At 39.5% G+C, this 57,327-nt stretch carries 57 protein-coding genes, 1 tRNA gene and 2 rRNA genes (1 of these 60 only partly in view); 38 read left to right on the forward strand and 22 right to left on the reverse strand.

The genetic code is table 11. From position 1 onward, the window contains the following. From R8G33_00005 to R8G33_00015, 3 genes are all read left to right on the forward strand, one after another. Positions 1–2,520 (forward strand): 23S ribosomal RNA (locus R8G33_00005); the annotation flags it as partial. Positions 2,521–2,691: 171 nt separating this feature from the next. Beyond that, positions 2,692–2,807: ribosomal RNA gene (gene rrf, locus R8G33_00010) — 5S ribosomal RNA — on the forward strand. 356 nt (positions 2,808–3,163) lie between these two features. Then, positions 3,164–4,054: a hypothetical protein gene (locus R8G33_00015; GenBank protein ID MDW3094037.1), complete on the forward strand. Its 891-nt coding sequence runs from the start codon at positions 3,164–3,166 to the stop codon at positions 4,052–4,054. 33 nt (positions 4,055–4,087) lie between these two features. Here R8G33_00015 and R8G33_00020 read toward each other — a convergent pair whose 3' ends face one another. Next, complete coding sequence (locus tag R8G33_00020; protein ID MDW3094038.1) at positions 4,088–4,258, reverse strand: hypothetical protein; 171 nt, start codon at positions 4,256–4,258, stop codon at positions 4,088–4,090. A 309-nt stretch (positions 4,259–4,567) separates the two neighbouring features. Here R8G33_00020 and R8G33_00025 point away from each other — a divergent pair, with 309 nt between their 5' ends. Beyond that, the gene (locus tag R8G33_00025; GenBank protein ID MDW3094039.1) at positions 4,568–5,812 is read left to right on the forward strand and encodes a hypothetical protein; all 1,245 of its coding nucleotides are present in this window, start codon (positions 4,568–4,570) and stop codon (positions 5,810–5,812) included. Positions 5,813–5,841: 29 nt separating this feature from the next. Next, the gene (locus tag R8G33_00030; protein ID MDW3094040.1) at positions 5,842–6,531 is read left to right on the forward strand and encodes a hypothetical protein; all 690 of its coding nucleotides are present in this window, start codon (positions 5,842–5,844) and stop codon (positions 6,529–6,531) included. Between the two features lie 16 nt (positions 6,532–6,547). Here the strand turns inward: R8G33_00030 and R8G33_00035 are convergent, their stop codons facing one another. Together R8G33_00035 and R8G33_00040 are read right to left on the reverse strand one after the other, a co-directional pair. After that, entirely contained in the window at positions 6,548–7,195 is a 648-nt protein-coding gene (locus tag R8G33_00035) for a response regulator (GenBank protein MDW3094041.1), read from the reverse strand. Beyond that, on the reverse strand, positions 7,192–8,796 hold the full coding sequence (locus R8G33_00040) for an ATP-binding protein (protein ID MDW3094042.1): 1,605 nt from the start codon (positions 8,794–8,796) through the stop codon (positions 7,192–7,194). Before R8G33_00040 ends, R8G33_00035 begins: the two co-directional genes overlap by 4 nt. Before the next feature lie 648 nt (positions 8,797–9,444). Between R8G33_00040 and R8G33_00045 the strand changes: the two genes are divergently transcribed. After that, positions 9,445–10,734, forward strand: coding sequence for a DUF5610 domain-containing protein (locus R8G33_00045; protein MDW3094043.1), 1,290 nt, complete (start codon positions 9,445–9,447; stop codon positions 10,732–10,734). Here R8G33_00045 and R8G33_00050 read toward each other — a convergent pair. After that, the gene (locus R8G33_00050) at positions 10,731–11,141 is read right to left on the reverse strand and encodes a DUF3429 domain-containing protein (GenBank protein MDW3094044.1); all 411 of its coding nucleotides are present in this window, start codon (positions 11,139–11,141) and stop codon (positions 10,731–10,733) included. The genes R8G33_00045 and R8G33_00050 overlap by 4 nt on opposite strands. A 258-nt stretch (positions 11,142–11,399) precedes the next feature. Between R8G33_00050 and R8G33_00055 the strand changes: the two genes are divergently transcribed. The 4 genes from R8G33_00055 to R8G33_00070 all read left to right on the forward strand — a co-directional run bounded on the left by R8G33_00055 (position 11,400) and on the right by R8G33_00070 (position 19,351). Beyond that, positions 11,400–11,639, forward strand: coding sequence for a hypothetical protein (locus tag R8G33_00055; GenBank protein ID MDW3094045.1), 240 nt, complete (start codon positions 11,400–11,402; stop codon positions 11,637–11,639). A gap of 532 nt (positions 11,640–12,171) precedes the next feature. Then, a complete protein-coding gene (gene gltB, locus R8G33_00060) occupies positions 12,172–16,734 on the forward strand; it encodes a glutamate synthase large subunit (GenBank protein ID MDW3094046.1) in 4,563 nt (1,520 codons plus the stop codon). After that, positions 16,727–18,187, forward strand: coding sequence for a glutamate synthase subunit beta (locus tag R8G33_00065; GenBank protein MDW3094047.1), 1,461 nt, complete (start codon positions 16,727–16,729; stop codon positions 18,185–18,187). Before gltB ends, R8G33_00065 begins: the two co-directional genes overlap by 8 nt. Before the next feature lie 168 nt (positions 18,188–18,355). Then, a complete protein-coding gene (locus R8G33_00070; protein MDW3094048.1) occupies positions 18,356–19,351 on the forward strand; it encodes a diguanylate cyclase in 996 nt (331 codons plus the stop codon). 12 nt (positions 19,352–19,363) lie between these two features. On the opposite strand, the gene R8G33_00075 is transcribed toward R8G33_00070, so the two are convergent. Then, a complete protein-coding gene (locus tag R8G33_00075; GenBank protein MDW3094049.1) occupies positions 19,364–20,584 on the reverse strand; it encodes an NAD(P)/FAD-dependent oxidoreductase in 1,221 nt (406 codons plus the stop codon). A 59-nt stretch (positions 20,585–20,643) separates the two neighbouring features. On the opposite strand from R8G33_00075, the gene R8G33_00080 reads away from it, so the two are divergent. Continuing rightward, positions 20,644–20,847: a 4-oxalocrotonate tautomerase family protein gene (locus R8G33_00080; GenBank protein MDW3094050.1), complete on the forward strand. Its 204-nt coding sequence runs from the start codon at positions 20,644–20,646 to the stop codon at positions 20,845–20,847. Between the two features lie 12 nt (positions 20,848–20,859). Here R8G33_00080 and R8G33_00085 read toward each other — a convergent pair whose 3' ends face one another. Both R8G33_00085 and R8G33_00090 read right to left on the reverse strand, forming a co-directional pair. Continuing rightward, positions 20,860–21,381 carry a TlpA disulfide reductase family protein gene (locus tag R8G33_00085; GenBank protein ID MDW3094051.1) on the reverse strand — a complete coding sequence of 174 codons (522 nt, stop codon included), beginning with the start codon at positions 21,379–21,381 and terminating at the stop codon, positions 20,860–20,862. Then, positions 21,371–22,003: a redoxin family protein gene (locus R8G33_00090; GenBank protein ID MDW3094052.1), complete on the reverse strand. Its 633-nt coding sequence runs from the start codon at positions 22,001–22,003 to the stop codon at positions 21,371–21,373. The genes R8G33_00085 and R8G33_00090 overlap by 11 nt, the downstream gene beginning before the upstream one ends. Before the next feature lie 155 nt (positions 22,004–22,158). On the opposite strand from R8G33_00090, the gene R8G33_00095 reads away from it, so the two are divergent. After that, positions 22,159–23,265, forward strand: a complete 1,107-nt coding sequence (locus tag R8G33_00095) for a glycosyltransferase family 1 protein (GenBank protein MDW3094053.1) — start codon at positions 22,159–22,161, stop codon at positions 23,263–23,265. A gap of 20 nt (positions 23,266–23,285) precedes the next feature. Here R8G33_00095 and R8G33_00100 read toward each other — a convergent pair whose 3' ends face one another. Next, positions 23,286–24,128 carry an FkbM family methyltransferase gene (locus tag R8G33_00100; protein MDW3094054.1) on the reverse strand — a complete coding sequence of 281 codons (843 nt, stop codon included), beginning with the start codon at positions 24,126–24,128 and terminating at the stop codon, positions 23,286–23,288. 146 nt (positions 24,129–24,274) lie between these two features. On the opposite strand from R8G33_00100, the gene R8G33_00105 reads away from it, so the two are divergent. Next, positions 24,275–25,213 (forward strand): hypothetical protein, encoded by a 939-nt coding sequence (locus R8G33_00105; protein ID MDW3094055.1) that lies wholly within the window; start codon positions 24,275–24,277, stop codon positions 25,211–25,213. An 8-nt stretch (positions 25,214–25,221) separates the two neighbouring features. Here the strand turns inward: R8G33_00105 and R8G33_00110 are convergent, their stop codons facing one another. Then, a complete protein-coding gene (locus R8G33_00110; protein ID MDW3094056.1) occupies positions 25,222–25,833 on the reverse strand; it encodes a DNA-3-methyladenine glycosylase 2 family protein in 612 nt (203 codons plus the stop codon). 67 nt (positions 25,834–25,900) lie between these two features. On the opposite strand from R8G33_00110, the gene R8G33_00115 reads away from it, so the two are divergent. Continuing rightward, complete coding sequence (locus R8G33_00115) at positions 25,901–26,551, forward strand: DUF3047 domain-containing protein (GenBank protein MDW3094057.1); 651 nt, start codon at positions 25,901–25,903, stop codon at positions 26,549–26,551. Positions 26,552–26,655: 104 nt separating this feature from the next. On the opposite strand, the gene R8G33_00120 is transcribed toward R8G33_00115, so the two are convergent. Genes R8G33_00120 through mnmH form a run of 3 tightly spaced genes read right to left on the reverse strand, consistent with a single transcriptional unit; the run spans position 26,656 to position 28,687 of the window. Then, positions 26,656–27,081: a DUF3592 domain-containing protein gene (locus R8G33_00120; GenBank protein ID MDW3094058.1), complete on the reverse strand. Its 426-nt coding sequence runs from the start codon at positions 27,079–27,081 to the stop codon at positions 26,656–26,658. 6 nt (positions 27,082–27,087) lie between these two features. Further along, complete coding sequence (locus R8G33_00125) at positions 27,088–27,531, reverse strand: YtoQ family protein (GenBank protein MDW3094059.1); 444 nt, start codon at positions 27,529–27,531, stop codon at positions 27,088–27,090. Positions 27,532–27,577: 46 nt separating this feature from the next. Next, positions 27,578–28,687 (reverse strand): tRNA 2-selenouridine(34) synthase MnmH, encoded by a 1,110-nt coding sequence (gene mnmH, locus R8G33_00130; GenBank protein MDW3094060.1) that lies wholly within the window; start codon positions 28,685–28,687, stop codon positions 27,578–27,580. A 133-nt stretch (positions 28,688–28,820) separates the two neighbouring features. Between mnmH and R8G33_00135 the strand changes: the two genes are divergently transcribed. Beyond that, the gene (locus tag R8G33_00135) at positions 28,821–30,002 is read left to right on the forward strand and encodes a D-alanyl-D-alanine carboxypeptidase (GenBank protein MDW3094061.1); all 1,182 of its coding nucleotides are present in this window, start codon (positions 28,821–28,823) and stop codon (positions 30,000–30,002) included. 216 nt (positions 30,003–30,218) lie between these two features. After that, a complete protein-coding gene (gene fusA / locus R8G33_00140; protein MDW3094062.1) occupies positions 30,219–32,303 on the forward strand; it encodes an elongation factor G in 2,085 nt (694 codons plus the stop codon). Positions 32,304–32,368: 65 nt separating this feature from the next. Here fusA and R8G33_00145 read toward each other — a convergent pair whose 3' ends face one another. Then, positions 32,369–32,701: a hypothetical protein gene (locus R8G33_00145; protein ID MDW3094063.1), complete on the reverse strand. Its 333-nt coding sequence runs from the start codon at positions 32,699–32,701 to the stop codon at positions 32,369–32,371. Between the two features lie 353 nt (positions 32,702–33,054). Here R8G33_00145 and R8G33_00150 point away from each other — a divergent pair, with 353 nt between their 5' ends. Continuing rightward, complete coding sequence (locus R8G33_00150; protein ID MDW3094064.1) at positions 33,055–33,513, forward strand: hypothetical protein; 459 nt, start codon at positions 33,055–33,057, stop codon at positions 33,511–33,513. Here R8G33_00150 and R8G33_00155 read toward each other — a convergent pair whose 3' ends face one another. Next, the gene (locus R8G33_00155; GenBank protein ID MDW3094065.1) at positions 33,514–33,888 is read right to left on the reverse strand and encodes a glutathione S-transferase N-terminal domain-containing protein; all 375 of its coding nucleotides are present in this window, start codon (positions 33,886–33,888) and stop codon (positions 33,514–33,516) included. Between the two features lie 118 nt (positions 33,889–34,006). Here R8G33_00155 and R8G33_00160 point away from each other — a divergent pair, with 118 nt between their 5' ends. From R8G33_00160 to R8G33_00190, 7 genes are all read left to right on the forward strand, one after another. After that, positions 34,007–34,444 carry a DUF3465 domain-containing protein gene (locus tag R8G33_00160; GenBank protein ID MDW3094066.1) on the forward strand — a complete coding sequence of 146 codons (438 nt, stop codon included), beginning with the start codon at positions 34,007–34,009 and terminating at the stop codon, positions 34,442–34,444. A 24-nt stretch (positions 34,445–34,468) separates the two neighbouring features. Next, on the forward strand, positions 34,469–36,355 hold the full coding sequence (locus tag R8G33_00165) for an ATP-binding cassette domain-containing protein (protein MDW3094067.1): 1,887 nt from the start codon (positions 34,469–34,471) through the stop codon (positions 36,353–36,355). Between the two features lie 116 nt (positions 36,356–36,471). After that, a complete protein-coding gene (locus R8G33_00170) occupies positions 36,472–37,401 on the forward strand; it encodes an HDOD domain-containing protein (protein ID MDW3094068.1) in 930 nt (309 codons plus the stop codon). 197 nt (positions 37,402–37,598) lie between these two features. After that, positions 37,599–38,243 (forward strand): PEP-CTERM sorting domain-containing protein, encoded by a 645-nt coding sequence (locus R8G33_00175; protein MDW3094069.1) that lies wholly within the window; start codon positions 37,599–37,601, stop codon positions 38,241–38,243. 206 nt (positions 38,244–38,449) lie between these two features. Continuing rightward, the gene (locus tag R8G33_00180) at positions 38,450–38,977 is read left to right on the forward strand and encodes a DUF1134 domain-containing protein (protein ID MDW3094070.1); all 528 of its coding nucleotides are present in this window, start codon (positions 38,450–38,452) and stop codon (positions 38,975–38,977) included. 89 nt (positions 38,978–39,066) lie between these two features. Continuing rightward, positions 39,067–39,960, forward strand: a complete 894-nt coding sequence (locus tag R8G33_00185; protein ID MDW3094071.1) for a neutral zinc metallopeptidase — start codon at positions 39,067–39,069, stop codon at positions 39,958–39,960. Positions 39,961–40,067: 107 nt separating this feature from the next. Next, entirely contained in the window at positions 40,068–40,271 is a 204-nt protein-coding gene (locus R8G33_00190) for a dodecin family protein (protein MDW3094072.1), read from the forward strand. 62 nt (positions 40,272–40,333) lie between these two features. Here the strand turns inward: R8G33_00190 and R8G33_00195 are convergent, their stop codons facing one another. Next, entirely contained in the window at positions 40,334–40,618 is a 285-nt protein-coding gene (locus R8G33_00195) for a hypothetical protein (GenBank protein ID MDW3094073.1), read from the reverse strand. A 559-nt stretch (positions 40,619–41,177) separates the two neighbouring features. Between R8G33_00195 and hisI the strand changes: the two genes are divergently transcribed. Together hisI and R8G33_00205 are read left to right on the forward strand one after the other, a co-directional pair. Further along, a complete protein-coding gene (hisI, locus tag R8G33_00200) occupies positions 41,178–41,645 on the forward strand; it encodes a phosphoribosyl-AMP cyclohydrolase (protein MDW3094074.1) in 468 nt (155 codons plus the stop codon). Between the two features lie 41 nt (positions 41,646–41,686). Beyond that, the gene (locus R8G33_00205; GenBank protein MDW3094075.1) at positions 41,687–42,319 is read left to right on the forward strand and encodes a DUF4332 domain-containing protein; all 633 of its coding nucleotides are present in this window, start codon (positions 41,687–41,689) and stop codon (positions 42,317–42,319) included. A gap of 6 nt (positions 42,320–42,325) precedes the next feature. On the opposite strand, the gene R8G33_00210 is transcribed toward R8G33_00205, so the two are convergent. Genes R8G33_00210 through R8G33_00220 form a run of 3 tightly spaced genes read right to left on the reverse strand, consistent with a single transcriptional unit; the run spans position 42,326 to position 43,998 of the window. Next, on the reverse strand, positions 42,326–42,880 hold the full coding sequence (locus R8G33_00210) for a YceI family protein (protein MDW3094076.1): 555 nt from the start codon (positions 42,878–42,880) through the stop codon (positions 42,326–42,328). A gap of 3 nt (positions 42,881–42,883) precedes the next feature. Further along, positions 42,884–43,420: a cytochrome b gene (locus R8G33_00215; GenBank protein ID MDW3094077.1), complete on the reverse strand. Its 537-nt coding sequence runs from the start codon at positions 43,418–43,420 to the stop codon at positions 42,884–42,886. Further along, positions 43,417–43,998: a YceI family protein gene (locus tag R8G33_00220; GenBank protein MDW3094078.1), complete on the reverse strand. Its 582-nt coding sequence runs from the start codon at positions 43,996–43,998 to the stop codon at positions 43,417–43,419. The genes R8G33_00215 and R8G33_00220 overlap by 4 nt, the downstream gene beginning before the upstream one ends. A gap of 161 nt (positions 43,999–44,159) precedes the next feature. Between R8G33_00220 and R8G33_00225 the strand changes: the two genes are divergently transcribed. From R8G33_00225 to R8G33_00245, 5 genes are all read left to right on the forward strand, one after another. Continuing rightward, positions 44,160–44,363, forward strand: coding sequence for a zinc-finger domain-containing protein (locus tag R8G33_00225; protein ID MDW3094079.1), 204 nt, complete (start codon positions 44,160–44,162; stop codon positions 44,361–44,363). Positions 44,364–44,539: 176 nt separating this feature from the next. After that, complete coding sequence (locus R8G33_00230) at positions 44,540–44,929, forward strand: DsrE/DsrF/DrsH-like family protein (protein MDW3094080.1); 390 nt, start codon at positions 44,540–44,542, stop codon at positions 44,927–44,929. 17 nt (positions 44,930–44,946) lie between these two features. Further along, entirely contained in the window at positions 44,947–45,177 is a 231-nt protein-coding gene (locus R8G33_00235; GenBank protein ID MDW3094081.1) for a sulfurtransferase TusA family protein, read from the forward strand. A gap of 44 nt (positions 45,178–45,221) precedes the next feature. Continuing rightward, entirely contained in the window at positions 45,222–46,349 is a 1,128-nt protein-coding gene (locus R8G33_00240; protein ID MDW3094082.1) for an FAD/NAD(P)-binding oxidoreductase, read from the forward strand. Between the two features lie 14 nt (positions 46,350–46,363). Then, entirely contained in the window at positions 46,364–46,897 is a 534-nt protein-coding gene (locus tag R8G33_00245; protein MDW3094083.1) for a hypothetical protein, read from the forward strand. Positions 46,898–46,944: 47 nt separating this feature from the next. Here R8G33_00245 and R8G33_00250 read toward each other — a convergent pair whose 3' ends face one another. The 3 genes from R8G33_00250 to R8G33_00260 are packed head-to-tail and all read right to left on the reverse strand — an operon-like array spanning position 46,945 to position 51,971. After that, entirely contained in the window at positions 46,945–48,612 is a 1,668-nt protein-coding gene (locus tag R8G33_00250; protein MDW3094084.1) for a glutamine--tRNA ligase/YqeY domain fusion protein, read from the reverse strand. A gap of 22 nt (positions 48,613–48,634) precedes the next feature. Then, positions 48,635–51,319 (reverse strand): AsmA family protein, encoded by a 2,685-nt coding sequence (locus R8G33_00255; GenBank protein ID MDW3094085.1) that lies wholly within the window; start codon positions 51,317–51,319, stop codon positions 48,635–48,637. A gap of 22 nt (positions 51,320–51,341) precedes the next feature. Then, positions 51,342–51,971, reverse strand: a complete 630-nt coding sequence (locus R8G33_00260) for a lytic transglycosylase domain-containing protein (GenBank protein ID MDW3094086.1) — start codon at positions 51,969–51,971, stop codon at positions 51,342–51,344. A 97-nt stretch (positions 51,972–52,068) separates the two neighbouring features. On the opposite strand from R8G33_00260, the gene R8G33_00265 reads away from it, so the two are divergent. The 7 genes from R8G33_00265 (at position 52,069) to R8G33_00295 (ending at position 56,941) form a co-directional block, all read left to right on the forward strand. Continuing rightward, positions 52,069–53,049, forward strand: coding sequence for a biotin--[acetyl-CoA-carboxylase] ligase (locus R8G33_00265; GenBank protein ID MDW3094087.1), 981 nt, complete (start codon positions 52,069–52,071; stop codon positions 53,047–53,049). Beyond that, positions 53,046–53,786: a type III pantothenate kinase gene (locus R8G33_00270; GenBank protein MDW3094088.1), complete on the forward strand. Its 741-nt coding sequence runs from the start codon at positions 53,046–53,048 to the stop codon at positions 53,784–53,786. The genes R8G33_00265 and R8G33_00270 overlap by 4 nt, the downstream gene beginning before the upstream one ends. Positions 53,787–53,790: 4 nt before the next feature. After that, a complete protein-coding gene (locus tag R8G33_00275; GenBank protein MDW3094089.1) occupies positions 53,791–54,480 on the forward strand; it encodes an SPOR domain-containing protein in 690 nt (229 codons plus the stop codon). A gap of 91 nt (positions 54,481–54,571) precedes the next feature. After that, a tRNA-Thr gene (locus tag R8G33_00280) sits at positions 54,572–54,647 on the forward strand. A 256-nt stretch (positions 54,648–54,903) separates the two neighbouring features. Next, on the forward strand, positions 54,904–55,287 hold the full coding sequence (locus tag R8G33_00285) for a DUF302 domain-containing protein (GenBank protein ID MDW3094090.1): 384 nt from the start codon (positions 54,904–54,906) through the stop codon (positions 55,285–55,287). Between the two features lie 34 nt (positions 55,288–55,321). Then, on the forward strand, positions 55,322–55,669 hold the full coding sequence (locus tag R8G33_00290; GenBank protein ID MDW3094091.1) for a Rap1a/Tai family immunity protein: 348 nt from the start codon (positions 55,322–55,324) through the stop codon (positions 55,667–55,669). Positions 55,670–55,828: 159 nt separating this feature from the next. Continuing rightward, entirely contained in the window at positions 55,829–56,941 is a 1,113-nt protein-coding gene (locus R8G33_00295; GenBank protein MDW3094092.1) for a hypothetical protein, read from the forward strand. A 43-nt stretch (positions 56,942–56,984) separates the two neighbouring features. Here R8G33_00295 and R8G33_00300 read toward each other — a convergent pair whose 3' ends face one another. Further along, positions 56,985–57,327, reverse strand: partial view of a hypothetical protein gene (locus tag R8G33_00300; GenBank protein MDW3094093.1) — the 3' portion only. It continues 77 nt past the right edge of the window; only the last 343 of its 420 coding nucleotides appear in the window; its start codon lies off the right edge, out of view; the stop codon is at positions 56,985–56,987.

The raw sequence follows: 57,327 nt of genomic DNA on the forward strand, positions 1-57,327 counted from the left end.
GGACACGTGATATCCTGTCTGAACATGGGGGGACCATCCTCCAAGGCTAAATACTCTCTACCGACCGATAGTGAACTAGTACCGTGAGGGAAAGGCGAAAAGAACCCCGGAGAGGGGAGTGAAATAGAACCTGAAACCGTATGCATACAAGCAGTGAGAGCAGACTTGTTCTGTGATTGCGTACCTTTTGTATAATGGGTCAGCGACTTACTTTCAGTGGCAAGCTTAACCGTTTAGGGGAGGCGTAGGGAAACCGAGTCTTAATTGGGCGAATCAGTCGCTGGGAGTAGACCCGAAACCGGGCGATCTATCCATGGCCAGGTTGAAGGACAGGTAACACTGTCTGGAGGACCGAACCCACTTATGTTGAAAAATGAGGGGATGAGCTGTGGATCGGAGTGAAAGGCTAATCAAGCTCGGAGATAGCTGGTTCTCCTCGAAATCTATTTAGGTAGAGCCTCATGTATAACTCTAGGGGGTAGAGCACTGTTATGGCTAGGGGGTCATCCCGACTTACCAAACCATTGCAAACTCCGAATACCTAGAAGTTCAATCATGGGAGACACACTGCGGGTGCTAACGTCCGTAGTGGAAAGGGAAACAACCCAGACCGCCAACTAAGGTCCCAAAATCATAGCTCAGTGGGAAACGATGTGGAAAGGCATAGACAGCCAGGAGGTTGGCTTAGAAGCAGCCACCCTTTAAAGAAAGCGTAATAGCTCACTGGTCGAGTCGGTCCGCGCGGAAGATTTAACGGGGCTTAAGCTATGTACCGAAGTTGCGGATGCGTGTTTACACGCATGGTAGAGGAGCGTTCTGTAAGCCTGTGAAGGTGAATCGTAAGGTTTGCTGGAGGTATCAGAAGTGCGAATGCTGACATGAGTAACGATAATGCGGGTGAAAAACCCGCACGCCGAAAACCCAAGGTTTCCTGCGCCATGCTAATCAGCGCAGGGTTAGTCGGATCCTAAGGCGAGGCCGAAAGGCGTAGTCGATGGAAAACAGGTTAATATTCCTGTACCCGGCAGTACTGCGATGGGGGGACGGAGAAGGCTAAATCAGCCGGCTGATGGTTGCCGGTTTAAGTATGTAGGCAGAGGACTTAGGCAAATCCGGGTCCTTAATGCTGAGATACGATGACGAGCTCCTTTATGGAGTGAAGTGGTTGATGCCATGCTTCCAGGAAAATCCTCTAAGCTTCAGGTACTGTTGGTCCGTACCCCAAACCGACACAGGTGGGTGGGATGAGAATTCTAAGGCGCTTGAGAGAACTCGGGTGAAGGAACTAGGCAAAATTGCACCGTAACTTCGGGAGAAGGTGCGCCCTTGCTGGTGATGAGACTTGCTCTCTAAGCTGGTGGGGGCCGCAGTGAATAGGTGGCTGCGACTGTTTACTAAAAACACAGCACTCTGCAAACTCGTAAGAGGACGTATAGGGTGTGACGCCTGCCCGGTGCCGGAAGGTTAATTGATGGGGTTAGTCTTCGGACGAAGCTCTTGATCGAAGCCCCGGTAAACGGCGGCCGTAACTATAACGGTCCTAAGGTAGCGAAATTCCTTGTCGGGTAAGTTCCGACCTGCACGAATGGCGTAACGATGGCCACACTGTCTCCACCCGAGACTCAGTGAAATTGAAATCGCTGTTAAGATGCAGTGTACACGCGGCTAGACGGAAAGACCCCGTGCACCTTTACTACAGCTTTACACTGAACTTTGAACCTACTTGTGTAGGATAGCTGGGAGGCTTTGAAACTTGGACGCTAGTTCAGGTGGAGCCAACCTTGAAATACCAGCCTGGTATGTTTGGAGTTCTAACCTCGACCCATTATCTGGGTTAGGGACAGTGTATGGTGGGTAGTTTGACTGGGGCGGTCTCCTCCCAAAGAGTAACGGAGGAGCGCGAAGGTATCCTAAGTACGGTCGGAAATCGTACGGTTTGTGCAAAGGCATAAGGATGCTTGACTGCGAGACAGACACGTCGAGCAGGTGCGAAAGCAGGTCTTAGTGATCCGGTGGTTCTGAATGGAAGGGCCATCGCTCAACGGATAAAAGGTACGCCGGGGATAACAGGCTGATACTGCCCAAGAGTCCATATCGACGGCAGTGTTTGGCACCTCGATGTCGGCTCATCACATCCTGGGGCTGAAGCAGGTCCCAAGGGTATGGCTGTTCGCCATTTAAAGTGGTACGCGAGCTGGGTTTAGAACGTCGTGAGACAGTTCGGTCCCTATCTACCGTGTGCGTTTGAAATTTGAGGGAAGCTGCTCCTAGTACGAGAGGACCGGAGTGGACGAACCTCTGGTGTGCCGGTTGTAACGCCAGTTGCATTGCCGGGTAGCTATGTTCGGAAGGGATAACCGCTGAAAGCATCTAAGCGGGAAGCCTCTCCCAAGATTAGATTTCACTAGACTTTTAAAGTCTCTAAAGGCCCGTCGAAGACTACGACGTTGATAGGCAAGGTGTGGAAGCGCAGTAATGCGTGAAGCTAACTTGTACTAATTGGCCGTGCGGCTTGACCATATAACACTCAAGCACATTGAGTGACGTGACTAGTAACATTTACACTGACATACTTCTTGAATTGAATGCATTTCCAGAATTTGCACTGAAATTGTTCCAGACAATTTCTAGCACTTCCTCCATCCCTGGAGGTCGCGTTACCAGTTAAAAAACTGGAGGCATACCAAATTGCTTGGTGACCATAGCGAATGTGACCCACCCGATCCCATCTCGAACTCGGAAGTGAAACCGTTCTGCGCCGATGGTAGTGTGGGGTCTCCCCATGTGAGAGTAGGACATCGCCAGGCATTAATACAAAGGCTCTGATGAATACATCAGGGCCTTTTTTTATTTCTTCGACATTTAATATTCAAACGCATCGCCTTAAAAAATTTAGGTGTCTAATTAAATGCACAGAGTTCTAATTTTTCTAAGCTAATTTATTTTGGGTTTAATTAGTTTCAGAGGAATTGTGGTGTAATAATTTAGATTTATCTTGATATAGACTAATAGCACATAACTGGTGCATTAGATTAAACGCGTCATTATTAGACCGACAAAGAACTAGCGTCTATAGACTTAAAACTTAACACTGTCAGAATAGCGCTAGAAGAAAACAAGAATGTTGATTACTGTGCTTCCAAAAAACTTAGAGTGACTATAGATGGCTAGTTCAATTAGTGATGATTATCGTGAACACTTACTTCCAAAAAGGCTCATATTTTTTGATCTTGATGGAACGATTATTCCTTCTACTAATGCTTCTGGAAGGAGGATTGCGATTTCTTTATCAACTTATGAGCAGGTACGGACTTTCGCAAACCGTGAACTTCAATTTGATGGTGAATTGCCTGAGTTAAGTGAAGACAAATGCAGTGAATGGTATCGCACGCACGGGGGCCCTAAAGGACTTATTAAGCGTGTTCTTGAGGATTCACAGCTATCCAATGAAGTTAAAGATTGCTTGAGTGTTTACTTTAACGGTTTGTTTACACGACGCTTAACTCAATACCTTAAAGATGACCTAGAATACGATGTTGTCCCCGAAGAGAACTTGGAATTTTTACGAGAGCTCTCAACTATGGCGCAAATGGTACTTGTGTCTTATCGATATCAGACTCAGTTTGATTTTCTTAATTCTGTCGAAGAGCTAGGCTTAAGTCGAGGTGGAGTTTTTGGACCTAATAATGCTTTTGCAGTTGGGTCACCCGGTACATCATCGGATGGTTCAAAAGCACGCTTTGTAGGTGGAATGTGGCGTCATCAAATTCGAGCACAACGTCGACTCACTTCTGAAATAGGAAAAACTTACCCGCCTATCTGTATTGGTGACTCAGTAAGAGACATTCATTTTGCAGTTGATGTGGGAGGAGTATTTTTTGGTGTATCTGAAACTGGGGAAAATTCACAATCAACGTTAGTGAGTGAAATAAAAAAACAAGAAGATAGTTTGAGTTCACGTTCACGTGTGTTTGATTCTCTGAGTGATTCAGAATTAAAGCGACGTTTGATTGAAGAGTGTAACGACTATCGAGATGCAGTCAAAAATCTCTAGGAAGAATTAATAGTGTCGCATTCATTAGCGATGCTATTTATGAGCTAACTTTTTAGTTTTATTTTGACAACTGCTAGTCTGTAATTTTTCATTATCGATCGCTTTTTGAATAGCGTCTTCTATGTCTTTGAATTTATTTTTTTGTTCGTTGGTAGATTTTGTATTGTCGATTTGAGAATTAGAATTACCCATCACTTTCCTCATGATCTTTTCATAGAAAAATATAAGAACAACTATCTCACTTTTCTTTCTGTAATAACACAGCAAGATTTTGGCATTTAATATAAGCGTATATAACAATATTTTAATATAGTTAACTGCTATATTGTTTATATAGTTTCTAAATTAATAACAAGCATATGATCCTTAATAAAACGCTTTAAAAGTGTTCAAAAAGTGTATTAGATCAAAGCTATTGTTGCATAAGTTTTTTTTAGAGGAAAAGGTAATCACCTTGTGTATAGTCGTACTTAACTATGAAAACAATAACGATAAAATAAAGTGAATAATACTATGACTAATAATCCGCAGATGTTGGAGTCTAGCGTCTCTTTGCAATTTAATCCCCAAAACGTATTAGAAATCCGAGAAGGATGCAGTACTCCAGAACATTTATTGAAGAGTAGAGTGTTTTCTAAATTCCTACAAAAATACAAAATGGAATTTATTGCTAATTTAAGAAATAGAAAAGAAAATAAACTAGAAGTACAAAGTAAAATAAATTTTATTTTGAATTTAGGTGCTCGAGATATTTTAAAAATACTTGAGTCAGATAATGCACTTGAAGAAAGTGTCGCTGAAAGAAATATTGCAGTTGCAAAATTTATTGATGGAGGGTTTCATCATTTCAGAAATGTTACTTATTCGAGATTGGTGAGATTACATAATGAAGTGATTACTGGAGATGAAACTCCTGATTCAATTAAGGATCTGGTGACCAATAAGGCAGCAAGTCTTTCTGAGCTTGTATTAGAAACACGCCGTATTTTGCTAAAGAAAGTGGGACTTGAAACTGGTGTGCGTCGTTCAGCTGGTATGGATGCACATCCTAGTATTACGGCTGGAGAAATATCTGGTCATTATTTGAATTTGCCATCTGATTACGTATCGCTTTCATCAGTACCTTTAACTATTGCTGCAGATATTCGAACAGGCGTGGATTACCACACAGCTGCAAATAAACGTGCATATCCATTCTTTGAGTTAGATCATAATCCATTTAAACATGATGAATTCTGCCCAGACGATTGGACAGCTGTTCCTTTGCGGGTGGGAGCTTGGTTAATCGTTGCTTATTTGCATAAGTCAAATGGATTTATTGAGATTGAAGCAGGCCTATTAAACTTATTCCCGTTTGCGGAAGCTGAAGATATTTTAACTAATAGAAAACCTGATGGTGTATTTGTATTTGGTTGCCCATCTTCAAATATGGATGACCTTGGTTACTACTGGGATGAAGAAAATGAATTACTTGTCGGACTAGTGCCTGGCCTTGATGAATGCCAGTATTTCGGCTACGGCAAAAAGCCAATTCTAACCCTGCATAATGTACTTGCGATTCGCGCAGGTGATTTACCGTTACACTGCGGTTGCACACGTTATGTCTGCCATTTTGACGATAAAACTAATGAGCCATATATCACTGAAATGCTTGTGAAAGCAGATGATATGGGTCGTGCAGTATTGGAAAAAGGGGATGATGGCGTTGAAAGGCCCATATTTTATGGTACAGAAACCGGTGCATTTGTGCATGTCTAGATGGGTTTAGTGAGCATGCGAAAATGCAAATGATAGGCAGAGAAATCGGTTACAACAAAGAGTCTGGCTCAAATGCGAGACAAATTGTTCCTGTAGCAACCGTTGATGAAGTGATGACAGGGCATCAGCTAGATGGGCTGATGTACAATAATAATTTCAATATCATTGCAGAAGGGGAACAAACAATTTTTACTGATATGCCTGTCATGGATGCGATAGAACAATTCAGAAGGGGTGAACGCGTAGCAGCAGGTAGTACACAAACGCATCGTGGTAAAAAAGAAATTAGTTACTGGGCAAATCCATTCCCAATGTTGGAAGATAAAGATGGAACAGTTTTGCATCCTGACTTGCGCGAAAAGTTTTCTATTTTAGAAAAAGACTTCATTAGTTCCATGGAAAATTTAGTGGCCAAAAAAGAAATGCGCGTCGGTGTCGTTAATAGTCAGATGATGGCTGGATGCTATGAGCATGTCACTGATGATGATGTATCAAGATGTGGTTTTACCAATCGTGATGAAATTGAGCAGGAAGGTCCTGTGCGTCTTGCTCAACACATGATCGATATGATTAAAGAAATTGCCAGTGAAAAACGAGCACGAAATGGTGGTGATACTAAATCTGAAAGTGTCACCGTTGCGCTTGTAGGTGATAGCCGAACTGGTAAGTCTGAAACCGCAGAGAAAATGGAAGGCTTGTTAGATTTGCAGCTTGTGTAATGTAGTTAAATTCACTTTAATTTACAGTTGGCTCAAGATCCTCAAAAGTGCAGATTTTAGATAACTCGACTAATTCAGCACGAGTCTGGGCCAACATTTTGGACATGATATTACTTCGGTGAACTTCTATAGTTCTCTTGCTAATCCCTAATGTCTCTGCAATGGCTTTATTAGTGAGTGTTGCATGATCTTTAACTAACATGCGTAACACTTCTTTTTCGCGTGAAGTAAGCAACGCATATCTATTCTTTATATTTTGACGGGATCTGTCGATTTCTCTATTTTTCACGTCTATATTCAGTGCATTTCTGATGCTATCTAACAGAATTTTTTTTGCAAATGGCTTTTCAATGAAGTCTACAGCACCTAATTTTACCGCTTTGACAGACATGGGAATGTTTCCATGCCCAGTGATGAATATTATCGGTGTGTGTATCTTCGATTCAATTAAATGCTGTTGAAGGCTTAATCCGTTCATTTTAGGCATCTGAATATCAGCGATAATACAACCAGGCTGATTGTTGTACTTCTCTAGGAATTCGATTGCTGATGGATATTCTTTGACTTTGAAGCCTTCAACGGTAAGGGACATACAGATAGAATTCCTTACTGCTTCGTCATCATCAATCAAGTGTACCGTCGGAGATTCTTCTATATTACTCATAAGGACTTTGAAGGTATGCTGAAAATGATACGTGCGCCATCGGTGTAATCAGTATCACTCCATAGTTGGCCGTTATGAGACTCGATAATATATTTACACACGCATAGACCTAATCCTGTTCCATTTGGCTTTTTTGAGGGGATGGGAGTTATTAAATCATCTAGTAAGGAATCATCAATTCCATCTCCGGTGTCTGAAATGGTAAATTGGATTTGATTATTAGAAGTATTTGCACAGTTAATCACAAGGCGTTTGGAAAATTTCTTTTCCATGGCTTGAATGCTGTTAGTAATAATATTAAGCAAAACTTGTTGTATTTGTATCGAATCTGCATGTAATTCTTCGATGTTCTGCTGAATCTCTACATCAAGCGATATGTTTTGTTCAACAATATCGTGGTTTACCAACGATAGTGTCTCTTCTAGTAATTCATTAATATTAATTTGGCTGCGTGAAGGTAAGCGTTTTTCTGTAAATGCTCTAAATCTTTTTACAATCTCTCCTGCACGTATTGTTTGAGTTGCAGCTTTTTTTAATGCTTCTAACAACTTATTATCATCACTATGATATTTTTCTGCAATTATAAGCGCAGTATCGCAATATTGTGTGACAGCTGTTAATGGTTGATTTAGTTCATGGGCTAAACCAGAAGCAAGTGCGCCAGTGGCATTAATGCGGTCCATGTGAGCAATATTATTCATCAATATTCTCTCTCTATTTTCTGCATTTTTTCTCTGACTTATGTCAGTACATATGACTATAAATTCATTATTTTCAAAGCCGCTATTTTGCAATGTGCATTCAACTGGATATTCAGAGCCATCATTGCGTATATGCATGGCTTGGAATCTGATTGGAGCTGAATAAGATAAATTGCTTGTATTTATAAATTTATCAATGATGCTTATGGGTGCATGTTTAACGATTTTGCCCCACTCAAGTTGACTCAGTGTATTTGAACTATAGCCAAGATTTAGTTGAGCGGCTCGGTTGGCGTAATTAATATTCTTGCTTTCGGCGTCAATCAGGTAAATTTCATTGGATGAGATTTCTACGATGTCACCTAAGCGGTGAATGATTGAAAGACGTTTTATTTCTTTAATTCTTTTGGCTTCAATCAGTGCTGTTGTAGTTAATGCCAACTTCTTCAATTGTTGTTTTTGTTGTTCGTCTAATTCTCTTGGTTTGTAATCCATGACACACAGGGTACCTAATGCGAAGCCGTCACTAGTTACAAGTGGTGCACCTGCGTAGTACTGGAGGTTGGGTGCTTCCGTTACCATAGGACTGTTCTTAAAGCGTGGATCCATTGAAGCGTTTTGAACTTCAAATACATCGTCCTGCATGATGGTATACGGACAAAAAGCAATTTCACGATTTACTTCACTGATTCCATCTATGCCGCTGGATGATTTAAACCAGACCCGTTCAGAATCAACTAAACAAATAAAAGATAGTGGTGTTGCACATATGTTGGCAGTTACGCTGGTTATAGCGTCAAATGTACTTTCAGCTGGAGTATCTAAAATGTCCGTATCATATAAAACTGTAAGACGGTCATTCTCATTATCTGGGACTCTTGCATATTCCATTTCAGTCATATCTCTAAGCAAGCCATTTTGTTGACTATAACAATTGATTTTACTAAGAAAGCAATCAAACTAGTATAACTACTTAGTGTTTTAGCTATAGTGTACTGTGCATTGATTGGCCGATCATAACCCAATTTATGAGCGTTTCACGCTGGATATTTGGAATTGATTTTATCAATTATATCAGTGAGTTATGTGATCGATTCATTCTCAGAGTTGAAAAAAAATTTTTGAATAATTAAGATTGGTGAATTTGGGCCAGTTCAACTCAAAATTCCTAATTAAGACAATAACTTAGAATGTCCAATTTTGTTCATCATGTAAGCAGTTTATTCAAAAGATATTGCATGAATACCGCAAAGTAAAAATTTTCCCCTGTTTGAGCAGAGTGATCAAAATGATCCCGTAGCATTACATCTCTACTCTTATGATTTACTCCTAACAGTAAGAGAGTTTGCCGCTAAATAAAGAACAGAATCAGGGGAAAGCATGGTGGAAATGCATAGTAAGGACTAGTCTTTACTTTAAATATGATTTTCATTCCTGCATACCATTTATCTTTAAATAGATAGCTGTTGCCGTAAAAATATTGAGCTTCCTTTCAACTGGCCGATTAGACGTCATGAATTTTAACATTAAAGCCAGTGTGCATTTGTCATGACTATAGAAAACAGCAATCTCAGCAATAGATTTCATTTTGATTTGTCAGCTAGTTATTCGCGCAGTGTTACGCGTGAGTTAGCTAGCAATATTCTGTCAAATGATTCGCAAAGTCGATTCCGGTCTAATAATGAGAGCTTTTATTCGCCCTCTAGTTCGGTCAATTTATTGGAAAGAGCATTGAGTGATGGTTTGGGTAAGAAAGTCAGTTTGCAAGAGAATAATGACGGTCGATCGCCTGCTAAAATTATTGCAAAAAATGTTTTAAGTTTTGTGCGCCAAGAGCTTCGTGAAGCACGAAATGGCGGTGCATCTGATCAAGAACTGCTGGGAATTTTAAATGAAGCTCGTGAAGGCATTGAGCAGGGCTTTGCATCAGCTAAAGATGCATTGCGAGGCAGATTTGATTTGGAGCCGCGTTTGGAAAGACAGATAGAACGCGCATTTAATAAAATTGAACGAGGTCTAGAGCGAATAGATAATCGAATTACACAAAATGTCTCAACTAGTGATCAAGCGTTATTAACTACACCAGGATCAAACCCCAGTGGTAGCGAAATTAATCGCATTGAAGTATTGCAGAAAAATTTACAAGCTTCACAAGCTCAAACTAGACAAATAGAGTATCTAAAAACAAGAGATATACAACGTTCTAGTAGTTTTGAATTGAGTGTGAAAACCCAAGAAGGTGACACGGTCAAGTTGAGTATTGAAAAATCTTTTTCCAAGCAAGTGTCTAAGCAAGCCACATTTGATGAAAGTGGTTTTAACGTTAGTATTGATCGTCAAGTTGAGCGAGGCAAAGAAATCTCATATCAAGTTAGTGGTGATATTAATAAGCAAGAACAGGCTGCTATCGATAAATTGATAAAGAATGTAGATCGTTTGGCAGATAAATTCTATAGAGGTAATTTTGCTGGAGCTTTTCAAAAAGCATCACGAATTGGTATTGATACAGATCAGCTTGCAAATTTTTCGTTAAATCTACAGTCATCTAAAACCGTTGAAGTTACAAAAACTTATCGGGAAGTACAAGGTATTGCAACTTCGCAACAAACCTCTTCAGCGGTGGAGTCCATAGGCGAGTTTGTTGGTGACGTTGGCCAGGTTGCTAGTGAAGACGCAATTGCAAATGCGGTATCTGATCCAGTTCCTTTGACAACGGAATTATTCAAACAGATAGCTATTCGTGATGAAAGATATGCTCAGCTAGTTTTTGAGCAAAGTGTCGATGTGATTGATGATCTTGCAAATCTGGCTGAGCAGCAGTTAGCAAATGCGGCTTAACTCATTCCAGAAACAAATAGCAGCGATCCAGCTGAAATCACAGTTACAATAATTCGAGTAATAAAATAAGTTGTAGAAATAAACATTTCTCGCTTAAGCAAGAAGTCTACGCCGAGTAAATATATAAATGCGCCCACAAGAATTAGTACAGAGTTGCTGGGGTTGGCAAATAATAATGACATCCAGGCGAGAGCCGCGACGGCGTTACTGATGATGAATAAAGCTTTAGGTGTTTTGGTGTTATAAAAAAGATAGGTGCCTAAGTGTATTCCAGCAATGAAAGATATAATAATCAGGGCATATACAGAAACTATTTCATTCACAGGACCAAGTGGGCCAATATTATTAATCCCCGTATATATCATAGATGCACACGCAATGAACGGTAATGCTCCCACGTAAGTCATTAATATATATAGATTATTGCGCGCCAAGGGGTGCTCTTTATTGTTATTGTTATAGTATATTTTGCATACTAATCTAGAATTAAATTTACCGCCACAAATCTAGTATATTATTTTTCAGATATTTAGGACTTACTGTCGCTGCTAGCTGAAATTTTTAGAGGTTCTACTCAAATTATCTTTGATCATGACTAGAATCTAGGCGTAATAATTCATGTTATTCTAGATTTTATGTTTTCACTAATCACCACAATGTTTTATATGATGTCTGCATATATTGCATTTCTAATTGGTTCTTCGTCAGAATTATCATTGTACTTGATTGCGCTTGTTCCAGTTGGGTTTGTGACTGGTTATCTGCTTGATCGCTTGAGTAGTGTCAAGAAAATTTGGCTTGAGGATCAGCGAGTTATAATTCATACAGTAATAACAAAATATTTCTTATTCCTCCTGCTTGCAGGTGTATTTTGTGCAGCGGGTGTGTTGTTCGCGAATAGATAGTTGTATGCATAGCCACATCTTAGTATCAGTTAGTTACAGACCTGTTAAAGATCATTAACATGTCAATTGCATCATTAAGATATGTTTTAATTTATGAGTAATGTTATCCCCTTTAAAAAGCCTCGCATCAAAAAACTTGGCTTATGTCAGCATGGACATCATAAGTGGGCTGTTATCACTGATAATAAATTCGACACTAAAAAAGGTAAATTAGTGACAGTCTACAAGTGCTCTAATTGTGGCAAGCAAAAGATAAAAGCGCACTAATTCTTTGATTAATCGGGAGTAGTGGCTTATATTATTTGTGTAACTTACTGAATTTAATGAGATTAATCGTCTTTTCTAGTAGCCAGGCCTAATTCCAGTGTACGGTCTAAATCCACGTCTATCCCCTTATCCTAGCTTGCCACTGTAATCTGCACTGCATTATAATCTGCGGCCCTTTCAGCACATGGGCTGGAACGGCTAAGTAGCGATTTTATAAAGAAATTCAGCTCGCCAAAATTAAAAATAACGTAAATGCGGAATCCATATGCAGAATAATTACCCGCCAGCACAAGGCCTTTATGACCCAGATTATGAACACGACTCGTGTGGTGTTGGTTTTGTTGCTGATATCAAAGGACGTAAGTCACATGCAATTGTTGAAAATGGCCTAACCATACTAAAGAAGTTAGTGCACCGTGGTGCCTGTGGGTGTGAAGAAAATACCGGTGATGGCGTTGGTATTCTTATACAGATGCCGCATAAGTTTTTTTCGCGCGTGTGTATGGAAAGTAATATCGACTTACCAGAATATGGTCAATATGGTGCAGGTTTAGTATTTCTTCCAAACGATAAATCGCAATCCAAACAATGCCAAAAAATTATAGAAAATATTATTACCGAAGAAGGTCAAACAGTTTTAGGTTGGAGAGAAGTACCGACAGATGATTCTAGTTTAGGACCTACTGCTAAGTTAGGAGAGCCTAGCTTTAAGCAAATATTTATTGGTAAAGGACCTGATGCAAAAGATGAAGCTGCTTTTGAGCGCAAGTTGTTCGTCATACGTAAATTAGCTGAAAATGCTATTTGGAATTCAGACCTTTCTGAGTGTCATCATTTTTATATTCCTTCATTGTCGTATCGTACTTTTATTTATAAAGGCATGTTGACAGTATCTCAGCTCGAATTGATGTACCCGGATATTTTAGAGCCTGATTTTGAATCAGCCATAGCACTAGTGCATCAACGTTTTTCTACAAACACATTTCCCGCATGGAGATTGGCGCATCCGTTTAGATATGTTGCTCACAATGGAGAAATTAATACTGCGCGCGGCAATGCTAATTGGATGCGTGCAAGAGAATCACTATGTGAATCAGAATTATTTGGTGATGATTTAAGGAAAATTTTCCCGATCTGCATTGAAGGTGGTAGTGACTCCGCAACTTTCGATAACGTTATGGAATTTCTACATATGGGTGGAAGGCCGCTCCCGCATGCAATTTTAATGATGATTCCAGAGGCGTGGAGTGGGCATGAAATTATGTCGGCAGAACGTAAAGCATTCTATGAATATCATGCATGCCTAATGGAGCCTTGGGATGGCCCTGCCTCGGTTGCATTTACCGATGGTGAAGTTATTGGCGCGGTGTTGGATCGAAATGGTTTACGACCATCGCGTTATTATGTAACTAAAGATGACATGGTGGTAATGGCGTCAGAAGTTGGTGTTCTAGATATCCCGCCAGAAAATGTTTTGATCAAAGATCGTTTGCACCCAGGCCGTATTTTCTTGGTCGATACCAATCAAGGTCGCATAATAGATGATGAGGAATTGAAGCAGCAGTTTGCAACAGAGCATCCTTATGCTGAATGGCTAGAGAAGCATTTAGTTGAAGTCGAAAAATTGCCTAATCCTAAACAGATTCATGGCACTGACAAAGAAACGTTGTTATTGCGTCAACAAGCGTTTGGTTATACCCATGAAGATTTGCGTGTACTTATGGCGCCAAAAGCCGCCAAAGGTATGGAGCCTGTAGGTTCTATGGGAACAGATGCGGCATTAGCCGTGTTATCAAATAGATCACGTTTATTGTATGACTACTTCAAACAACTGTTTGCACAGGTGACTAATCCACCATTAGACGGCATTCGTGAAGAATTAGTTACTCAAGTTGCAGTAACAATTGGAGCAGAGAGAAATTTATTGAAGCCAGAGGCAGATAGTTGTCGGCAAATCAAATTAGCCTCGCCTGTATTAACGAATGAGGAATTGGCGCGTATACGTGACGTTGATTTACCAGGTTTGAAAACAGCAACTGTTTCTATTTTGTATCCTGTTGCTGAAGGTGGTAAAGGTTTAGATAAGGCATTACAAGTAGTCTGTAATCAGGTAGATGAAGCAATCGCTGGGGGTAATACAAATATCATTCTGTCTGATCGTGGTGTTGATCAAAATAATGCAGCAATACCAGCATTACTTGCAACTGCGGGCGTCCACCATCATTTAATACGTAATGGTACGCGAACAAAGATAGGGTTAGTACTGGAGTCTGGTGAGCCACGTGAAGTCCATCACTTCGCAGTATTAATTGGCTACGGTATCGGTGCTGTGAATCCGTATCTTGCATTTGAGTCTTTAGGAGACTTGATTGGAAAGGGCCATATTCCTGAGATGGAGCATGACAAAGCAGTTAAGAATTTTATTAAGGGAGTTAATAAATCTCTAACTAAAATCATGGCGAAAATGGGTATTTCTACAGTACAGTCTTATCGTGGTGCTCAGGTGTTTGAAGCCATTGGTTTGAATAAAGAATTTGTTGATAAATATTTTACTTGGACCGCATCACGAATTGGCGGTATCGGTTTAGAAGAAGTTGCAGCAGAAGTGGCTGTGCATCATCACAATGCTTATCCTGTTCGTCCTTCAAAATCGCCAGATCTAGAATGGGGTGGAGAATATCAATGGCGACGTGATGGTGAATATCACTTGTTTAATCCAGAGACTGTGTTCAAGTTGCAGCACGCAACTCGTACTGGTCAGTATAAAATTTTCAAGGAATATACCGACCGTGTAGACAATCAGAATGAGCACTTAGCAACGTTACGTGGTTTGTTCGAATTAAGTTCTGATAGAAAACCGATTCCTATTGAAGAAGTTGAGCCGATTGAAAATATCATGAAGCGTTTTTCAACAGGTGCTATGTCATATGGTTCGATTAGTCAGGAAGCGCACGAGACATTAGCTATTGCGATGAATCGTATTGGCGGTCGTTCTAATACTGGTGAAGGTGGTGAGGACCCCGATCGTTTTACTCGAGATGAAAATGGTGACTTGCGACGTAGTGCTATTAAGCAAGTTGCGTCTGGTCGATTTGGAGTGACCAGTGAATACTTGGTAAACGCTGACGATATCCAAATTAAAATGGCACAAGGAGCAAAGCCAGGTGAGGGTGGTCAATTGCCTGGAACGAAAGTTTATCCGTGGGTGGCGAAAGTACGTCATTCAACTGCAGGCGTTGGACTTATTTCTCCTCCACCGCATCATGATATTTACTCGATTGAGGATCTTGCTCAATTAATTTATGACTTGAAGAATTCAAACCCAGAAGCGCGTGTGCATGTCAAACTGGTCGCAGAAGTTGGCGTAGGTACAGTCGCAGCAGGTGTTGCCAAAGCGCACTCTGATGTTGTGCTTATTTCTGGTTATGATGGAGGTACTGGCGCTTCACCAATGAATTCATTAAAGCATGCAGGATTGCCGTGGGAATTAGGTGTGGCAGAAACTCAACAAGTACTAGTTCAGAATGGTTTGCGTGATCGTATAGTCGTTCAAACTGATGGACAGCTTAAGACCGGACGTGATGTGATTATTGCTGCATTGCTAGGTGCAGAAGAGTACGGATTCTCAACCGCTCCACTAGTGGTAATGGGTTGCATTATGATGCGTGTTTGTCACTTAAATACATGTCCCGTAGGTGTGGCGACACAAAACCCTGAGTTACGCAAAAAATTTGGCGGACAACCAGAGTTTGTAGAAAATTTCTTTAAGTTTATTGCGGATGAGGTGCGTGAATACATGGCGCAACTTGGCTTTCGTACTATTGATGAAATGATAGGCCAAGTTGAAGCCTTGAATACGAAGAAAGCAGTTGATCATTGGAAAGCTAAAGGCTTGGATTTTTCAGCAATACTTCATAAGCCAACACCACACGCCGGTACTGGTTTGTACTGTATGACTAAGCAAGATCACGGATTAGAGTTATCTTTAGATATGACAGCGCTAGTGCCGCAATGTAAAGAGGCTATCGAAGAGCGCAAGTCAGTCGATATTATTTTGCCTGTACAGAATACTAACCGCAGTGTAGGTACTATTCTTGGTTACAACATTACAAAGCGTTATGGCAGCGAAGGTTTGCCTGAGGATACTGTAAGAGCACATTTTAATGGTTCTGCTGGTATGAGTTTTGGTGCTTTTGTTCCTAAAGGCGTCACCATGACTTTAGAGGGTGATGCTAATGATTATCTTGGTAAGGGTTTGTCCGGCGCTAAAATAGTCGTATTCCCATCTAAGCATTCTAGTTTTGTGCCTGAAGAAAATATTATTGTAGGCAATGTTTGTTTATACGGTGCAACTTCAGGTGAAGCTTATATAAGAGGTATTGCTGGTGAGCGTTTTGCGGTTCGTAATAGCGGCGTTAACACAGTAGTTGAAGGTGTTGGTGACCATTGTTGTGAATATATGACTGGTGGGAATGTTGTTGTGATTGGTTCAACTGGTAGGAACTTTGCAGCAGGTATGTCTGGCGGGGTTGCTTATGTATTAGAAGATAAAGAAAAGTTTGATATTAATTGTAATCAAAGCGATGTAGGTCTTGAGGATTTGGTTGAAGAGGAAGACATTGAATTGGTTAAAAGCATGTTAACAAAACATGTTGAGTACACGAAAAGTACTGTGGCTAAGAAGATCTTGGATGATTGGTCTAGCTATCAAGGTCAATTTATAAAAGTTATGCCTCAGGATTACAAGCGTGTGCTAGAAGCTATAAAGCGTGCGAAAGCAGAAGGAACTTCGGTTGATGAGGCTGTAATGGAGGCTGCACATGGGTAAGGTTACAGGATTTATGGAAGTACGGCGTGGCAAACAACCGTATCGCGCTGTTGAGCAAAGATTGCTGGATTGGAATCAGGTCATGGCACCATGGCAGCCGGAGCCATTAAAAGAGCAGGCAGCGCGTTGCATGGATTGTGGAATTCCTTTTTGTCATCAGGGCTGCCCTTTGGGTAATTTGATTCCTGACTGGAACGATTTGGTTTATCGTGATCAGTGGGAGGCGGCTATACAACGGCTGCACGCGACCAATAATTTTCCAGAATTTACTGGGACACTTTGTCCTGCACCTTGCGAAGGTTCATGTGTATTAGGTATTAATGATGATCCAGTGCATATTAAAGCAGTAGAACTTTCAATTGTTAACAAAGCGTGGGAAAACGGTTGGATAAAGCCACAGATTGCTTCAGTAAAAACAGGGAAAAAAGTTGCTATTGTCGGTTCTGGTCCTGCAGGGATGGCGGCATCACAACAACTGGCACGAGCGGGACATGATGTTACATTGTTTGAGCGTGATGATCGTATTGGCGGTTTAATGCGTTATGGAATTCCTGAATTTAAAATGGAAAAGAAAGTGCTTGATCGTCGAATGCAACAAATGCAAGCGGAAGGTGTGACGTTTAAAACCAATGCCCATGTTGGAAACAATATTTCTGTTGAAGAATTGAAAAAAGAATTTGATGCGTTAGTGCTTACTGGTGGAGCATGTGATCGACGCGATCTTCCTGCTGAAGGAAGAGAATTAAAAGGTATCTATCAGGCAATGGAATATTTGCCTATGCAAAATCGGCTTTGCGAGGGTGATGCTAAGCCAGACAATTTTATTGATGCTAAAGATAAACATGTTGTGATTATTGGTGGGGGTGATACAGGTGCTGATTGTCTAGGCACTGCGAATCGTCAAGGTGCAAAGTCTGTGCACCAATTAGAAATTATGCCGAAACCTCCAGAGGGACGTTCACAAGATAATCCGTGGCCGGAATGGCCGCGTATCTTTAGAACAGCGTCTGCACATGAAGAAGGTGTTGACCGTGTTTATTCTGTATCAACCAAGCGCTTTATTGATGATGGAAATGGTAAATTAGAAGGATTGGAACTGGTCACAGTAGAAATGAAAAATGTTGATGGGCGTATGCAATTCGTTGAGGTTGAGGGTAGTAATAAAATTCTACCATGCGACTTAGCATTTTTAGCAATGGGTTTTGTGGGTCCTGAAAAACCAGGAATGTTAGAGCAGCTGGGTGTTGAATTAGATTCACGTGGTAATGTCATTGCAGACAAAAATTGGATGACAAGTGTTGATGGTGTCTTCACTGCTGGTGATATGCAACGAGGACAAAGTTTAATCGTATGGGCAATTTCAGAAGGAAGATCAGCAGCAAAAGGTGTGGATCAATACCTGATGGGATCTAGTGATCTGCCTTCGCCGGTTAATCCAATAAGTCTCTCATAAGGTTATAACGGCTACTTTATTAGTGTGGCCGTAACACTTCCCTGCCAATTTAGTTGATCGTATAAGTTGTTGTTAAATATAACTAAATTAATCTTTATAATCTTTACATATTGATTTCTACTCTGTTAATCGGTCGCTATTGTCGGCCAATAACAATAAGGGCCGTTTATGCAGGAACCTCCAATTCCGGTAGATGAAGCATCTAGAATTTCTAGTTTAGTAAAGTTAGATGTCCTTGATACTTCTCCAGAAGAACGGTTTGATCGAATTACGCGGCTTGCTAAGCGCATGTTTGATGTCCCAATTGTGCTAATAAGCCTGGTCGATACTAAACGTCAGTGGTTTAAGTCTAAGCAAGGCTTGGATGTTAGTGAAACATCTAGAAAAGCATCTTTTTGTGGACATGCTATTGCATTGCCAGAAACCCAAGATCCTTCTAGTAGAATATTGGAAGTGCCAGATACATTTTTGGATGAGAGGTTTCATGATAATCCATTAGTGATAAGCGACCCTTATATCCGCTTCTACGCTGGTTTTGTATTAAAGTCTCATGACGACTATAAATTGGGGACGTTGTGTATTATCGATAAAAAGCCAAAAAAATTGAGTGATGCTGAGCGTATGGCACTGTTTGATTTTGGTATGCTTGCTCAAGATGCGTTGCAATCTCTTAGGTATGAAGATAAAGATATTCATACTGGTTTATATAATCGAAGAGGGTTTCTTTCGGTTGCTGACTATGTTTTGGAGGGTGCAGCTAAGCAAGAACTACATACAACGCTTATCTATATTAAAAAATTAAATTTTTTAGCATTGGTCGAAGAATTTGGCAGCTTGGTTGAAAAAGAAATATTGGTGAATTTTGTCAATACACTGAAAGGTACTTTTAGATCTTCAGATATTGTAGCGCGTATAGGTGATAATGAGTTCATTGTTTTAACTTCTCATAATCAATCATTTAATATCGAATCTGTATTAATGCAGCTAAGAGAAAAAATGCAAGTTGCGAATTGCAAGCTGCAAAATAATTTTCAGGCACAGTATAAAATAGGTAGTTTTAGTTTTGCGCCAGAATATTTTAAATCATCCGGCAGATTAATAGATTTAGTTGATAAGAGAATGAATGAATCACTATACTCTGAATCATGTTCGTTAGTAGTTTGATAACCTTATTATTTAGACATGTTCGCCTGCTGCAGCACCCGAAGCCCATGCCCATTGAAAATTGAAACCTCCTAAGTGACCTGTTACATCTAATACTTCACCAATAAAATATAAGCCTTTTTGTTTGTTCGACTGCATTGTTTTTGAAGATATTTCATTACAGTTTATACCGCCTAATGTGACTTCTGCAGTGCGGTACCCCTCAGAGCCATTGGGCTTGAATTGCCAGCAGTGAAATTGCGCGGCTATATTTTTTAAATCTGAATTTTTAAATTGATTGATTGCTTTGTTGGCGAATCCAAAGTCTGGAAACCATAGATCTAATAACACTTGTGCCATATTTTTTGAAATAACCTTTGCGAGGATTGTTTTTAACTCGGATTTTGAGTTGGCGCATTTTCTTTCTTTAAGCATTTGCAATAAATTAATATTTGGTAATAAGTTGATTTCTATCTGGTCACCATCTTTCCAATATGAAGATATCTGCAAAATAGCTGGGCCACTTAATCCTCTATGAGTAAATAGTAAATTCTCTTTAAAGCTCATGTTGTTGCAAGATACATTAACAAGTAAAGAGCTACCGCTTAAGGTAGAGAGCTTGTCTAATGTGATTTTGTCTGCTGTAAAAGGGACAAGCGCGGCGCGTGTAGGTAAGACATCTAGCCCAAATTGTTGTGCAATTTTATAACCAAATCCTGTGGCGCCCATTTTTGGTATGGATAAACCACCAGTAGCTATGACTAAAGATTGGCAATTACTGAGACCTAAATTGGTTTTCACCTCAAAGCCATTGATTATCTTGTTTATATTGGTAACTTCGCAGCGGGTCCTGATTTTCACTTTAGATTTATGACATTCATTTAAAAGCATTTCTAGGATGTCTTTAGACTTATTATCACAAAATAGTTGGCCTAATTTTTTTTCGTGGTATGGAATATTATGTTTATTAACTAATGCTATGAAATCATGAGGCGAGTATCGTGATAAAGCGGACTTGCAGAAATCGGGGTTATTCGAAATGAAATTATTTGGTTCACAATAAATATTAGTGAAGTTGCAGCGCCCCCCGCCAGACATGAGAATTTTTTTGCCTACTTTATTAGCGTGATCTATGATTAAAACATCTCGTCCTCGTTGGCTTGCGATTAGAGCGCACATTAAACCAGCAGCACCTGCGCCGATAATAATTACGTCGACATTTATGGGTAAAGTGGTAGTGGACGAAATGATCATTTAACTGGATTGTTTAAAGACATTAGACAGTCTATTACATCAAATTAGGAGTATGTAGCATGCCTTATGTGAATATAAAAGTAACCCAGGAAGGGGTGACACAAGAGCAAAAGTCTCAACTTATAAAAGGTGCCACTGATTTGCTAGAGAATGTGTTGGGTAAGAATCCAGCAACTACTGTTGTAGTGATTGATGAAGTAAGCACTGATAATTGGGGAATTGCTGGAGAGCAAGTCACAGATCGCAGAAAGAAAGGGCTATAAAGAGATCTGTTTTTATTGTTTGATTAGTAGACTTTTGATTGCTTCTTCAACGTCATGCTCAGTGAATTGTTTATTAGGATTGTCTCCAGTTAAACGATAACGCTCCTTCCCTTCACTATCATAGATTAGTACTGCAGGAATCCCGATAAGATTAATTTTTTCAAAAGCAACCATAAGATTTTCATCCATGCGATAGTGATCAAATTTTGCATTCATTGTGTGCAAGAAGGTATTTGCAGCAGATAATGATTCTGAGTCATCTCTATCATCTAAATTCATGCTAGCAAATACGACGTCATCATCATTGTAGCGATTGTGCATTTCCACCATTTCTGGAAATCTCTCTATGCAGCTTACGCACCACATCGCCCACATATCAACAACAACTACATTGGGAATATGCGATTCTAACTTAGCTGTCCATTGCTGATAATTTACTGGCTCCATCAAAGAGCTGTCGTCAGCGCTGAGTGTTGAAATACAGACAAACACTAATAGCGCTGCCGTGTTTGATAGCGTTGATTTAATTAACATATTTTACAGTGCATCCGTGCGCGCGTGTTTCAGATGGATTAACTTGCCCATTACTGAGTGTGGCTAGAATAGCATTTTCTACATAGAATTCAGTTGGTTCACCATTGATATGTTTTATGGTCCCATCTTTGTTCATTTTTGCTGGGGAGTTGTAAAGTGCCCCCGTGTAAATCAATTTGCGTTGTTTATTGAAAACAAAATATTCAGGTGTTCGAGTGGCACCTAATGCTCTTCCAAACGCTTGGCTTTCGTCATATAAATAATCAAAGTTATAGCCAACTTTTTGCGCATGTTTCACCATGGCGGGTAAGCGGTCGTCATCACGATGGTTCATACTCAATCCAATAATACGAACGCTGTCATTGTTGAATTGTTGGCTAAGTGCAACAAGGCCGCTATCCATTCCTTTAACCCACGGGCAATGGTTAGCTAATGACACAAATACGAGAATGTCATCATTAAGTTGATCTGAAGAAATTGTGTTGCCTGAAATTGAAGGTAGGTTATTAAATTTAGGCAGATCATCGCCTATGTTGAGAATCGAGTTGTACTGGCCGGCAGAAACAAATGGCGCTAGCAGAAGAGATATTAGTATAAAGAGAGAGTGAGCTGTGATTTTCATATTAGATCCTCAAATTTAATAGTGTAGACAAGTAGATTTGAAAGTGGTTTCTTGCCAACCTTATTTATTTTCTTTGGCAAGCGCTATCAAGAAAATGTTATCAGTTATAGAATGAATGATTAACATATAAATTTTAGTGAATTTTAAGTAATAGCATGTCAGATAAGAAAATAATCATAATAGACTTCGGAAAAATATCTACTCCTTACTGTGGGTTGGCAGAAGTGGCTTTGAATTATGCGCAAGCCTTAGAAGGGCTAAAGTCTGTTGATTTGGAGTTTATATATATCGTTCCTAAGCCATTGCTGAGTAAATTTTATAAGCAAGTAGGTGTCAAAGCGATATCACCAAAATACTCAGGGTTTAACCGTCTGTGTTATTACTTGAGTGGTCAAAGGCATTTTTTATGTCATCTGCCAGAATTTGATTTATACCACTATATTCATTTCTATTCTCCGTGGGGTCCGAAGGCTAATGCTTCTAAACCAGTTTTATTGACTGTGCATGATCTACATGCATTGGAAAGGAAAAGATCTGAAAAAAGATTGCGACGCAAACTTAGTGAGGTCTCACATGTTGCATTTATTTCGAAATTTGCAGCGCAAGAATACGCTACACACTTTGCATCACTTGGAAAACAGACACGCATTATCATGAATGGTGTAAAAATACCTCCAGTAGTTGATGAAAATTCTAGTGATAAATGGAAGCAAAAATATTCAGATTTTTTATTTACGATAGGTGGTTTGAAGCGTAAAAATATTCATAGTTTATTGGGTATGATAGATAAAAATAATCATATTGACACTTTAAAAGATCTTAAGCTGGTTGTAGCAGGCGGTATTAAAACTAAATACAAGAAAGAACTATTAACTGAGATCGAGAAGAGAGGCATTCAACAGAAAGTTATTTTCTTGGGCTCGGTTTCTGAACAAGATAAATATGAACTCATGCATGCTTGTCGTGCATTTGTATTTCCTTCTCTACAAGAAGGCTTTGGTTTGCCAATTATAGAAGCGCTGCATTTTGGTAAGCCTGTGTTTTGTTCTAATAAAACTAGCCTTCCGGAAGTGGGGGGTGAGATGGTTTACTACTGGGAGAAATTTGATGCAGAATATATGTCTTCTGTGTTACAGCATGGATTGCAAGACGATATAATGCATGAAGCTAAAAGTAGTGAACGTAAAAAATATGCCTATAAGTTTAACTGGAATATAAATGCTCAACAGTACATGGAATATTATTCGCAAATCTTAGGGTGAATGCTTGAGTGTTCGGTATGTTACTTTCGTAAGTACTTCCACTTTCGTGTGCTCAGGCTGCGTTTTAAGCGTGCAATTTTTTGTTCTAGGAAAGGTTTTTTTGGGGCAATGATTTCTGTTCCTGAATAGAATGGCCAAAAATCAAGTTTATGGTCTTGCATGCGTGCATGACAAGCTTGATCATATTCAGTAGGAAATACTTCTGTTGCTAATTGTCCTCCTGGGTGCAGATGTTTATTGACAAAAGTCATTTCCATTACATCAGGTACTTTGTAGCCATCAACGATGAACATGCTGGCGTAATTGTTAGCGTGAACATTCCAGCAATGAAAATGCTTGGTTATTTTTTTCATCACAGTAATTTTTTGTTCTAGTGATACTTGTGGATACATAGTGTTAATGCCAAGCCCTGATAAATCGTGAACTTCAATAGCGATTTGGTTGCATTGTAATAACGCAGTTTCAGGCATATTTAAGAAGGTTAGCCATTCTGCACCTTCAACATCCATTTTTAAAAAGATACGTTTATCTTGGTCGGAATTACGAGTGATATGTGACGTAAATGTGTCGCAATTATCAGTTTTTTCGTGGCTTATGCCTTCCTGAGTGAAACTAAACCCACGTTTTTGTGGTGGAGGGTCAATTGAAAAGTCATATTGGCGAACGTCCGCGCCATAATATTTATGAAAATGCTGATCGAAACTGTCGTTATCTTCAATACCATAAGAATATAAGACTGTCTCAGTTAAATTCTTGTCATCCATAATGACATAGCCGCCGTCACCTGCGCAGCCCATGCGAATTTTTTTAGCGTGGTCTACCTGTCTTGGTCGTAAGGTTTCTAATAATTCATTAATTTTCATGCGGTTGAAGATAGGCTGATAGTGGACTTGTGAAGTTGGTAGCTAAAGTGTGTGATAGTCTTGCATTATATCATTAGTACCTAGTGACTGATTTGCTTTATTGCTTGCTGGGTATATTAAATTTAGATGTAGGAGCTGGCCTTAAAATGACTCAATCAATCTTAAAATTATGTGCGCTGATAATATTATTAAATTTTTCAATCACGAATGCAGAAACATTATATGTGGGTGAAGGTGAAAAGTATGGGTCAATAGATGAAGTTCAATCTGTAGTGTCTGACGGCGATATTATTGAAATTGTTCCTGGAGTGTACCGCGACTGTGCTTATTTTGGATCAGATAATATTGTCGTGCGCCCAAAAGGATGGCCTAAGAAAAAAGAAAAAGTTCGTTTTCAAGATGTTGCTTGCGAAGGTAAAGCAATATTTGTGATAGCTGGTGATAATGCGTTGATTGAGGGAATAGAGTTTGTTAATGCGAGGGTGCCAGATAAAAATGGAGCAGGTATACGCTTTGAAGGTGCTAACCTTACTATAAATGATTCATATTTCTTGAATAATGAGATGGGTCTTCTGGCTAGTGAAAATAGAGACTCGGAAATAGTAATTCGTCGCAGCGTATTTGAATTAAATGGTAAAGAGCCACCTAGATGGGGGCATGGAGTTTATGATGATGGTGCTAAAATGTTACGTATCATTGATTCGTTGTTCATTAAACAAAAAACTGGCCACCATATTAAAACACGAGCCTATAATGCAGAAATTTTAGGTAATGAGATTTCAGATGGTATGGATGGTAATGCGAGTTATTCGGTAGATTTCGCTAATGGTGGCAATATATTAATTGAAAATAATATAATCCAGAAAGGTCCACTGAGTGATAATACAACTACTGCTATATGTATCGGATGTGAAGGTGGAAGGAATGAATCTCAAAGTATTATTGTAAGAAATAATGAGTTCACAAATAACACAGCTAAAAGAGTCGTGTTTTTGAGGAATTTAACTAGCACTAAAGAAGAATTGGAAAATAATGCATTTAAAGGAGGCAAGACCACTTTAGTTGAACATGATTATCCAGAGTAATGGCTAATTTAGTTTTTTTCTAGGCTGTAGTAATGCCATAAAAACAAACTGCCAGCACTGCGCCAAGGCGCCCAATGCTCAACTATCGAGCGTGCTACTTTAGGGGTGGGCCTTTGTTCTAATTGCTTTAAATTTTGCAGTGCGGCCTGCAGAGCAAGATCGTTAGCCGGAAAAATATCTTTTCTTCCGAGAGAAAACATTAAGTATATTTCTGCGCTCCATTCACCAAAGCCATGCAAGTCAGTGATTGCATTGATTGCATCCTCATCATTTAAAACATCAAGATTGTCGGGGTCGAAATGACCTTTTTTGATAGCTTTTGCTAATCCTTTGATGTAATCCACTTTACGTTCTGATAAGCCAGCTTTTCTCAGTGTGCTTTTACGTTTGGCGAGTACATTTGTTGGAGTGACTTCTCCTAATGTGTCTCTGACTCGCTGCATAATCGTGCTTGCCGCTTTTGTTGAAAGTTGCTGATTAGCTATGGTAATAACAAATGTTTCAAAACCAGCTGGCTGAACTCTTGGTTTTGGGTATCCATAGATTTTTAAAGCATGCTTGAGGTCGGGGTCATGTTTGGCGATGTTATCAAGTGCATTTTTAATTTGATTTTTATTCATGTCATTCAAATGAAAGATTATTTGATGTATTCGTGTCTAGTGATGTATGAATATTAAATTTCAAAAAATGTTTGGTAAGATAATATTTTTGTTATTGATGTTAGTTACTGTATCACTTCCGGTAATGTCGAAGCTGAATATCTTTAACATTGGAGCATTTTCAAATAGTGACATCTCTGGTTGGGATCAGAAATCATTTAATGGTGAAACATTATACGAAATTGAAAATCAAGAAGGGTTGCGTTTCTTGAGAGCTATCTCTGATATGTCTGCGTCGGCGTTTTATAAAAAAGTCAAAGTAGACCTGAATAATGTGCCATATCTGAATTGGTCTTGGAAAGTTGATAAGCCTTTAAAACGCTTAAATGAACAGACGAAAGCAGGTGATGATTATGCGGCTAGAGTATATGTCATTGCTAGGCAAGGTCTAGCTCCATGGAGGACCAAAGCATTAAATTATGTTTGGTCTAGTAATGCCGTAGTGGGAGAGGCATGGCCCAATGCGTTTACAGATAAAGCTATAATGATTCCACTACGCACAAGATCTGAAACTGGAGAGCAATGGAGAGCTGAAAAAGTTAATGTGAAAAAGGATTTTAAAAAATATTTCGGTTTAGAAATCGATGAGGTAGATGGAATTGCTATAATGACTGATACAGATAATTCGAAGTCAAGCATTACAGCAGCTTATGGTGATCTATTTTTCTCAGCAAACTAAATTGCATAATTTTAAAACTTAACCACTTTAAAGCTGTTCTTTAATATTTTGCAACTGTCCAAGGCTTTCTGAAGCAATTTCAGACATTTAGTGCTAGTCCCAGATTATTTATCAGTAACTACTTCCATCACAGAGGTTTCTGGATGATCAGGGTGAAAACGGACTACTACTTCGCTGCCACGCGGATGTCGTTCAATATACTTTGCTGCAATCTCTTTTGATGGGGTCCATGTTAATAATAGTGATGAATGAGTATATTTCTTGTCATATGCATGATACTGGTAAGAAAAGCGTGCTCTATATAGCCTTTTAGTCTTGCTAAATATGCTTTTTGAATCTTTATAGTCTAACTTGGATTCTGTGACTTCCCCTTTTACGGCTTTCCAGTAGTCGGTATCACTTGTAATATTTTCTGTTGCAGAGGATTCAGATAAATTCTTAGTTATATTCGAATAAATATAAATTGCAGCTACTACGAAGCTTGCAATAATTAGAGTAATGAAAATTGAAAAAGCAGTTATAGTTTCCAATGTTTGTTACTCTAGATTAGTTACATACTTTAAAACTTGTACTACTTCTTTGGGGGTTTTAGCCCATGCCATGGCAGCAGCGTCCACCTCTTTTAAAGGGTGAATGATATTTTCATCGTGTAGTGTTATGTAGGGCTTAGCTAAAGCAGCACAGTAACCAGCATCAAATGCGGCATTCCATTGTTTGTATTTATCGCCAAATCTGATAACCGCAATATCACACATTTCAATTAATGTTTTAGTACGAATGCCATTTACTTTTGAAGATTTATGGTCTCGCCAAAACCCTTCGCTGGATGGGTCAAGCATATCACCTGCAGCATCGCTGGCCTCATGGTCAGTGACAGCAGATGAGAAAGTCACTGGTAAACTGAGTGATGTTGATCCTTCCTTGATTTGATCTCGCCAATCAGTGTGAATTTCACCAGATAAATAAACCGTCCAGTTCATTATTTTTGTATCTCCATGATAGATATTAGAGCAATTATACTCGGGATTAATAATTTTGTGATATACGTTGATTTATATATTGGTGACATTCGTCGTATGTTCCTCTGAATACAATAGAATCTTTGCGTTTTTCTAGCTGCGAGGAATACATTGGATCGTAATATTCTTTGAGTAAAGGTTCTAACCAGCGTATATGATGAGAGGTATCAGCGTTAATCTTATGTTGTTTTAATGCGAATTGCAGATTGTTATCGAGCTGTTGCCACTTCTCCATTCCAAGTCTTTTGCGAATTCTTAGTAAACTGTCTTTCAGATATTTAGAAAATTCTTTGAAAGCCAGTTCGTGGTCATTAGTTACATCAATGAATTCCTGCTCCATATCAGTAACATATTCTTTAAGAAGTTGTTGCAGTCTCTGTTGAATAGGCGTTTCTATAACAACTAATGGAGAACTGCGCATTTTTGTATAAATGTTTTTGGGGATGTCTACACTACCAATAAAGCGGCTTTCATCTTCAAGGGTAAGAGTGCGGTGTCCTTCATGATCGGCTCTAAGTAAATCAATTGATATTTGGTTTTCAAAATTAATTTGGCTGTTTGGAGGTGATGCGTGGGCACCGAAACTAGAACCTCTATGATTGGCTGCCCCTTCTAGGTCAATGCCATTTTTTAGCTGTTTAATTAATTGAGTTTTTCTAGAACCAGTCAATCCACCAATCAAAGTGAAGTCAAATTCGCTATCAGCAAATTCTATTTGTTTCACTAAAAAACGTCTAAGCGCCTTATATCCGCCCTGAACTCTAGGAATTTCGATATCAGCTTCATGTAGCCATTGCTGAGAAATTTTTGAGCGTAGCCCGCCACGTAAGCAGTATAGATAGGTAGTATTGTGTTGTTTGGTAAATTCAATCCATTTATCGATACGTTGTTGCTTAGTGTTGCCACTGACCAACTCATGGCCAAGTTTAATTGCGTGCTGTTGTCCTTTCTGTTTGTAGCAAATGCCCACGCGACGTCGTTCTTCATCATCCAGAAGAGGTAGATTTGTTGCGTGTGGAAAAGCGCCCTGATTGAATTCAACAGGCGCGCGTACATCTAGTAAGCCAGGATTGCTGAGTAGTATTTTTCTGTATTCGCTTGTCTCTGGGAGTTGCATATTTTTATTTGTTAGGCACCTGATGATATCTCTATAGATTAAATTATACAGATGATTTTTATAAAATAAGTAGATGTTATATCTATTAGCTAATAAGGTAGTAGTTTGTTGCCCGATTAAATCTATCCATGATATGAAGTTTTTATTCTTGCTTGCTGTTATAACTGTTTGCTGCCCACAAAGCTATGCAGGTTCTGCAATAGATGCTTTGAACCAAATAGATGCGTCAGCGCTATTGGTTGTAGATGGTAATGGCAAGACGTTGTACTCCAAGCATGCCGAGCAAATGCTGGTTCCAGCATCGACCATTAAGGTGCTAACCGCGCTTATGGCGCTAGAGCATTGGGGTCGAAATCATAGGTTTGCAACAGAATTTTATTTTAACAGGAAAACAAATATTCTGAGTGTTAAGGGCTTGGGCGATCCTTTTTTGGTCTCTGAGGAGATTGATATAATTGTCGAGAAAATTAAAGAGCTGGGGATTCAGTCGCTAGAAGGCATTCAAGTAGACATAAGTTATTTTAGTGAAGGAATTAATAGTGATCATCAAGTGATATCAGGCAATCCTTATGATGCATTAGCTAGTGCTTTATCTGCCAATTTTAATACTATAGCAGTCAATGTTTCAGGTAATAGTGTCACGAGCGGTGAAATCCAAACACCTATTACTCACATGGCCAAGTCGCTTGCTAAAGGATTACCGAATGGTAAGCATCGGATCAATCTTGGTAAAGCACAGCGTGGGCCGCGCTATTTTGTGGAAGTCTTGACTGAGAAATTACGCCTCGCTGGAGTTCAGGTGAATCATACTCAAGCAATTGAGAGCGAAGCTCTGGAGTTGGCATTATTGTTCACTCATTACAATAGTCGCACGTTAGACCAAGTGGTTACCGCAATGCTTGAATATTCAAATAATTTTATAGCCAACCAGCTCTTCTTAATGCTCGGCGCCGAAAAATTTACTGCGCCTGCAACTCTGGATAAATCTAGAGAAATGCTTAAGGCATTTGTCGCTAAACAATTTAATTGGCAGCAATATGAAATCCATGACGGAGCTGGATTATCTAGGAAGAATCAATTGAGTGCACGTCAGCTTGCTGAGATAGCAAAACAATTTGCGACTTATCGAGATTTAATGCCTATCCAAAAACGTCAGATTTTAGCTAAATCTGGGACATTGAGCGGTGTGAGTTGCTATGTTGGATATGTGTTTCGAGGAGATACTTGGCTCACATTTGCTTTAATGATTAATCAACCGGTTGAATATCGATTTCGTGAGCGTCTGGCGGAAGAGTTGTTGACCCTAGAGTTTTGAAGTTTGCCATTTAGCAAAATTTTGTAAGTAATTGTTTTTTATATAAATATTTACAGATGAATGAGACGGCTGATGTATCATTGTAAATACACGGTAAATTAGCTGTAAAAGTCTTTAGTGTTAGTTCCTCACATGTAGTATTATCGCGCGGCCACAGGGAGCGGGCGTGCCCACCTTGATATCCAATTATTTACTATATTTTTAAAGATTACTGTTATGACTGATTTATCCAAATACCGAAACATCGGAATTTTCGCACACGTTGATGCTGGAAAGACAACCACCACTGAACGTATATTAAGTCTCACCGGAAAAATCCATAAAATTGGTGAGGTTCACGATGGTGAAGCGACTACTGACTTCATGGATCAAGAGCGTGAGCGTGGTATTACAATTCAGTCGGCTGCAACAAGCTGTGAATGGGCAGATCATAGATTAAATATTATTGATACTCCGGGACACGTTGACTTCACTATTGAAGTGTATCGCTCATTAAAAGTTTTAGATGGTGGCGTGGGTGTTTTCTGTGGCTCTGGTGGTGTTGAGCCTCAATCTGAAACAAACTGGCGATATGCTAACGAATCAGAAGTTGCGCGAATAATTTTCGTTAATAAGCTAGATCGTTTAGGTGCAGATTTCTATCGCGTCGTTAAGCAAGTGAAAGATGTGCTAGGTGCAAAACCTCTAGTTATGACATTGCCTATTGGTACTGAAGATGAATTTGTCGGCGTGGTTGATTTATTAACTCGCAAGGCCTGGGTATGGGACGGATCAGGTGATCCAATGAAATACGAAATCCAAGATGTCCCGGCAGATATGGCTGACGATGTTGAAACCTATCGCCAAGACTTAATTGAAACTGCGTTGGAGCAAGACGATGATGCGATGGAGAAATACTTGGATGGTGAAGAGCCAAGCGATGAAACTATTAAGGCATGTATTCGTAAAGGTACTATCAACTTAGATTTTTTCCCAACTTATTGTGGTTCTGCATTTAAAAATAAAGGTGTCCAATTAGTGCTTAATGCAGTGGTTGATTACCTACCTTCTCCAACAGAAGTTCCACCTCAGCCTGAAGTTGATTTGGAAGGTAATGAAACCGGTGAAGTTGCGACAGTAGATGTTGAGGGGCCATTGCGTGCACTAGCATTTAAAATTATGGATGACCGTTATGGTGCATTGACCTTTATTCGTATCTATTCGGGTAAATTGGCGAAAGGCACTACCGTCCTTAATACTTTCACGGGTAAAACTGAGCGAATTGGCCGTATTGTTGAAATGCATGCAGAGTCGCGAGAAGAATTAGATTCAGCATCAGCCGGTGATATCGTTGCCGTGTTAGGCATGAAGAATGTGCAAACAGGTCATACACTTTGTGACCCAAATAAACCTGCAACACTAGAGCCGATGGTGTTCCCTGATCCAGTTATTTCAATGGCAGTGGCACCTAAAGATAAGGCAGCCTCTGAAAAAATGGGTGTTGCTTTAGCAAAGATGATTGCAGAAGATCCATCATTCTTAGTGCAAACAGATGAAGAAAGCGGTGAGACCATTCTTAAAGGCATGGGTGAGTTGCATTTGGATATCAAGATTGACATCCTAAAGCGAACACATAATGTTGAAGTTGTTGTTGGTAAGCCACAGGTAGCCTACCGTGAAACAATCACTCAGCGCTTAGAAGACACTTATACGCATAAGAAGCAGTCGGGTGGCGCTGGTCAGTTTGGTAAAATTGATTACATAATCGAGCCTGCTGAAGTGGGAGCGGGTTGGCAGTTTGAGTCTAAAGTAACAGGTGGTAATGTACCGCGTGAATTTTGGCCGGCAGTAGAAAAAGGCTTCAAGATAATGATGGATGAAGGTGTATTAGCGGGTTATCCATGTGTGGATGTTCAGGTCACATTGATGGATGGAGCCTATCATCCGGTGGATTCATCGGCGATAGCATTCGAGTTAGCCGCAAAAGGTGGCTATCGACAATCTATGCCAAAAGCAAGTCCGCAATTAATGGAGCCAATCATGAAAGTTGATGTGTTTACACCTGAAGATCATGTCGGTGATGTTATTGGTGACTTGAATCGTCGTCGTGGCATGATTAAATCTCAAGAGCCAGGCGTTACTGGAACGCGCGTTAAAGGTGATGTCCCCTTAGCAGAGATGTTTGGTTACATAGGTGATTTAAGAACAATGACGTCAGGCCGCGGACAATTCTCTATGGAATTTTCACACTACAATGCATGTCCGGCCAATGTCGCAGAGCAAGTGATTAAAGAAGCTAAAGAGCGTAAAGAAAACAAGTAAATTTAGCTTTTTGTTCAAATCGAGTCCTGACCAGAAAGCCTGGTTGGGACTTTTTTATTTGTGAATTACTGTAGGCGCCGAAAAGCGTTTTTCTTCTTGCCAGAAAATGCTGTTGATTTGGCAGCTCTTGTCTTTGTTGTATAGCCAACCGAAGTATTGTCAATATTGGTTTTGTATTCGCCACAATTGTTAGGTGTTCTTTGAGGATGGTTTAGCCTTCTCAAGGTTATTGTGGTTTCGTCTCCTGCATCTCCAAGATATTCTAAAGCAGTGTTCTTCAGTAGAAACTTTTGATTTTCAATCCAATGTGCATAAGTCTTGCTGGATGTATTGGAGTAAGCGGTAGATTGATGTGGCTTCTTAGATTCGACACCGTCTTTGACATGCAGATCATTCATGGTTTTTTCCAGAAGAAGTTCATAGGCTTCTCCAACCATGTTGACAGGGTCGTGGGGGTTGTGATCTTTCATGGTTGCCTCCGGGATAAAAGTTAATTTAAATTGCCGGCAATACTCAACATTAACTACGTATATCTGCGAAGAAGCAAATAAAAAGTTGTTCTATACGAAATAAGTAGTTCTTATATTTGAATGCTATTTGTAAAAATGACTAATAACTCTCATCGTGTTAGGCGAGAATGGTTTAGAGTTCCACCTAGGCATCAGTGTAATGCCATATAAATAATAAAATATTGATTTCATGAGTATTGCTTTTGATTTCTGTGCAATGATTTGAAAGAAGGAGAGATGCCATGTCGGGTTCATTCCAATATGGGTTTAGATCGCGTTTTTACGGGTTATTTTCACAATTACCCTGGTCATTGTTTGTAACAGCTATTGTGCTCGTGCCAGTAGTTTATTTAGCCGAGCCCGCAACACGAGAGTTAATCATTCATATTGCCATCTACTGGACGTTGGTGATGAGTGTGGTGATGCTGTTTAAAGATTTATATACACAACGATATTTGTTTGAGTTCTCAATAAAACGCTGTGGTATTTCAGTTCAGAAAAATCCTAATACCATGGTTGAATATACATGGCAGCAAGTCAGGGCGATTCGTTCATTCCATAAAAAAGATAAATTTTCACGACGTACTTTAGACGGGAATGGGGTACTGCTTAAATTTGATGATGGCTTTGAATTGCCGGTATTTGAGCAAGTATCCAATTATGATGAATTTAATTCCATCTTAAAAAGAATTTCAACGTGATCAGTTATTAGCTGAACATATCTCTCGTAAGTATTTAATAATTTCATCGGACTCATACAGCCACATTAATTGTTGGCCCTGTTCGATGCGTAAACATGGAACTTGAAACTTTCCACCTTGATTGACTAAAGTTGTCATTTCATCCGCCTGTTTTTTAACGTCAACTCTAGCAATGTTTAACCCAAGTCGTTTAACTTCTCGGCGTACTTTGACGCAAAAAGGACAAGCGAGCATCTCATATATTTTCAAGCCGCTGGTTTTTTGATCAATGATGGTTTGTTGTTCTATGCTGCGTGCTGGCCCACTTGGCGAGGTCAACTTATCAATTCCAATTATTAGTGCCCCAATGGCTTTTCTCGCGAGTCGAATAGGCATATTAATTTATATTCTGTTTAACTGAAGTGAGTAGAAAATTTTTGACTGTTATATGAAATAATACATTCTAAAATTTAATAAGAATACTTATCTATCTGGGTGTGTTAGTGAGGCGTATATGACAAAAAAGTACCGTAAGGCAATCACGATTGCTTTAATGGCGATTATTCCATTATTTTTTGGATCAAAATTTTTCAAGTCTCTAGGTGTCTCATCTGAGGCTTTGGGCTCTTCTACAATCACAGAGTTGTACCAGAATCGACAATCTGGTGTGATGGTTAAATTCGAGGGCGTCATAGTCAAGATACTCTCTGATGATAATGATGGTAGTCGTCATCAACGTTTTATTGTGGAGTTAAGTGATCAACATACGGTATTGATTGCGCATAATATTGATGTGGCGCCACGCGTACCAATCAAAAAAAATAAATTTGTGACTATTTATGGTCAGTATGAGTGGAATGATAGAGGTGGTGTAGTCCACTGGACGCATCGGGATTCATACGGAAATCATGAAGAAGGCTGGATAGAGTTCCAAGGCGAAGTTTATCAATAATTGAATTGCTTGCTGAGAATTTAAATGTATTTATTACGATTGCAAGAAGTGTCACTAGAGTTTGGTGATGCACCAATATTAAAAGAAGCGAATTTCTCTGTTAATCCCAAAGAACGTGTTTGTTTGATAGGTCGTAATGGTGCTGGAAAGTCTTCTTTGTTGAAGTTAATTACTGGTGAATATGCGTCCGATCATGGTGAAATCCAAAAACGTCGTCATTTACGTATTAGTCAGTTAGAGCAAACCCTGCTGGCGACTTCTACCGAAACTGTGCGAGATGTAGTTAAGCAAGGCATGGCTGAGCAACAAGCCTTGTTAGATGAATATCATCGGCTCTCTAATTCTGAACTCAATAAAATAGAACTAAAACAGTTAGAAGATTTACAACATCAAATTGATTCCAGTGGTATTTGGAATATCGATCAACAAGTTGATACCGTAATTTCGCAATTAAGTTTACCAGGAGGGAGAAAGCTTAATGAGCTTTCTGGAGGTTGGCGAAGGCGTGTTGCGTTAGGCAAAGCATTAGTATCAGAGCCAGAATTGCTGTTGCTCGATGAACCAACTAACCATCTCGATATTAGCACTATAGAATGGTTAGAGCATAGAATTCGAGGTTATGGCGGCAGTGTAATTTTTATTACTCATGATCGAATATTTCTGCAGAAACTAGCGACTAGAATTGTCGAAATTGATCGCGGTAATTTGGTGAGTTGGCCAGGCAGCTATAATAATTATCTTAAGCTTAAAGAAAAAGCGCTAGAAGAAGAATCAATTCATAATGCTTTATTTGACAAAAAATTAGCCCAAGAAGAAGAGTGGATTCGTCAAGGAATAAAAGCAAGGAGAACGCGTAACGAAGGGCGTGTACGTTCATTAATGGCGATGCGTGAAGAGCGCGCTAAACGGGTGAAGTTGCAAGGTAAGGCTCGCATTGATATTGAACAGGGTGAACGTTCGGGGCGTAAAGTAGTCTCCGCGCGTAACTTGACGCATGGATATGAAGGTCAGACATTAATTGAAAAATTGAATCTGAAAATCATGCGCGGCGATAGGATTGGTTTGATTGGTAATAATGGTGTTGGTAAAAGCACCTTGCTTAAAATAATTTTGGGCATGATTCAGCCGGATGAAGGCTCTGTTAAGCTTGGTACCAATCTAGAGGTCGCTTACTTTGATCAGGTTTTACGTGATTTAGATTTGAATAAAACCATTGCGCAAAATGTCGGTGATGGTAAAGACTATATTGAGCTTAATGGTAAGCAGAGGCATGTGGTTGGGTATTTGAAGAACTTCCTATTTTCACCTAAGCGCGCGATGACGCCTGTAAGAGCTTTATCTGGTGGTGAAAAGAATCGTGTTGCATTAGCAAAGTTATTTATTCGTCCTGCGAATTTATTGGTGTTAGACGAGCCCACTAATGATTTGGATGTTGAAATGCTGGAAGTGCTAGAGCAACGCTTGGTCGAATACACAGGTACATTGCTTATAGTTAGTCACGACCGAGTTTTTCTTGATAATGTTGTCACAAGTGTTCTTGTGTTTGAAGATCAAGGTAGTGTGCAAGAATATGTGGGGGGCTACAATGACTGGGTCAAGCGTGGTAAATCGTTAACCGAAGCCGATGTGCCAGATGAATTGCGTAATGATAAGAAACAAAATAACCAAGTACAGTCTGACAATACTGCTGAGAAGAAAAAGCTAAGTTATAAACTACAGCGAGAGCTAGATGAATTGCCATCACTGATAGAAAATCTTGAGAACGATATCGATTTTTTACAAGAGCAAATTGCGCAACCATCTTTCTATGATCAAGACTTTCAAGAAACGCGTGATGTGCTGGATAGTTTATCAAGAAAGCAAAATGAACTCGATAAGGCTATGAATCGTTGGGTTGAATTAGAGCGGTAATATAAATAGCAGATAAAGCCGTCTAAAATGCTAATGCAAGGAGTATTTGTGCGTAAATAATTATTAATCAAGCCGATAACTTAGCAAGATACTAAGAATTATAATTTGCTAGTTATATGGAAACAAACATTGATGAATCTCTGCTTGCATTGCTAAAGCAATGCAAGGATCTACCTACACCGCCTGCTGTTGCCACTAAAATAATAGAGCTGAGTAATAAGCAAAATACCGATCTAGATACTTTGGCTACAATTGTAGCGATGGATCCCGCTTTAAGTGCAAAAATTTTAAGTATTGCAAATTCATCTATGTACATGCGTAGAATCGAAGCTGACTCCATAGAGCAAGCTGTAGGTATGTTTGGTTGGTCAGGTACGCTCAATCTTGCATTGGGGTTTGCTGTAGTAGGGTCGATACGTGGAGCCCTAACTTCAGGCTTGGATTATGATTATTTCTGGTTGAGATCGCTAGCAGCTGCCACTTCGGCTCGCGCGCTTGGACAAATGGCTTCTTCTAGAAATGCCGAAGTATTATTTTTGCCAGGGCTATTGCAGGACATAGGTATGCTTGCATTAGATAGCGCTGTTAAAGATATTTACACTGGTCTAGGAGAATTACAGCAAGACCATGCTTATATTCAGCAGTTAGAACACAAAAAAGTAAGTACAGATCACGCTACGATTGGTGAGTGGTTATTAACTAATTGGGGGGTACCCATAGATGTTAGCGGGCTTGTCGGTTTGAGTCATAGTTCTAATTTTACGACTGATAATAATGACCTATTAATTTATCAAAAGTGCGTTTATTTATCAGGGTATTTAGCTGATTGTTTAATGATTGACGAAGAGCGTAAAACATTTGAAGCAGTAGCATTTCTAATGCAAAAAGAGATGAATATTTCAATGAGCGATTTTATTTCTTTATTGGGGCATGTCGCTAGCCAGTTCCTAGAAATGGCTGCACTTTTTGATTTGCAAGTGAAGAATTTAAAGCAAATCCAATCTATTACTGAGTTCGCATCTTTAATGTTGCTTTCTGAGGACTAGTCAATATTCACCACAGAGGCAGAACTCAAGTATTATTTATAATTATTACAAAAGTGCAATATCTTCTCGTTTTTTCTAACATATCTTATGGTGGCTTATTAAGTTATTTCATTTAAATTTCATATAAATTTAATACTAATTTTGTCATTGCTTATTTATGATGACTGTCAGGTTAATTTATTTTATAGGAATACAAAATGAAGGTTTGGGGACTTTTAGCGCTACTTATTTTATCAGCGTCATCTCTGGCAAACGCTGCACAAGTGACGCCAGGGCAGTATTTGCTACTAGATCATCCTGACGGTGCACTATTTAAATCAGATGGTGTGCCTTATGGTCTACGATTAGATGACCAAGCAAATTTTGGCACAGGTGGGAATGGAAGTGTCGGAGCAAAAACATTTAGCACTCAAGCCAATGGTGTGTCAGCAATACTTGACTGGGATGGAGGCACAACCGCGACAATTACCGGCACATTAAACCGCAATTCTAATGATTCTGTTTGGGATGTTGTTTACACGCTTACAGGTGTGAGTGCAGTGGCTGGTGCCAATGGTGGATTCGTAGCAACAGCTGGAAGTGGAACGCTAACAAACGGCTCTGATCAAATCATACTAGCAGGTGTGCTTGATGGCAGTGATGTATTTAGAGCGTTTGGTGATGGTCATCGACTGCCTGGAAATTCCGAGCAAGTCGCTCGTGGGTGGCTTTCACCAAATGGATCTACTAACGACTGGTTGGTGCAGTTAACACCCGTACCGGTACCCGCGGCATTGCCATTGCTAATTTCTGCTCTAATGGGATTTTCGTTCTTCTCACGCAGAAGACGTATCAATGATTAAGCTTTATAGGACTTAATAGTCAGCTCTCAAGTTTAAAAAAGCCCCGCTGTGCGGGGCTTTTTCGTTTATTTGTCATAATTATCTGATTTATCAGCTAGAATGCGGAACTCATGTAAGTGTGACGACTCTTACACATTAGTCACATCTGCCTATTAATTATTATTGGAGCCTGATATATGCATTTTAAGCCGCTTGCTTTTTTTATAATGATTTTTTTCGGGTGGTCTTCATTGCTGCTTGCCGATGATGGAGGTAAATACGATAAAGAAACGATAATTAGCGAGGCTGAAGGGTATTTAGGCTCAGGCGCAGAAGGCTTAGCTTCGGTGATAGAGAAAGTTTTCGAAGATCATGGGCAGCCTGATGGCTATATTAAAGGCAGGGAAGCGGCTGGTGCGGCAATCATTGGCCTGCGCTATGGAGATGGAGATATTTTTCTAAAAAACGGATACAGCCGACAAGTTCATTGGCAAGGTCCATCTGTTGGTTTTGATTGGGGTGGAAATGCAGCAAAAGTATTTACCCTTGTCTACAATCTGCCTAGTGTTGAAAGTGTTTTTCAGCGTTTTCCTGGAGTTGATGGTAGTTTGTATTTTGTGGGTGGAGTAGGCTTGAATTATGTGCAGCGCGACGACGTAGTGCTAGCCCCTATTCGCTTAGGTGTGGGGTGGCGCGCAGGAGCAAATGTGGGATACTTGAAAGTAACACCAGAGAAGACGTGGAATCCATTTTGATTTAATGCCTTGTTAACCTAACTGGAAATGATTCCATCAAGAGGATGCGCACCTCTGGAAATATAAAATAATAACAATAAGATATTGCTATGCGTTGGAAGACTGGAAGAAGAAGTAGAAATATTGAAGACCGGCGAGGTGCCAGATCATCTTTCCCGGGAATGCCAAGAGTTGGCGGTCGACGCGGTTTAAAACGTGGAGGTGGTCTTAGCGGCGGTGTTATATTAATTATTATTGTAATCGGGTTGCTGACAGGACAAAACCCATTACAAATGTTGGGTATGATCACCGGCGGTAGTGGTAGCTCATATCCAACAATTGAGTCTTCCGGCGTCCCGCTTAATCCTTCAGCGAATGATCTGGAGGCTGATTTTGTATCTGCAGTTCTAGCAGATACTGAAGACACATGGCATTCCTTATTTGCTCAAGCAGGCTCAAATTACCAAGCGCCGCAACTGGTTTTGTATAATGATGTTACTCGAACTGCATGTGGTTTAGGTCAGGCTGCTTCCGGACCGTTTTATTGTCCAGCGGATTCTAAAGTGTATTTGGACTTGGGTTTCTTTAATGAATTGAAGCGACTTGGTGCTCCAGGTGATTTTGCAATAGCTTATGTTATTGCTCACGAGATTGGTCATCATATTCAAAATTTAGTAGGTACCTCTAGCAAGGTTTATCAGCAAAGAAAACGTAGTAGTAAAAAAGATGGGAATGCACTGTCTGTGTTACAAGAATTGCAGGCTGATTGTTATGCAGGTATATGGGCGCATCACGCTCAGCGTGAGCGCAATATTTTAGAAGCTGGGGATATTGAAGAAGGCCTAACTGCAGCTGCATCTGTTGGAGATGACCGCTTGCAGCGTCAAGCAGGCCGCGCGGTACAACCAGAAGCATTTACTCATGGAACCTCAAAGCAGCGAATGAATTGGTTTCAAGTCGGGTTTAAATATGGCAGTGTAGACAGATGTAATACTTTTAAGTAAGTCGCTTGTTTAGTGCTTACTTTTGTAGCTCGTTATATGTTTAGAACTTATAGTGGGTTTGAATGTTGTAATAACTATCTTCATCTAATAATTATCGGAGAGTCAAAATGGCAGTAGCAAGAGTTACAGAAATTAAATCTTCTTCTAAGAAAAGCTTTGAAGATGCAATTCAGGTTGGAATTAAACGGGCAAGTAAAACTTTAGAGAATATTAAAGGTGCTTGGGTTCAAAACCAAGAAGTTACAGTAGGTAAAAACGGAAATATTGATGAGTATCGTGTTTCGCTTAAAGTGACTTTTGTTTTGAAATAATATTTTTAATCAGCACAAAAAAGCCCGAGCATGCTCGGGCTTTTTTGTTTGTACAGATAATATTATTTGGCAAAAGCGCTTTTTAGTACACCGATAATAGCCATTAGCACACCGCCGCCAACACCGCCAGAAGCAACGCTGCCTAGAATTCCTGCTATATCAGTCGTGCCTGCTCCAGCATCTATTCCGAGCATTCCCAATAGCGCACCACCTGCGCCGCCACCTAGAATACCTACAATAGAATTTCCCATTGTACCTAGGCTCAATTTTTTCATTAAGCTGCCAGCAACATTGCCACCAACGGCGCCACTAATGAGATTAATGATGAGTGGAAGCATACTTTCCATCTTGATTCTCCTGATTGTTTTTTTATTTTAGTTATAGTTGGCGCATGCGTATTGGTTACGCTGTATGCGCTATATGCCATTATAGAGACAAAGCACCAAAATAGGTCATAAAATAGAAGAAATGCGTTGATCTTAGGGTTATTTGTATAATATTCAATAGCTTACAACTTTTTAAGTTTGACTGAATAAAGAGTTAATTTTAAATGAAAACAGTATTTTTGGAGAATAACATTGCTTAACAATGAGTATTATAGTTCGCACGCTAGTAATGATTTGCAACAGGCGATGAAAATATTACCGCAAACACATTTATGATTGGATTTGAAAAAGATATGTTTGTACCTTCCGCTGGCCTTGTTTATTAGCAGCAATAAATTTCGTGTAGTGAACTCAAAATACTGCCTTAGTTGATGGGACATTTTGCAATGTTGGGTTTATTTGAAGAAGACCTTCAAGCAATTGATAGCCTTTTTTTAGAGCTGCTAGCTAGCTAGGAGATGGATGGAATCTTATTATTGCAGTGTTATACTGCGCTCCCAATTTAAAAGGTGGTAATTTTATGTTTGGTTCTCGTGACAGTATTGAGCAAGTTGAAGAAGGAAATGAACTTGCCCCCAAATTTGACGAAAATGGCCTAATACCGGTCGTCACTACGGATATTACATCAGGCGAGTTACTGATGATGGGATATATGAATGCTGAAGCATTCACGAAAACGATTGAAACTGGTGAAGCGCATTATTGGAGTCGTAGCCGAGATGTATTATGGCATAAAGGTGCAACCAGTGGTCTTGTGCAAAAAGTAGCAGAAATGCGTATTGATGATGATCAAGACACGGTATGGCTGCGAGTTGATGTAGCTGGCGGTGCGAGCTGCCACGTTGGTTATCGATCTTGTTTTTATCGTTCAATCCCAATTGGGAAGCCTAGTACTGATGCGCCGTTGACATTGACTTATCACGAAACTGAGAAAGTATTTGACCCTGTTAAGGTTTATGGGGATGCGCCAAATCCTACCAAACTGTAATACTCTTCTGAGTACAACATAAACGTGAATAAATAAATATTATGAGTTATTTGGTTCAAGAGATTTCACTGTTCCTATTAGGCGCTTTTATTATTGGTGTCGTTTACGGGTGGATAGTGCGTGGTATTCGTGCGCAGCGTGATCTGAATAATGTACTCGATCGTCATGAGCAAGAGATTGCGCAATTACGAAATGAAAATGCGTTGCTTGCTGACCGTGTTGAACAACTGGAGTTGATTCCTGCGAGTGGTGCGGGTGAAGATTGGCAAGATGAATACCCGTTAAATGAAATTAAAGATATAGAAGCATCGACGTTATCTAAACTAGCAAGCATACAAGTAAATACAACCAAAGATTTATGGAAGTTATGCAATAATGAGGATGCAGTTTATGATCTTGCTGAAAAAATTGGCGTAGAAGATTTTGCAATTCAACGCTGGGTATCAATTTCGCAGTTACTTCGTGTTGCTAACATTGAAGCGGATGATGCAGTGCTATTGGAAGCTACTGAGATTTATTCGTTAGAGGATCTTTCTAATCAAAAGCCAGTAAGGCTAGGTGAGAAGCTGGCTAAAAATAACGAACGCGAGAAAATTCTCAGTGAATTGCCAGATGAGTCAAAGTTGTCAGGTTGGATCGAGCATTCGCAGCACATTCTTAACTTAAATAGTTAGTATCGATTAACCAGGCTTATAGTTTATCGATATTGCAACACTGACACCAAAGCCGATGGTTTCATCTTCTGCCCACTCACCATTTCCGATATTAAAATCACGTCGATCTAATTCAAATTGAGCGCGTGCATGCGCATGCTTGTTATCAGTTACTTTCCATTCTAAGGGGAAAGTTATTTGTTTTTTCTGGTCACGTATCTGGAGAATGCCAATAATATTGTATCTGTCATCTTCAATGTGTGAAATGTGTGTGCTGTTAAAGCTGGCTTGTGGGAAATTATTAAAATAGAACCAATCAGAATCAGCTAGTGCTTGATCTCTATCTCGACTGTTAGTGTTAATTGAAGTTACATCTATAGTGCAATTAATATAGCTATTTTCTAAGTCTTGCAGATCTATAGAAATAGTTGATGTGGACTTGCTAAATACTCCATTAAAAGCGACTTCGTCATAGCTTGCGGTAAATTGAATTGATTTGTCATCTTGGATAGATGTCCATTGCTGCGACGCAAAACAAGGTATGAAAAGTAGATGGCAAATAAACAGTATGAGTGCTCTCATGTTTTATAGCATACGTTTTAAAATATCATTTTTTCGTATGAAATGATGGTGCAATGCAGCAGTAATATGTATCAGCACAACCGTGCCTAATGTGCAGACTAAAACAAAGTGAGTAGTTTTCGCTAATTCTTCGGTGTTAATGTTGGGTTTTGTGATTGATGGGATTTCAAATAAACCAAACCACTGTAAAGGAAAATTAGCTGCCGAATTAATTACCCATCCGCTAAGTGGAATGCATATCATCAAAGCATACATGAGTAACTGTCCAAACAAGACAGTTTTTCTCTGTGATTTTGAAAGTGCCTGCGAAGGCTTTGGGGCCGGATTGAGTAATCGCCATAGGATACGAACAGTGACTGTGGCTAGTAACAGTATGCCTATAGACTTGTGAATCATAAACATTTCTAGTTTTACTGGTGATAAGCGCATGTTGATCATAGTGGCGCCAAGCGCAAACATAAAAATGATTGCAATGGCCATGAACCAATGAAGTATGCGGCTTACTAGGCCCCAATGTTTGGCGCTATTTCCCCAGCTCATTCTGCTATTTTTTGTCCTTCGACTTCTAAACGAATCTCGATGTCATCGCCTAATGCTGGAAGACCATATGTCATACCAAATAAAGAGCGTTTAATTTGTGTTGTCGCGGAAAATCCAGCTGTATATTTGCCCGAAAAAGGGTGTTTTCCAGATTTATTGTGCATAACATTTAATACCACTGTTTCAGTTTTTCCAAGTATAGTTAAATCACCGTGTACATTCATTTTGCTATTCTCTAGTGGTTCCACATTGGTGCTGGTGAAAGTCATAGCAGGGAAGTTTTCTACATCAAAGAAATCTTCATTTTTCATGTGGTCGTTCCATTTCTGATCGTCCATATCAATGCTGTCTGTATTGATGGTGACTTCTATGGTTGATGCTTGGGGATTTTCTGGATCAAATGAAAACGTACCGTCAAATTTTAAAAACTCACCCTGCGATTTTGAAAAGCCTAGGTGATCACAAAAAAATAATATTTGAGTATGTACTGGTTCCAATTGGTAATTTGCAGCAAAGCTAGTACTGCTAATGAATCCTAGGATTAGTAAAAATAATAATCGTTTAACTGTTGGGATCATGGGGTTTCTCGTGGCTTTAGATGTGTTTAACCAATTTTACTATCTGAGTAATTGAAGAAGCTAGTATAAATAGCGAAATGTCGTTGACTAAGACTAGTAGAATACGTAACTATACTGCCTTGTTTTAACGACTGTATTACAGCATCTATAGGTTTCAGGGTATGAATAATGCGTTAGAAAATGGGCAGGCTATTAGGGTAAGCCCAGATCAAGCAACTGTCTGCTGTCGAGGAGCAAGTGGAGCGCTTGGACATCCTGCGGTTTATCTTACTTTTGCCGACCAATCGACGGTGCAGTGTTACTATTGTGGGTGTGTGTATACACGAGCTCATGCCGGTAACGAGCATCCATGTAAAGCAGAGTAGTCTCTATTCTATATGGGTTACTTATAGAAAGATAAATTTCTCTTATAGTCTTTAAAAAAGAAGTAATCTACCACTCGAAGAGCCACAATTCGTATAACACAAGAATTTACAAGATGGTCATTATAGGCTGTCTAACAATTTACTATTTGATAACTTAATAATCAGGAACGTAATTAATGTCTAATAAGATAAGTATTATGCTTATATCTGGTAAGCGTGAGCAGCTTCAAATGGCTGCTATGGTTGCATCAGTTGGCGCAGTAAGCGGTAATGATGTCACAGTTTTTCTCTCAATGAATGCTTTGGAATTTTTTAAAAAAGACAGTGATCTAAAGGCGCCAGCCGATGGCCCAATGGGCAGCTTACTAGAAGAGAAAAACGCACCGGGATATATGGAACTATTTGAATCAGCAGTTGAATTGGGTGATGCAAAAATTTACCCATGTTCAATGGCGGTAGATATTATGGGTCTAAGTAATGATGATCTTGTCGATTATGTGTCAGAGTCTCTAGGACTGACAAAGTTTTTAGACGATGCATCTGAAGGCCAAGTGTGGACATTTTAATTAAAGGAGATTGAGAGATGGCGGATAGAAAAATAGTAGATGCAAAGAATACATTTTGCCCTGGTCCTTTGATGGAGCTAATCGCAAATATGAAACAAGCTGAAGTTGGAGATGAATTAGTTGTATTGTCTACGGATGAGGGCTCAGCAAATGATATCCCTGAGTGGATTAACAAAGTAGGTCATGAAGTACTTGAAAGCTCAGAAGATTCAGGTGTCTGGAGCATTGTGGTTAAGAAAACCAAGTAACTTGATTTTTGTAAAATAAATATAAATTCTAAAGAGAGGTTGAAATGAAAATCTTAATCGTCGGTGGCGGAATGGGTGGAACCATCCTTGCTAATAATCTGGCTCGTAAAATGAGGCACGACTTAAAATCAGGTAAAGCTAGCATTACAATGCTATCAGCATCTGATAAGCACATGTATCAGCCCGGATTGCTGTATGTGGCAGTTGGAAAAATGAACCCAACTGAACTGTATCGTGATCAGGTTAGTTTGTTGGAGCCCAGTATTGAATTTAAAGTAGACCCCGTCGTTGAATTTAATCTAGATGATAATAATGTTAAAGCTAAAAGTGGAAATACTTATAACTACGACATCATTGTGATTGCAACAGGTTCACGTACACATGCTGAAGGTACGCCGGGCCTTGCAGAATACGCTGAACAGTTTTACACCGAAGCTGATGCAGTAAAAATGTATAAGAAACTAGAGTCTTTTGAAGGTGGGAAAGTTGTCGTTGCTGTTGGTGTGCCGCATAAGTGCCCAATGGCCCCGCTTGAGATTACTTTCATGTTGGTTGACTATTTCAAGCAACGCGGTATCTGGGACAAAGTTCAGCTTCATTACACATACCCTATTGGTCGAACTCACAGTCTAGAGCCTGTTGCTAAATGGGCAACGCCAGAGTTTGAGCGTTTGGGCATTACCTATGAAACTTTATTCAATATGAAAGAAGTGAATGCTAATTCTGTTCTGAGTGAAGAAGGTACAGAAGCTGAATATGACTTACTAATAACAGTGCCTGCCCATAAAGGTATGCAAGTGATCGAAGACGCTGGTTTGGGTGCTGGCGGGTTTATTCCAACAGATCGTAAACGTCTAAACATGGAAGGGCGTGAAAATGTTTATGTTCTTGGTGATACAACTAACTTGCCAATCAGTAAGGCAGGTTCTACAGCTCACTTTGAGGCAGAAGCACTTGCTGAAAATATTGCCTCAATGGTAACTATTGGTTCTGCAACACGTGATTATGACGGTAAGGTATTTTGCTTTATTGAGGCTGGCGAAGGTAAAGCCACTTACGCAATGTTCAACTACCAGAATCCACCTGATCCAAAAGCACCTACTGCGGGTATTCATATGTTCAAGACTGCCTACAATAAGATGTATTGGGCTAGTGCTCGCGGTTTACTCTAAAGGAGGAATGAGCAATGGCACAGTTAGGAGATATTAGTAAAGAAGCCGAGCGCTTAGCCGAAAGTGCTGGTGATGCACTGACGGACGATATCGTTGGGCGTTTAGCGGAAGTGGCTGGTGATGGTCTAGTGCTACTTGATCAAGCGAATCGCAGCAATTTAGATAAAGCCTTGCCTGCGATCAGCCGTATGGTTGAAAACGGTGATCTGGATCGTGTGGTGAATTTGGCACGCGTTATGGGTGCTGCAGGCGATGCGATGACTGATGATATTGTTTCACGAGTAGCAGAAACCGGTGGCGAATTAATGTGTATCGCTGATCGACTTGCACGTAGTGAGGGGTTGCTACGTCTGTTGGACTTGCTGGAACGTGAGCACATCATGAACTTGTTACTAGAGTTTGCAGAAGCCGCTGCAGCAGCTAAAGCGAGTCATGAACCTGCTTCAAAAGGGGGGGTTATGGGCATGATGGGAACAATGCAAGATCCAGATGTACAAGATGCGCTGAAATTCTTTGGCGCAATGTTTAAAGAGCTCAAGAAAGCTTGATTGAATACCTATGTTATATAAAAAGTCCAGTTTTATCGCTGGGCTTTTTATTTATTTAATTTCGCCCACGTATCTCTTAATGTAACAGTGCGATTAAATACTATCTTTCCATCTTCACTGTCTTGTTTATCTCGCGTGTAATAACCGTTGCGTTCAAATTGATATCCTTGTTCGGCTTTGACTTCAGACATACTGGCTTCTGCAAAGCAGTTGTCCAATATTTCTAACGAATCTGGATTAAGGTTGTCTAGCATGTTTTCGCTAGCACCAGGATTAGCAGTGTTGAATAATCTGTCATAGGATTTTACTTGAACCGGCATAGCATCTGCGACAGATACCCAATGTATTGTGCCCTTAATTTTTCGACCATCGGCTGATTTCCCACCACGTGTTTCAGGGTCGTATGTGCAACGTAGCTCAACAATATTACCATTAGTGTCTTTGATGACATCAGTGCAAGTAATGTAATAGGCGTAACGTAGGCGTACTTCGCGACCAGGTCCTAAACGAAAAAATTTCTTGGGAGGGTCTTCCATGAAGTCAGCTTGTTCAATGTATATTTCACGCGAAAAAGAGATGTTGCGTTTCCCTAGTTCAGGACGTTTAGGGTGGTTAGACGCTTCTAGTTGTTCTATTTGTCCTTCAGGATAATTTTCAATCACGACTTTAAGAGGCTGGAGTACACACATAGCCCTTGGTGCGTTGTAATCTAAATTTTCACGTACGCAATTTTCTAGTACACCGACATCAATTTGTGAATCTTTTTTGGTTATCCCTATACGTTCACAAAAATCTCGAATCGCAGCTGCAGGATATCCGCGACGACGTAAGCCAGTAATAGTTGGCATTCGTGGATCATCCCAGCCTTCCACATGATTTTCATCGACAAGCTGATGTAATTTGCGTTTGCTGGTTATGGTGTAATCTAATGATAAGCGTGCAAACTCTATTTGCTGTGGATGGCATGGAGTTTTTATTGTGTCTAATATCCAGTCGTATAATGGTCTATGGTCTTCAAACTCTAGAGTGCAAAGAGAGTGGGTGATGCCTTCAATTGCATCAGAGAGACAATGTGCATAATCATACATGGGATAAATACACCACTCGTTATTGGTGCGATGGTGGTGTGCGTGTTTAATGCGATACAAAGCCGGGTCACGCATATTGATATTGGGTGAAGCCATATCAATTTTTGCGCGTAATACGCATTCACCTTCTTTGAATTCACCTTGGCGCATGCGTTTAAATAAGTCTAAGTTTTCTTCAACTGAGCGATTTCGGTAAGGGCTGTCTTTCCCTGCTTCAGTTAGAGTACCTCGGTAAGTTCTTACTTCTTCAGCGTTTAAATTGCAGATATAGGCTTTTTCTATCTCGATCAATTTCACTGCATATTGATATAGCTGCTCGAAATAGTCAGACGCAAATAATAAATTGCTCCAATTATGACCTAGCCAAGTGACATCGCGTTTAATTGACTCTACATACTCTTTATTTTCTTTATCAGGATTGGTGTCATCAAAACGTAAGTTACAATGGCCATTAAATTCTTGTGCAATTCCAAAATTCAAGCAAATAGATTTCGCATGACCAATATGTAAGTAACCATTGGGCTCTGGCGGAAATCTCGTCATTATAGACATTGAATTCTCTTCAATGTCTTTACGAATCCAGTTGCGAATAAAATTGTTAGAAGGTGTACTTGTCTCTTCTGTCATAGTCTTTTATATAGTTAATGCTTTATGGGTCTAGAGGTTCTACTGTTGCCTCTTTGAGTAATTCTTCTTTGGCCTTCTCTGCTGCTGCCGCTTCTTCTTCAGCAAGCTTTTCTGCGGCGATGCGTTCTGCCTCTTGTTCAGCTTCGACCGCCTTGGTTGTTGCGCTGGCAACTTCGCTGAAACACTTCTTGCTTTTGTTTCCCCCCATACTGTCAAAAGGTATGGCTAATACAGCAGGTCCAAGGGCAACAGTTGCAGCACTTTTTAAGAGTTTCTTAAAGACTGATCCTTTGTCTAATGAAAAACTTGGGTTTTGCAGATCACCTACTACGCGTATGTTGGCTCCTAAAGTAAAAAACTCAATGTCTTTCGGTTTGGGTATTAGTAATAAGTTTAAACTTTCCATGCTTAAGTCTATTGAACCATTAGTTTGCATGACAATATTTTCTGTATTAAGTAATGTGGCTTCGCTCGTGAAAACACCTTCAGTACCGCTAAACTGAACAAATAGGCACTCAACCTTAGTATGCTTTTTTTTGGGCTTTCCAGGCATTAGTTCAACTAATAAGTTTTTTGCAAGTAGGTCGATGGGTGCATCAGCGAGTGAGCCCTCAGTCATCACCGCTGTGATTTTCCCATTGGCATTTTTAGCCAGTTGCTGGCTGCTAGTTCCAAAGGAATTCACGTCAATTGAAGCGTCGATTTTTCCCTGCAGCGTTTCACTTGCCTCAATGTCACTTAACAACTGGCCGAGGTTAAAATTTTCGGTAAATAAGCTATGAGAAAAAATATCTTTATTCGCATCAATTAATGCGTTTGCACGCAAATTTGCATCTAAGTAGTTAAGAGATTCAATGTCTAACATGGCGGTATTGTTTTTCGCAACTGCTTTTGCTTTGACATCTTTTAATGTGGCTTCTTTATAAATTAGATTATTAATCGTTAACGAAATGTCTGTATTGGCTGAATTTAACCAGTCCAGATCAATTTTATCGTCTGAGAACAGTTTAGATCTTTCTTCTTTTTCACTGTTTTCTTTTTCATCTGATTGTGTGGTTGCTAGTAAGTGTTCTACATTTAACGATTCTGCAGTTATGTTGGCCCGAACATTGGGTGGTGATGAGAACTCTATATCACTATTACCTGCTAACTGTGTGTTGTCGAGAACTAGATTTACATCCTTTAGGCTTAGAGTGTTGCCAGCATATTTCATGTTGGTCTTTAGAGAAAAGTTTTTAGAAGTTGGCAACGATTGCTTAATGACGCCTTCGAAGCTTTGAATATTTTTACCCTCCGATGTCAGTGCAAGATCAATCGTTGGCTGACTTTCTTTGTCTAACACGATCGATCCGAGTGCTGTCGTAATTGCATCTTTGATGGTGATTTTTGATTCTAGATCGCCAATAGTAATAATGCCGTCAGGATTAATGATGCTGGTTTTTACTGAAAACTCATCAATATTTTCTGCCGCAATCGCCTGTTGAACTTCATTTAGCCAGGCAGGATTTTTGCCGCTGATATCAATTGCAACTGCAATTCGAGTAGAGTCACCTGCAATAGTGACTTCGCCGGTGGTTAATATTTTACTGTTGTCTATTTCAATGTTTGAATCTATCGAATGTGCTCTCCATGATTTACCATCACTTTCAACTGATGAAGCCAATTCAAAATTGTCGACTATTTCTGAGGGGAAAAATGTTTGATAATTGTTGAGCCATGCGGGTTCAGTGCCAGATGCGTTTACAGATAAATTGACTCCAGATATGGCGTTAACCGATGCAATATCGCCTTGCACATTAATAGCTGTATCTTTTAATTTTACTTCAACGTCAATATTTGAGGCATTCAATTGACCAAAGCTGCCCACGAGTTGAGTGCTGAGAGTTACTTTTTCGGTGTCAGGTAAAGGCAGTTGTTTAGCGAGTAAGAACTCTCTAATGTTAGTTGCGTTTGTGTTGATTTTTAAATTGAGATTGCCTTCATTGGCAATGTTCAACATTCCGCTGATAGCACTATTGAAAGGAACAGCATTGATATCTGCAGTAAGATTGCAATCATTGCCTTGCAATAGATGTCGAATGCGACACATCTCGCTGCTTAACTCTAACGGCTGATCGTCAAATCGACTTGATGCCTTAATCTGAATAGTGTCTTTATTTTTCGGATGAAGTTCGAAAGACTCTAATGAATAGACAAATGATTTTTCTGTTTGCTGGTCAGAATAATTAATTTGTAAATTCTTAATTTTCACATCAATTACATCAAGTAGTGCAGTGCCTTTGCCGCCTGTACTTTTTTCTTTTGGAGCTTCTTGAGTGAATTCTAGATTGGATTGACCTTGCTGATTGCGTTTTAAATTGATGACTGCATTATCAAATACAATGTTCTCTATCGAAATTACTCCACGTAATAGATCGAGTAATGCAACGCCAAATTCCAATTTTTCTGCTGTGAGTAAATTGCTATCTTTATCCCAGTCCGCGCTAGCGACACGAACCCCAGAAGTCTGGAGTGTGGGATGAAGTGAGCGAGTTAAAGTGAATTGGCCATCAACGATAACATCTCGCTTTAATGTATTTTGTAAAGCATCAAGCGCATTTTTTTCAATTGTCTTGTCGTCGATTAGCTTATATGCTGCAGCAGCTGAGATTAATGCAATGATAATAATGACCGCAATTGCAATCAGGATTTTTTTTATTAGAGACACGGTATTAAATACCTTTATTAGGTTAAGAGTCTACTTCGTTAAAGCTATTGTAATGCTTGATTACCTTTTTAACATAGCCCTGTGTCTCTTTGTAGGGAGGAATGCCATCATATTTCTTCACTGCATTTGGCCCAGCATTGTAAGCAGCTAAGGCCAGTTCAAGGTCAAATTCAAATAGTTCCAACATTTGTCTGAAATAGCGAGTACCACCACGAATATTATCTTTGGCATTAAACACATTATGCACACCCATCAACTCGGCGGTCTGGGGCATTAATTGCATTAAGCCTTTTGCGCCAACACGAGAGACAGCATAGCGGTCAAAGCAGGACTCAACCGTAATAATAGCCTTGATTAATTGCTGGTTGACACCATACAAGTCAGAGTACTGTTGTATAATTGGCGCATGATCTTTGGCGCGGTTGCTGATGGAGCCAGTACAAGACACAGAGGCAGTTGGCCGCCCTATTGTCGCAATCAGCTTGTAGTTTTTAGCAGGCAAATTTTTATCTGAGTACCACGTGGTACCATCTTCGTGTTTGTAGACAAAATATTCAGCATAGCAATTAATGCTAAAAGTTGAACTGAGTGCTAATAAGCCACTAAACCAAAGTTTTTGCATGTGGCTATAAGTATTTTTTGATCTAACCATGATTGTTATCGAATTTAAGTATGGCTATTGTACCTAGAGTTGGAGTAATTTCTCAGACATTTTGTGAACATAAAGTGTCCGTTTATCTTTGAATATAATGCTACATTTTACAGAAGTATTAAGCCTGCTGGATAATAATCAATACTATTCTGGCCAGGCATTAGCAAAACGATTTAATGTTACACGCGCCACCATCCATAACTGTATCGTCAAGATCGAGTCTTTAGGCATTGCTATTGAGCGAGTTCGAGGTCTTGGTTATCGCTTGGCACATCCTCTTGACTTGTTAAACCGATCAGAAATCCTAAAAAAAGTTTCTATTGAATCCCGTGATGAACTAAAAGATATACACTGTTTGCAAAAAGTAGATTCGACAAACCAATTCGCCGCGGAATTAGGGTTACCACAAGAAGGTCGGTTTTCAGTGGTGTTGTCAGAAATGCAATCAGCGGGTAAGGGTAGGCGAGGGAGACATTGGGTCTCACCATATGCTGCCAATATCTATATGTCAGTATTATGGCCACTACAAAGACCATTGAATGAGACAGGGATGTTGAGTCCCCTTTTAGCAATAGGTATGTTGAATGCATTAAACAGTCTTGATGTTGCAGGTCTTGGTTTGAAGTGGCCCAATGATATTTATTGTAATGGTAAGAAATTAGCGGGTCTGTTAGTGGAATGTTCAGGTGAGATTAGTGGTGGCTGTAAAATGGTTGTAGGCATGGGTGTGAATATTTATATGTCGCAGGTTGAAGGTGTTCAGATTGATCAGCAATGGACAGACATTAGAAGTGAGACGCCACAGTGGCAATTTTCACGCAATGATGTTGCCGCTGAATTAATTAATCATTGCTACGATAGTTTGGTTCAGTTTGAAAAAGACTCCTATAACCGTCTAAATGATGATTGGTCACGCTGGGATATATTGAAAGACAAACGAGTTGACTTGCATACGGCAAATTTTGTTCAATCAGGAATGTCACGTGGTATAGATAATGATGGTTGTTTGCTGTTGGAAACATCAAAGGGAGTGGAAAAGTTCTCTGCTGGTGATGTTAGTTTGCGGGCAAGCAAATGAAGTTATTATTCGATTTCGGTAATACCTGTTGCAAATGGGCATACCTTGAAAATCAGCAATTACAGAAAGTAACTGCATACTCTTACAAAAGTGAAAGTTCAGCTGATCGTGTGCATGAAGTCATTAATCATGTTCCATTTGCGACAGTAAAAGAAATACATGCGGTGAGTGTGCTTGGTGGCAATTTTGAACAGAAGTTTTGCAGTCAGGTTCTCAAACTATCTGAGATAGAAACTAAATTTCATCTGTCAAAGCTAAATGGCTTTGGTGTGTTATTGGCTTATTCTGATCCATTGAGTTACGGTGCAGACAGATATGCGGCATTAGTCGCAGCACATCATAAAATGCCAGGGGCAAAAATTATTGTTGATTGTGGCACTGCAACTACAATTGATGTGATTGATAAGCAAGGCCAGCATTTAGGGGGATTAATTATCCCGGGTGTGGAGCTAATGTGTTCGGCGTTAGTTAAAAAAGCATCTGGTATTTCAACAGAGAAGCAAACTAATTTAACGCACTTGTTCAATGATAATACTGCAGACGCATTTTATTCTGGCAGCGTTCTTACACATAGATATGGAGTGTGTGCAATTATTGAGGAGATTCAGCATGAGATTGGTCAGCATGCCACTATTCTAATTACTGGAGGGCAGAGTGATATGATTAGCCACGCAATTGAACAATATTTGGATTGTCCTAATTTGGTGTTAGAAGGCTTGGCAATCATGCAAGGTTAAATACATGAGAACAATTGTTTTGCTGTTAATATTTTTGAATTTAGCTTTTTTCTATTGGGCAAGTGAATATGGCTCTAAGAAAATCGTGCTAGATAATCCTAAAGAAGTGCCGGGATATAAGCCTATTAAATTACTTTCAGAATTAGAAAAAGAAACGGTTAAAAAAGATAATCCAGTAATTGTAAGCCCACCATCAGAACTTGAGTCACAAGCAAAGGAAGTTGTAAAGGCTCAAAAATGCTTCTCTTTAGGGCCACTGGAAACTGACGAACAATCAAACACTATTTATGATGCTTTATTAGGTGCTGGAATTCGGGCAAAGCAAAGAACCGTCAATCAGCGTCAACCTAAAAGTTACTGGGTGTATTTGCCGGCATACGAATCTCAAGCAGAAGCCCAGAAAGTGGTTAACTTCCTTAAGGCGAATAAAGTAAATGAGTTTTATATTTGGCTGGAGCCACCACAGAAAAATGCTGTTTCTTTGGGATTGTTTAAAAAACTTAGCACTGCGCGAGAAAAGATGGCGCAAATAGAGGAATTAGATCTAAAGCCTAAAATGGAAGTCAGATTTGACGAGTTTAATGAGTATTGGATAGATTTTAATCACTATGATGAAGATCACCAACCCAAAATTATTGAAGAAATGTTAAGAAAAAATGACCGCATGTTGATATTGGAGACAAAGTGCTCATAAGGCATTGATTGGATCCGCAGATTTCTCTAGACTGCACACCCTGTTAGATTCAGGCGTCTGATCTCAGATGCTAACACAGCGTTCAAATAGGGCCGGCGTAGCTCAGTTGGTAGAGCAACTGACTTGTAATCAGTAGGTCGAGGGTTCAACTCCTTTCGCCGGCTCCAAATTTTAATTACCTGCTTATTTCCAATCAATTTATCCTATTTATATTACCGCTACTGGTTAGTAAGCTGATATAAATCATCTTCATGAGCTCCATAAATGCATAGAATTATGAGCTTTAGAGGAGCGGTAGTGGATAAAATTTGGAGACGATGGCTACTAAGATTCCAATTGAATATGATGAGCCTTATATCATTGATACAAACTGAGGCAATGCTCCAAGATCATATGATAAAATTTTAAATTCTGAGGTGAAAAATGTACTACATTGTTGAGTCAGCTAAATCATTTGAGCAAGCGGTTGCCGATCTGGATGTAGCAGTAAAAGAGCATGGATTTGGAGTCTTACATATACATGACTTGGGAAATACATTGCGTAGTAAAGGCGTCGACTTTGGAGAAAATTGTAAGGTTTTCGAGGTATGTAACCCCATGCAAGCTGCGAAAGTATTAGCAACTGATATGAGACTAAATATGGCATTGCCTTGTAGAATTTCAGTGTTTACCGAAAATAATAAAACGAAAATAGGCTTGATTAAGCCAGAAGAAATGTTATCTGCTTTATCGAATAATCAGTCTTTGGTTGATGTAGCTAAAGAAGTTGAAGAGAAAACTAGACAAATGGTAGATCAAGCCAAATAATTTCTATAATCAGTTAACTAACAAAGAATAAATAATGAATAAATTTAGTTTCTATTTATGCGTATTCTTTACCTGTTTTTTATCTAATCCATTCGTTTTTGCAGAATTGGCCGATGGTGACTCTTTTTTAAAATATATTCAGATCACTGATCATGAAAACGTAAATTCTGTTACTGGATACTACGATGGATATATAAATGGAGTTGCAGATTCTACAGTAAACGTAAATTGGTGTCCGCCATATGATTTTAAAGGGAGCCAATTACTAAAAACAATTACCAGGTACTATAAAGAAAATTCTATGGATTCTGGGGAGGTTTCTGCTGACGCTAAAGATTTAATTTTATATGCCCTGATGGATACTTATCCTTGCAGTAAATGATAACAGTCTGCAAGTAGGGTTCCCCTACACATAAGCTTCAAAAATTTCAGAGCCAATTATTTGAAATTCTTCACATTATCTTGCTCTATATCTCAGTATTAATAGTAATCATCTAAATTTTATTCCACTATCGTAATAATGTTTTATTGCTTATCTGTTATGAATTCAGTGACTAAAAATTCACTTAAATTAATCAATCCCGTAATTGTACTAACCATTGTTGGATTGGCACCCACACTAATTAATGCGGATGATAGTAAGGCGAGCGCTCAACATATTGTCTCTACTATGCCCGCGAATAGCTGGCTTGAAGTCCCTAACACTCAACTGGCAGATGTTGGCGCAGATGCTGAGAAATATGCTGATTTACAGGGATATATCGGCATCGATGGCGTTACCGCATATAGCGGTGGTGTTTTTGATAATAAGCGCAACCGCCTAGTAATATGGGGAGGAGGTCACTGGGACTATATGGGTAATGAAGTCTATGCGTTTGATGTGGATACTTTAAGTTGGGAAAGATTAACGGATCCAAGTGATCCGAATTATTGTGAGGAGACAAATAGTGACGGTACTCCTAATTCAAGACACACATACAATGGAATAGCGTACATTGATCATGCAGATCGAATGTTTGGTAGTGGTGGTGCATTGGCGTGTAGGGCGGGAGGATGTGGCGCTAGAAAAACATGGGTGTTTGATTTTGATTTAAAACAATGGACGGATATGAATCCGAAGATTACTCCCGAAACTGATTGTGAGAATTTATCGGCATATGATCCTGAGTCTAAAAAAGTCTGGTGGTTCGATCTAGAAGGTCTCTGGTCATACGATTACGATAAAAACAGCTGGACAAAACATAATGAAGATTTTATTTCTCGCCGTACAGCAGTAGTAGATACTAAACGAGGGTTATTGATCGCGATAGGAGAAGGCGAGGTGGTGGCTTACGATATTCGAAATCGCAATTTCACTCAAAAAGTTTGGAGTACTAAGGGGGCTGACGAGCTAGTAGAACAATGGTCTCCAGGCGTAGCTTATGATCCTGTGACTGATCGCATTGTTAGTTGGTCTGGCGGTGATTCAATTTATACATTGAATATAGACACTAAAGTATGGACGGAGCATCAAGCAAAAGGTGGCCCTAATTTGGATGCACTCAATTCTGTTTATGGTATATGGCGGTATGTATCTAGTTTAAATGCATTCATAATTATGCCGGGTACATTAAAGAATGTTTATTTTTACAAGCTACCTGAGAGTGGTCTTTAAATATTCAGGTGAATAAAAAATTCTTGATTGGAATTATGGGTGTTTATTTCATTGCGACACATGACCCCAGTATGAGCACAACAGAGTCTCTATTTTTTCTTGAGCTGTGTACGTAAGGCGCAGTATTTGTCACTGAGAATTTCATGGTGTCAATATTCATAATGAAATCACCATTTGTGTTGCAAGCAAGTATTTTGTCTAGCATTGGTGCACAAGTTTCGTGTTCATATTCAGTGTCATACTCATATACTGACCATTTTGTGCCTTTAAGTTTTACTAGGTAAGTTGCATCAGGGGTAAATCTTTCTCGAATCCATCTACCATTTTTATAATCGTAGCCGCTGGACTCTTCTGTTGAACATAAATAAGTTTTATCTTTTATAACA

Source organism: Gammaproteobacteria bacterium, assembly GCA_033344735.1.
Classification (GTDB): Bacteria; Pseudomonadota; Gammaproteobacteria; order UBA4575; family UBA4575; genus UBA1858.

What these genes read in the sequence shown, in the direction of transcription:
- R8G33_00180 (MDW3094070.1), top strand. Translation starts at nt 38,450, where the DNA reads ATGATTTTTTTCGGGTGGTCTTCATTGCTGCTTGCCGATGATGGAGGT.
- R8G33_00240 (MDW3094082.1), top strand. Translation starts at nt 45,222, where the DNA reads ATGAAAATCTTAATCGTCGGTGGCGGAATGGGTGGAACCATCCTTGCT.
- R8G33_00065 (MDW3094047.1), top strand. Translation starts at nt 16,727, where the DNA reads ATGGGTAAGGTTACAGGATTTATGGAAGTACGGCGTGGCAAACAACCG.
- R8G33_00040 (MDW3094042.1), bottom strand. Translation starts at nt 8,796, where the DNA reads ATGACTGAAATGGAATATGCAAGAGTCCCAGATAATGAGAATGACCGT.
- R8G33_00080 (MDW3094050.1), top strand. Translation starts at nt 20,644, where the DNA reads ATGCCTTATGTGAATATAAAAGTAACCCAGGAAGGGGTGACACAAGAG.
- R8G33_00090 (MDW3094052.1), bottom strand. Translation starts at nt 22,003, where the DNA reads ATGAAAATCACAGCTCACTCTCTCTTTATACTAATATCTCTTCTGCTA.
- R8G33_00155 (MDW3094065.1), bottom strand. Translation starts at nt 33,888, where the DNA reads ATGCCTATTCGACTCGCGAGAAAAGCCATTGGGGCACTAATAATTGGA.
- R8G33_00260 (MDW3094086.1), bottom strand. Translation starts at nt 51,971, where the DNA reads ATGGTTAGATCAAAAAATACTTATAGCCACATGCAAAAACTTTGGTTT.
- R8G33_00035 (MDW3094041.1), bottom strand. Translation starts at nt 7,195, where the DNA reads ATGAGTAATATAGAAGAATCTCCGACGGTACACTTGATTGATGATGAC.
- R8G33_00015 (MDW3094037.1), top strand. Translation starts at nt 3,164, where the DNA reads ATGGCTAGTTCAATTAGTGATGATTATCGTGAACACTTACTTCCAAAA.
- R8G33_00265 (MDW3094087.1), top strand. Translation starts at nt 52,069, where the DNA reads ATGCTACATTTTACAGAAGTATTAAGCCTGCTGGATAATAATCAATAC.
- R8G33_00285 (MDW3094090.1), top strand. Translation starts at nt 54,904, where the DNA reads ATGTACTACATTGTTGAGTCAGCTAAATCATTTGAGCAAGCGGTTGCC.
- R8G33_00045 (MDW3094043.1), top strand. Translation starts at nt 9,445, where the DNA reads ATGACTATAGAAAACAGCAATCTCAGCAATAGATTTCATTTTGATTTG.
- R8G33_00070 (MDW3094048.1), top strand. Translation starts at nt 18,356, where the DNA reads ATGCAGGAACCTCCAATTCCGGTAGATGAAGCATCTAGAATTTCTAGT.
- R8G33_00295 (MDW3094092.1), top strand. Translation starts at nt 55,829, where the DNA reads ATGAATTCAGTGACTAAAAATTCACTTAAATTAATCAATCCCGTAATT.
- R8G33_00030 (MDW3094040.1), top strand. Translation starts at nt 5,842, where the DNA reads ATGATAGGCAGAGAAATCGGTTACAACAAAGAGTCTGGCTCAAATGCG.
- R8G33_00185 (MDW3094071.1), top strand. Translation starts at nt 39,067, where the DNA reads ATGCGTTGGAAGACTGGAAGAAGAAGTAGAAATATTGAAGACCGGCGA.
- R8G33_00290 (MDW3094091.1), top strand. Translation starts at nt 55,322, where the DNA reads ATGAATAAATTTAGTTTCTATTTATGCGTATTCTTTACCTGTTTTTTA.
- R8G33_00250 (MDW3094084.1), bottom strand. Translation starts at nt 48,612, where the DNA reads ATGACAGAAGAGACAAGTACACCTTCTAACAATTTTATTCGCAACTGG.
- gltB (MDW3094046.1), top strand. Translation starts at nt 12,172, where the DNA reads ATGCAGAATAATTACCCGCCAGCACAAGGCCTTTATGACCCAGATTAT.
- R8G33_00075 (MDW3094049.1), bottom strand. Translation starts at nt 20,584, where the DNA reads ATGATCATTTCGTCCACTACCACTTTACCCATAAATGTCGACGTAATT.
- R8G33_00110 (MDW3094056.1), bottom strand. Translation starts at nt 25,833, where the DNA reads ATGAATAAAAATCAAATTAAAAATGCACTTGATAACATCGCCAAACAT.
- R8G33_00125 (MDW3094059.1), bottom strand. Translation starts at nt 27,531, where the DNA reads ATGAACTGGACGGTTTATTTATCTGGTGAAATTCACACTGATTGGCGA.
- R8G33_00145 (MDW3094063.1), bottom strand. Translation starts at nt 32,701, where the DNA reads ATGAATGATCTGCATGTCAAAGACGGTGTCGAATCTAAGAAGCCACAT.
- R8G33_00270 (MDW3094088.1), top strand. Translation starts at nt 53,046, where the DNA reads ATGAAGTTATTATTCGATTTCGGTAATACCTGTTGCAAATGGGCATAC.
- R8G33_00085 (MDW3094051.1), bottom strand. Translation starts at nt 21,381, where the DNA reads ATGTTAATTAAATCAACGCTATCAAACACGGCAGCGCTATTAGTGTTT.
- hisI (MDW3094074.1), top strand. Translation starts at nt 41,178, where the DNA reads ATGTTTGGTTCTCGTGACAGTATTGAGCAAGTTGAAGAAGGAAATGAA.
- R8G33_00160 (MDW3094066.1), top strand. Translation starts at nt 34,007, where the DNA reads ATGACAAAAAAGTACCGTAAGGCAATCACGATTGCTTTAATGGCGATT.
- R8G33_00050 (MDW3094044.1), bottom strand. Translation starts at nt 11,141, where the DNA reads ATGACTTACGTGGGAGCATTACCGTTCATTGCGTGTGCATCTATGATA.
- R8G33_00195 (MDW3094073.1), bottom strand. Translation starts at nt 40,618, where the DNA reads ATGGAAAGTATGCTTCCACTCATCATTAATCTCATTAGTGGCGCCGTT.
- R8G33_00190 (MDW3094072.1), top strand. Translation starts at nt 40,068, where the DNA reads ATGGCAGTAGCAAGAGTTACAGAAATTAAATCTTCTTCTAAGAAAAGC.
- R8G33_00020 (MDW3094038.1), bottom strand. Translation starts at nt 4,258, where the DNA reads ATGAGGAAAGTGATGGGTAATTCTAATTCTCAAATCGACAATACAAAA.
- R8G33_00245 (MDW3094083.1), top strand. Translation starts at nt 46,364, where the DNA reads ATGGCACAGTTAGGAGATATTAGTAAAGAAGCCGAGCGCTTAGCCGAA.
- mnmH (MDW3094060.1), bottom strand. Translation starts at nt 28,687, where the DNA reads ATGCAACTCCCAGAGACAAGCGAATACAGAAAAATACTACTCAGCAAT.
- R8G33_00055 (MDW3094045.1), top strand. Translation starts at nt 11,400, where the DNA reads ATGATGTCTGCATATATTGCATTTCTAATTGGTTCTTCGTCAGAATTA.
- R8G33_00275 (MDW3094089.1), top strand. Translation starts at nt 53,791, where the DNA reads ATGAGAACAATTGTTTTGCTGTTAATATTTTTGAATTTAGCTTTTTTC.
- R8G33_00175 (MDW3094069.1), top strand. Translation starts at nt 37,599, where the DNA reads ATGAAGGTTTGGGGACTTTTAGCGCTACTTATTTTATCAGCGTCATCT.
- R8G33_00210 (MDW3094076.1), bottom strand. Translation starts at nt 42,880, where the DNA reads ATGAGAGCACTCATACTGTTTATTTGCCATCTACTTTTCATACCTTGT.
- R8G33_00025 (MDW3094039.1), top strand. Translation starts at nt 4,568, where the DNA reads ATGACTAATAATCCGCAGATGTTGGAGTCTAGCGTCTCTTTGCAATTT.
- R8G33_00150 (MDW3094064.1), top strand. Translation starts at nt 33,055, where the DNA reads ATGTCGGGTTCATTCCAATATGGGTTTAGATCGCGTTTTTACGGGTTA.
- R8G33_00230 (MDW3094080.1), top strand. Translation starts at nt 44,540, where the DNA reads ATGTCTAATAAGATAAGTATTATGCTTATATCTGGTAAGCGTGAGCAG.
- R8G33_00165 (MDW3094067.1), top strand. Translation starts at nt 34,469, where the DNA reads ATGTATTTATTACGATTGCAAGAAGTGTCACTAGAGTTTGGTGATGCA.
- R8G33_00105 (MDW3094055.1), top strand. Translation starts at nt 24,275, where the DNA reads ATGACTCAATCAATCTTAAAATTATGTGCGCTGATAATATTATTAAAT.
- R8G33_00095 (MDW3094053.1), top strand. Translation starts at nt 22,159, where the DNA reads ATGTCAGATAAGAAAATAATCATAATAGACTTCGGAAAAATATCTACT.
- R8G33_00170 (MDW3094068.1), top strand. Translation starts at nt 36,472, where the DNA reads ATGGAAACAAACATTGATGAATCTCTGCTTGCATTGCTAAAGCAATGC.
- R8G33_00135 (MDW3094061.1), top strand. Translation starts at nt 28,821, where the DNA reads ATGAAGTTTTTATTCTTGCTTGCTGTTATAACTGTTTGCTGCCCACAA.
- R8G33_00205 (MDW3094075.1), top strand. Translation starts at nt 41,687, where the DNA reads ATGAGTTATTTGGTTCAAGAGATTTCACTGTTCCTATTAGGCGCTTTT.
- R8G33_00100 (MDW3094054.1), bottom strand. Translation starts at nt 24,128, where the DNA reads ATGAAAATTAATGAATTATTAGAAACCTTACGACCAAGACAGGTAGAC.
- R8G33_00225 (MDW3094079.1), top strand. Translation starts at nt 44,160, where the DNA reads ATGAATAATGCGTTAGAAAATGGGCAGGCTATTAGGGTAAGCCCAGAT.
- R8G33_00220 (MDW3094078.1), bottom strand. Translation starts at nt 43,998, where the DNA reads ATGATCCCAACAGTTAAACGATTATTATTTTTACTAATCCTAGGATTC.
- R8G33_00235 (MDW3094081.1), top strand. Translation starts at nt 44,947, where the DNA reads ATGGCGGATAGAAAAATAGTAGATGCAAAGAATACATTTTGCCCTGGT.
- R8G33_00115 (MDW3094057.1), top strand. Translation starts at nt 25,901, where the DNA reads ATGTTTGGTAAGATAATATTTTTGTTATTGATGTTAGTTACTGTATCA.
- fusA (MDW3094062.1), top strand. Translation starts at nt 30,219, where the DNA reads ATGACTGATTTATCCAAATACCGAAACATCGGAATTTTCGCACACGTT.
- R8G33_00215 (MDW3094077.1), bottom strand. Translation starts at nt 43,420, where the DNA reads ATGAGCTGGGGAAATAGCGCCAAACATTGGGGCCTAGTAAGCCGCATA.